Origin of the sequence: Vibrio sp. Y29_XK_CS5, from assembly GCF_024181835.1 — a bacterium.
In the GTDB taxonomy this organism is placed as follows: Bacteria; Pseudomonadota; Gammaproteobacteria; order Enterobacterales; family Vibrionaceae; genus Vibrio; species Vibrio harveyi.
On record NZ_JAMZAM010000009.1, the window covers coordinates 57672 to 99283 of the forward strand.

At 44.8% G+C, this 41612-nt stretch carries 45 protein-coding genes and 1 tRNA gene (1 of these 46 only partly in view); 21 read left to right on the forward strand and 25 right to left on the reverse strand.

What is annotated here, in order from left to right; all coding sequences use genetic code 11:
* The 11 genes from mgtE to NL647_RS24590 all read right to left on the reverse strand — a co-directional run.
* On the reverse strand, positions 1-1006 hold the 5' portion of the coding sequence (mgtE, locus tag NL647_RS24540) for a magnesium transporter (protein WP_038898325.1). Its footprint begins 350 nt before the window's first position; only the first 1006 of its 1356 coding nucleotides appear in the window; it begins with the start codon at positions 1004-1006; the stop codon falls past the left edge of the window.
* Between the two features lie 166 nt (positions 1007-1172).
* A complete protein-coding gene (locus NL647_RS24545; RefSeq protein ID WP_005442213.1) occupies positions 1173-1448 on the reverse strand; it encodes an HPr family phosphocarrier protein in 276 nt (91 codons plus the stop codon).
* 2 nt (positions 1449-1450) lie between these two features.
* Entirely contained in the window at positions 1451-2314 is an 864-nt protein-coding gene (rapZ, locus tag NL647_RS24550; RefSeq protein WP_005444380.1) for an RNase adapter RapZ, read from the reverse strand.
* Between the two features lie 14 nt (positions 2315-2328).
* Entirely contained in the window at positions 2329-2775 is a 447-nt protein-coding gene (gene ptsN / locus NL647_RS24555; protein ID WP_005444382.1) for a PTS IIA-like nitrogen regulatory protein PtsN, read from the reverse strand.
* A 2-nt stretch (positions 2776-2777) separates the two neighbouring features.
* Positions 2778-3065, reverse strand: coding sequence for a ribosome hibernation promoting factor (gene hpf / locus NL647_RS24560; RefSeq protein ID WP_005444384.1), 288 nt, complete (start codon positions 3063-3065; stop codon positions 2778-2780).
* A 24-nt stretch (positions 3066-3089) separates the two neighbouring features.
* Complete coding sequence (locus NL647_RS24565; protein WP_005444386.1) at positions 3090-4556, reverse strand: RNA polymerase factor sigma-54; 1467 nt, start codon at positions 4554-4556, stop codon at positions 3090-3092.
* A 50-nt stretch (positions 4557-4606) separates the two neighbouring features.
* A complete protein-coding gene (gene lptB / locus NL647_RS24570; protein WP_005444387.1) occupies positions 4607-5332 on the reverse strand; it encodes an LPS export ABC transporter ATP-binding protein in 726 nt (241 codons plus the stop codon).
* Position 5333: 1 nt separating this feature from the next.
* A complete protein-coding gene (lptA, locus tag NL647_RS24575) occupies positions 5334-5828 on the reverse strand; it encodes a lipopolysaccharide transport periplasmic protein LptA (RefSeq protein WP_005444389.1) in 495 nt (164 codons plus the stop codon).
* The gene (gene lptC, locus NL647_RS24580; protein ID WP_005444391.1) at positions 5809-6372 is read right to left on the reverse strand and encodes an LPS export ABC transporter periplasmic protein LptC; all 564 of its coding nucleotides are present in this window, start codon (positions 6370-6372) and stop codon (positions 5809-5811) included. Before lptC ends, lptA begins: the two co-directional genes overlap by 20 nt.
* Before the next feature lie 90 nt (positions 6373-6462).
* Positions 6463-7434 (reverse strand): arabinose-5-phosphate isomerase KdsD, encoded by a 972-nt coding sequence (gene kdsD, locus NL647_RS24585; RefSeq protein WP_009698804.1) that lies wholly within the window; start codon positions 7432-7434, stop codon positions 6463-6465.
* A gap of 35 nt (positions 7435-7469) precedes the next feature.
* A complete protein-coding gene (locus NL647_RS24590) occupies positions 7470-8435 on the reverse strand; it encodes a calcium/sodium antiporter (RefSeq protein ID WP_005444395.1) in 966 nt (321 codons plus the stop codon).
* Between the two features lie 399 nt (positions 8436-8834).
* On the opposite strand from NL647_RS24590, the gene mlaF reads away from it, so the two are divergent.
* From mlaF to NL647_RS24630, 8 genes are all read left to right on the forward strand, one after another.
* Complete coding sequence (mlaF, locus tag NL647_RS24595; RefSeq protein ID WP_005444397.1) at positions 8835-9638, forward strand: phospholipid ABC transporter ATP-binding protein MlaF; 804 nt, start codon at positions 8835-8837, stop codon at positions 9636-9638.
* The gene (gene mlaE / locus NL647_RS24600) at positions 9628-10419 is read left to right on the forward strand and encodes a lipid asymmetry maintenance ABC transporter permease subunit MlaE (RefSeq protein WP_005444399.1); all 792 of its coding nucleotides are present in this window, start codon (positions 9628-9630) and stop codon (positions 10417-10419) included. Before mlaF ends, mlaE begins: the two co-directional genes overlap by 11 nt.
* A gap of 2 nt (positions 10420-10421) precedes the next feature.
* Positions 10422-10919: an outer membrane lipid asymmetry maintenance protein MlaD gene (mlaD, locus tag NL647_RS24605; protein WP_005436386.1), complete on the forward strand. Its 498-nt coding sequence runs from the start codon at positions 10422-10424 to the stop codon at positions 10917-10919.
* A 3-nt stretch (positions 10920-10922) separates the two neighbouring features.
* Positions 10923-11561, forward strand: coding sequence for a phospholipid-binding protein MlaC (gene mlaC / locus NL647_RS24610; protein ID WP_005444401.1), 639 nt, complete (start codon positions 10923-10925; stop codon positions 11559-11561).
* Positions 11561-11881, forward strand: a complete 321-nt coding sequence (locus tag NL647_RS24615; protein ID WP_005444403.1) for a lipid asymmetry maintenance protein MlaB — start codon at positions 11561-11563, stop codon at positions 11879-11881. The genes mlaC and NL647_RS24615 overlap by 1 nt, the downstream gene beginning before the upstream one ends.
* Before the next feature lie 3 nt (positions 11882-11884).
* A complete protein-coding gene (gene ibaG / locus NL647_RS24620; RefSeq protein WP_005432865.1) occupies positions 11885-12139 on the forward strand; it encodes a BolA family iron metabolism protein IbaG in 255 nt (84 codons plus the stop codon).
* A 9-nt stretch (positions 12140-12148) separates the two neighbouring features.
* Positions 12149-13414 (forward strand): UDP-N-acetylglucosamine 1-carboxyvinyltransferase, encoded by a 1266-nt coding sequence (murA, locus tag NL647_RS24625; protein WP_005444406.1) that lies wholly within the window; start codon positions 12149-12151, stop codon positions 13412-13414.
* A gap of 147 nt (positions 13415-13561) precedes the next feature.
* Positions 13562-14287, forward strand: coding sequence for a 1-acylglycerol-3-phosphate O-acyltransferase (locus tag NL647_RS24630; RefSeq protein WP_005444408.1), 726 nt, complete (start codon positions 13562-13564; stop codon positions 14285-14287).
* An 84-nt stretch (positions 14288-14371) separates the two neighbouring features.
* Here the strand turns inward: NL647_RS24630 and NL647_RS24635 are convergent, their stop codons facing one another.
* The 6 genes from NL647_RS24635 to arcA form a co-directional block, all read right to left on the reverse strand.
* Entirely contained in the window at positions 14372-14761 is a 390-nt protein-coding gene (locus tag NL647_RS24635; protein ID WP_005432832.1) for a RidA family protein, read from the reverse strand.
* Between the two features lie 165 nt (positions 14762-14926).
* The gene (gene pyrI, locus NL647_RS24640) at positions 14927-15388 is read right to left on the reverse strand and encodes an aspartate carbamoyltransferase regulatory subunit (RefSeq protein WP_005448817.1); all 462 of its coding nucleotides are present in this window, start codon (positions 15386-15388) and stop codon (positions 14927-14929) included.
* Between the two features lie 17 nt (positions 15389-15405).
* Complete coding sequence (gene pyrB, locus NL647_RS24645; protein ID WP_005432845.1) at positions 15406-16335, reverse strand: aspartate carbamoyltransferase; 930 nt, start codon at positions 16333-16335, stop codon at positions 15406-15408.
* 90 nt (positions 16336-16425) lie between these two features.
* On the reverse strand, positions 16426-16551 hold the full coding sequence (locus NL647_RS27270) for a hypothetical protein (protein ID WP_005432831.1): 126 nt from the start codon (positions 16549-16551) through the stop codon (positions 16426-16428).
* 69 nt (positions 16552-16620) lie between these two features.
* Positions 16621-17625, reverse strand: coding sequence for an ornithine carbamoyltransferase (locus NL647_RS24650; RefSeq protein ID WP_005432863.1), 1005 nt, complete (start codon positions 17623-17625; stop codon positions 16621-16623).
* A gap of 157 nt (positions 17626-17782) precedes the next feature.
* Positions 17783-19003 carry an arginine deiminase gene (arcA, locus tag NL647_RS24655; RefSeq protein WP_005432859.1) on the reverse strand — a complete coding sequence of 407 codons (1221 nt, stop codon included), beginning with the start codon at positions 19001-19003 and terminating at the stop codon, positions 17783-17785.
* A gap of 584 nt (positions 19004-19587) precedes the next feature.
* Between arcA and rraB the strand changes: the two genes are divergently transcribed.
* Together rraB and NL647_RS24665 are read left to right on the forward strand one after the other, a co-directional pair.
* A complete protein-coding gene (gene rraB, locus NL647_RS24660; RefSeq protein ID WP_005432867.1) occupies positions 19588-20004 on the forward strand; it encodes a ribonuclease E inhibitor RraB in 417 nt (138 codons plus the stop codon).
* 171 nt (positions 20005-20175) lie between these two features.
* Positions 20176-20976 (forward strand): hypothetical protein, encoded by an 801-nt coding sequence (locus NL647_RS24665; protein ID WP_253650761.1) that lies wholly within the window; start codon positions 20176-20178, stop codon positions 20974-20976.
* A gap of 16 nt (positions 20977-20992) precedes the next feature.
* Here NL647_RS24665 and NL647_RS24670 read toward each other — a convergent pair whose 3' ends face one another.
* The 5 genes from NL647_RS24670 to pepA all read right to left on the reverse strand — a co-directional run bounded on the left by NL647_RS24670 (position 20993) and on the right by pepA (position 27665).
* Positions 20993-21898, reverse strand: a complete 906-nt coding sequence (locus NL647_RS24670; protein ID WP_187992678.1) for a bifunctional helix-turn-helix transcriptional regulator/GNAT family N-acetyltransferase — start codon at positions 21896-21898, stop codon at positions 20993-20995.
* 115 nt (positions 21899-22013) lie between these two features.
* Positions 22014-22412 (reverse strand): DUF2061 domain-containing protein, encoded by a 399-nt coding sequence (locus tag NL647_RS24675; RefSeq protein ID WP_005432839.1) that lies wholly within the window; start codon positions 22410-22412, stop codon positions 22014-22016.
* A gap of 226 nt (positions 22413-22638) precedes the next feature.
* Positions 22639-25497 (reverse strand): valine--tRNA ligase, encoded by a 2859-nt coding sequence (locus tag NL647_RS24680; RefSeq protein ID WP_005432830.1) that lies wholly within the window; start codon positions 25495-25497, stop codon positions 22639-22641.
* Between the two features lie 94 nt (positions 25498-25591).
* Positions 25592-26041 (reverse strand): DNA polymerase III subunit chi, encoded by a 450-nt coding sequence (locus tag NL647_RS24685; RefSeq protein ID WP_050908037.1) that lies wholly within the window; start codon positions 26039-26041, stop codon positions 25592-25594.
* A gap of 115 nt (positions 26042-26156) precedes the next feature.
* Positions 26157-27665 (reverse strand): leucyl aminopeptidase, encoded by a 1509-nt coding sequence (gene pepA, locus NL647_RS24690; RefSeq protein WP_005432840.1) that lies wholly within the window; start codon positions 27663-27665, stop codon positions 26157-26159.
* 200 nt (positions 27666-27865) lie between these two features.
* Between pepA and lptF the strand changes: the two genes are divergently transcribed.
* Complete coding sequence (gene lptF / locus NL647_RS24695; RefSeq protein ID WP_005448809.1) at positions 27866-28966, forward strand: LPS export ABC transporter permease LptF; 1101 nt, start codon at positions 27866-27868, stop codon at positions 28964-28966.
* A 3-nt stretch (positions 28967-28969) separates the two neighbouring features.
* A complete protein-coding gene (lptG, locus tag NL647_RS24700; protein WP_005441983.1) occupies positions 28970-30040 on the forward strand; it encodes an LPS export ABC transporter permease LptG in 1071 nt (356 codons plus the stop codon).
* 74 nt (positions 30041-30114) lie between these two features.
* Here lptG and NL647_RS24705 read toward each other — a convergent pair whose 3' ends face one another.
* The gene (locus tag NL647_RS24705) at positions 30115-30594 is read right to left on the reverse strand and encodes an RDD family protein (RefSeq protein WP_047517475.1); all 480 of its coding nucleotides are present in this window, start codon (positions 30592-30594) and stop codon (positions 30115-30117) included.
* 245 nt (positions 30595-30839) lie between these two features.
* Here NL647_RS24705 and NL647_RS24710 point away from each other — a divergent pair, with 245 nt between their 5' ends.
* Complete coding sequence (locus NL647_RS24710) at positions 30840-31505, forward strand: SDR family NAD(P)-dependent oxidoreductase (protein WP_009703097.1); 666 nt, start codon at positions 30840-30842, stop codon at positions 31503-31505.
* 176 nt (positions 31506-31681) lie between these two features.
* Positions 31682-31766 (forward strand) — tRNA-Leu (locus NL647_RS24715).
* Between the two features lie 181 nt (positions 31767-31947).
* Here NL647_RS24715 and NL647_RS24720 read toward each other — a convergent pair.
* Together NL647_RS24720 and NL647_RS24725 are read right to left on the reverse strand one after the other, a co-directional pair.
* Positions 31948-33618, reverse strand: a complete 1671-nt coding sequence (locus NL647_RS24720) for a hypothetical protein (RefSeq protein WP_253650762.1) — start codon at positions 33616-33618, stop codon at positions 31948-31950.
* Between the two features lie 30 nt (positions 33619-33648).
* Complete coding sequence (locus NL647_RS24725) at positions 33649-34098, reverse strand: type III secretion system chaperone (protein WP_005448805.1); 450 nt, start codon at positions 34096-34098, stop codon at positions 33649-33651.
* 404 nt (positions 34099-34502) lie between these two features.
* Between NL647_RS24725 and NL647_RS24730 the strand changes: the two genes are divergently transcribed.
* From NL647_RS24730 to NL647_RS24760, 7 genes are all read left to right on the forward strand, one after another.
* Complete coding sequence (locus NL647_RS24730) at positions 34503-34808, forward strand: PTS sugar transporter subunit IIB (protein WP_005448803.1); 306 nt, start codon at positions 34503-34505, stop codon at positions 34806-34808.
* Between the two features lie 88 nt (positions 34809-34896).
* Positions 34897-36231, forward strand: coding sequence for a PTS sugar transporter subunit IIC (locus NL647_RS24735; protein ID WP_029790579.1), 1335 nt, complete (start codon positions 34897-34899; stop codon positions 36229-36231).
* Between the two features lie 47 nt (positions 36232-36278).
* The gene (locus tag NL647_RS24740) at positions 36279-36590 is read left to right on the forward strand and encodes a PTS lactose/cellobiose transporter subunit IIA (RefSeq protein WP_005448800.1); all 312 of its coding nucleotides are present in this window, start codon (positions 36279-36281) and stop codon (positions 36588-36590) included.
* Positions 36591-36600: 10 nt separating this feature from the next.
* Positions 36601-37923: a 6-phospho-beta-glucosidase gene (locus NL647_RS24745; RefSeq protein ID WP_253650763.1), complete on the forward strand. Its 1323-nt coding sequence runs from the start codon at positions 36601-36603 to the stop codon at positions 37921-37923.
* A 17-nt stretch (positions 37924-37940) separates the two neighbouring features.
* A complete protein-coding gene (chbG, locus tag NL647_RS24750; RefSeq protein WP_239214755.1) occupies positions 37941-38696 on the forward strand; it encodes a chitin disaccharide deacetylase in 756 nt (251 codons plus the stop codon).
* 102 nt (positions 38697-38798) lie between these two features.
* Positions 38799-39797, forward strand: a complete 999-nt coding sequence (locus NL647_RS24755; protein WP_009698790.1) for a LacI family DNA-binding transcriptional regulator — start codon at positions 38799-38801, stop codon at positions 39795-39797.
* A 145-nt stretch (positions 39798-39942) separates the two neighbouring features.
* Entirely contained in the window at positions 39943-41193 is a 1251-nt protein-coding gene (locus NL647_RS24760) for an HD-GYP domain-containing protein (RefSeq protein ID WP_009698789.1), read from the forward strand.
* Positions 41194-41612: the final 419 nt, after the last annotated feature.

The following is a 41612-nucleotide window of genomic DNA, read 5'->3' on the forward strand; positions in this document are numbered from 1 at the left end:
GGTTACCTGCTACACCACCCATTGAAGGCACGATGGTCATTAGGACAGCAATCGCAGCCATTTGGTCTAGAGTCGCTTCAAACATGTTGGAGACAGAAGCAGCGGCTAGTGCAGCAAGTACGTTGGCACCAAGCCAAATGCTACGTTTACGAGCAGACTTTACCACAGGCGCGAAGGTATCTTCGTCGTCGTCCATACCCGCCATACTCATCATTGAGTGTTCAGCGTCTTCACGGATAACGTCGACTACGTCATCGATGGTGATACGACCGACAAGATGCTGGTTTTCATCCACAACCGGAGCTGATACCCAGTTACGACGTTCAAACAGGCTTGCTACGTCAGAGTCACTGGTATCAACTGTAATTGCATCGTCGGCGTCTTCCATCACTTCACTGACTTTGACATCAGGTTGCGTGGTGATCAGCGTGGTGATCGGTAGTTCACCAATCAGTCTGCTGTCATCATCAATCACGTATAGTGCGTCAGTTGCTTCAGGCAGTTCGCCTTTCATACGCAAATAACGCAGGACTACATCCACATCAACGTCACCACGAATGGTGATTACGTCGGTGTTCATCAGTCCACCCGCGGTATCCTCAGGGTAGGATAGGGCGGTTTCGACGCGTAGACGATCCGCTGAATCCATCTGAGACAGAACTTCGCGTGAGACGTCGTCAGGCAAGCTACGTAGGACGTAAGCCACGTCATCGGTGTCCATGCCTTCCGTCGCTTCTGCAAGCGCTTCAGGAGCCATTTTGGACACAAGACTGTCTTTAACGTCTTCGTTCAGCTCGTCAAGAATCTCACCGTAATCTTCTGGGTCGGTAAGTTGCCAAAGAACCTCACGACTTTTACGCGGCGAAGCTTCTAAAAGGTGGGCGATATCCTCAGGTTCCATGTCCTGCAGTTGGCGACGAACATGGACGAAGCGACCGTTTTCCAGTGCTTCAGTGACTTCTTGGAGGGCTTGGTGAGCTTGGTCGAATTCTATTTGCTCTGCCATTCATTCCTCCTAATTCCTGATATTTACAATGCTTTGAATAATAACTTAATTCTAGGCACCTTTTAATAACAACTTATGAAAGTCGACAAAATTATTTATCGGAATTTAAGCAGGAGGTGAAAGTTATGTGGGATATCTGGCTATAGATAATAAAAAAGCGAGTGAATCACTCGCCTTCATCAAACTTATCTTCAATCAAATGGCAAACAGCATCAAGAGCTTGCTCGGATTGGTCGCCAGTTGCGTGGATAGTCACGTATTGTCCTTGGGCGGACTCCAGCATCAACAACCCCATGACGCTGTCTGCGGTCGCGGTTTTGTCTTCTTCGTTGTCGATGGTGATCACCGCATCGAAGCTTTGCGCCAGCTCTACCAGTTTAACCGCAGCACGAGCGTGCAACCCTAAGCGGTTTTGGATCAGTACTTTACGACTTATTTCCACCGTTATTCCTTAACGTTCTTTTCCAATGAAGTGTGGCGAATTTGTACTTGGTGTCCTTTATCAGCAAAGAACTCACCGATTTTTTGAGTGAGATAAACCGAGCGGTGCTTGCCACCAGTACAACCAATCGCAACTGTAAGGTAGCTGCGGTTGTTTTTCTCTAGTAGAGGTAACCAAGTCTCAATGAAGCTCTCAATTTGGTATTTCAGGTCAAGTACAGACTGATGCTGCTCCAAGAACGCACCGATTGGAGCGTCTAAACCAGTGAGAGGGCGCAGTGCTGGCTCCCAGTGTGGGTTTGGTAGGAAGCGTACATCGAACACGTAATCCGCGTCTGATGGTAAGCCGTACTTGAAACCAAATGATTCAAACACCATCACCAAGTCTTTGCGTTCCCTGCCTTCAACTCGCATGCGTACCGTTTCGCTAAGGTCATGAAGAGATTGACCACTACTGTTCAATACTAAGTCTGCATGGGCTTTTAGCGGCATTAGGATGTCGTGCTCAAGTTCGATAGCTTGATCAAGAGAGAGCGACTGGCTGCCAAGTGACAGTGGGTGAATTCGACGAGTTTCGCTGTAGCGCTTGAGTAGAGTTTCTTTGTTGGCGTCTAAGAAAAGTACTGTCACATCCAGTTCAGCTTTTAGCTTTTCAAGTGTGGTGTTCAGTTCTTTGAGTTTCTTAGGGATATTGCGAATATCGATACTTACTGCCACGTTCTGTTTGCTATCGGAAACCGATTGAACAAACGCATCAAGCAAGTTAACTGGTAGGTTGTCTACACAATAGTAGCCTAAGTCCTCAAGCACACGTAAAGCAACACTCTTCCCGGCACCAGAGTGCCCACTAACAACGATTAATCGCATGGTGATCGTCCTGATTACTGATGAATCATAATGTCGTAGAGTTCTTCATCGCTCTGAGCGTTACGCAAGCTCTTAAGTACTTGCTTGTCGCTTAGGCGCTCTGCCATAGAGGATAATGTTTTGAGGTGCTCTTTGCACTGTTCTTCTGGAACAAGGAGAGCAAAAAGAAGGTCGACAGGTCGATTGTCGATAGCATCAAACTCAATCGCCTCGTCACATTGAAGTAACACCGCGATGGCTTTGTCGCTTGATTGCATTCTTGCGTGGGGGATAGCAATACCGTTACCGATACCAGTACTACCCATTTTTTCTCTGCTGAGCATACACTCAAACAGTTCCGTAGAATCTTGACCCGTGTTCTCAGCAACAATTTGACTGATCATCTCTAGGGCACGTTTCTTACTTGTACAATGGACTGCACTTTTGGTGCAGTCCAGTGACAGTATCTCGCTCAGTTGCATGATTAATGACTGTTTAGTTTTTCTTTGTGCTTGTTAAGTTGACGAACTAATTTATCCACCAGCGAGTCAATTGCTGCATACATATTTTCGTCGTTCGATGACGCGTGGATTTCGCCTTGATTTATGTGGAGTGTAGCTTCCGCTATTTGGTCGAGTTTTTCAACTTTTAGTACCACGTGAACTTGGTTAATGTGGTCGAAGAACCTTTCGAGCTTCTGAAACTTAGATTGAACATAGTCTTGCATTGAATCGGTAAGATCAACGTGATGGCCTTGAATATTGATTTGCATAGACTTTCCTTTTCAGTTGGTGCCTTAAAGTAGGCGTTTACGCTGACTTGAAGGGGCGATACCCAAGGATTCGCGATATTTCGCAATCGTTCGTCTTGCGACTTGAATCCCTTGGTCAGCCAGAAGAGCAGCAATCTTGCTATCACTTAAAGGTTTAGCGGTATTTTCCGCTGCGACCAGTTTCTTGATGAGAGCACGAATTGCTGTGGACGAACATTCTCCACCATTGTCTGTACTAACATGGCTAGAGAAGAAGTACTTCAATTCAAAAATGCCACGTGGTGTGTGCATGAACTTCTGCGTTGTCACACGAGAAATCGTTGATTCATGCATGTCCACTGCCAATGCTACATCGTTTAGTACCATTGGTTTCATGGCTTCTTCACCATACTCGAAGAAATCTTGTTGATGTTCAACAATACATCTTGCAACTTTGAGAAGCGTCTCGTTTCTGCTTTCTAGGCTCTTAATCAGCCATTTTGCCTCTTGCAAATTGCTGCGAATGTACTGGCTATCCGCACTGTTGCCTTTGCCTAGCTGCGCATATTGTTGATTTACTTTTAGTTTTGGAATGCTGTCAGGGTTAATGGATACGGTCCACTTACCATGATCTTTAAATACGGACACATCTGGAATGACGTATTCAGTGTCATCCGGTGTGATGCGACTGCCTGGGCGAGGATCAAGTTGTTGAATTAGCTTCAAGACTTCACGCAGGTCAGCTTCTTTAAGCTTAGTCTCTTTGATGACTAGCTTGTAGTCGCGATTACCAAGGTGATCGATATGATCGCTCAATACCATTTTCGCTTCTGCTAGCCACGGCGTATCTTCTGGGAAGGTCGCTAATTGCAGCAGTAAACATTCTTGTAGGTTGCGGGATGCAACCCCAAGCGGGTCAAATTGTTGAATACGCTTACGCACTGCTTCGATTTCATCTAACTCGACTTCCTCATTATTGAAGCTCTCATGGATTTCTTCAGGAGAAAGAGTGAGGTAGCCATAATCATCGACAGCATCGATGATCGCGAGTGCGATGGTGCGGTCTGTTTCACTGAAAGGCGTGAGATCTAATTGCCACATGAGGTAATCATGCAGTGATTCAGTGGTTTCACCTTGGTAGACCGGCATGTCGTCATCAAGCGCTAGACCTGTACTGCCAGTGTTAGCGCTGTAAACGTCATCCCAGGTGGTATCGATTTCTAGTTCAGAACTGATTTCAGATTTTTCAATTACGTCTGAACTGTCTGGAAGATCGGGTTCAGAGGTGTCGTTGGCACTGGCTTCAGCGGCTTCGGATGCTGACTTATCTTCACCATTTACTTGAGGTTCATCGTGACCTTCTTCAACTTCCAATAGCGGGTTGGAATCCAGCGCTTCTTGAATTTCTTGTTGAAGATCGAGCGTCGACAATTGCAACAAACGGATGGCTTGTTGCAGCTGCGGCGTCATGGCTAACTGTTGACCTAGCTTGAGTTGTAATGAAGGTTTCATTCAGTGTTACTTACCTTGTAATGCTCAGAATCTTACCGTTCCTAATGTAATCATAGACGGAATTGTTCGCCGAGATAAACTTGTTTCACCTGCTCGTTATTGAGAACTTCATCCGGAGTTCCCGATGCGATGAGATGTCCTTGGCTTACGATATAGGCTTTTTCACATACGTCCAAGGTTTCACGAACGTTGTGGTCAGTGATTAGTACACCAAGACCGCGATCGCGCAGGTGTTCGATGATTTTTTTGATGTCGTTAACCGAAATCGGGTCAACACCCGCAAATGGTTCATCCAGCAAAATGAACTGAGGGTTAGCAGCTAGTGCTCGCGCGATTTCTACACGGCGGCGCTCACCACCCGATAGTGCCATACCCGCACTGGTGCGTATGTGCTGTATGTGGAATTCTTCTAACAAATCTTCCAGCTTATCTTGACGCTCTTCTCGCGTTAACTCTTGACGAGTTTCCAGAACCGCCATGATGTTGTCTTCAACCGACAGCTTACGGAAGATGGAGGCTTCCTGTGGCAGGTAACCGATACCCATACGAGAGCGGCTATGCATCGGCAGAATACTGATGTCTTGGTTGTCGATTGTAATGGTGCCTTCGTCACGTGGTACCAAGCCAACGATCATATAAAACGATGTGGTTTTACCCGCACCGTTAGGACCCAATAGACCAACAATCTGGCCAGACTCTACTTCAAGGCTTACATCAGTTACCACCTTGCGTTTTTTGTAGCTTTTAGCAAGGTTCTTTGCACTTAGTACTGCCATATTAGTTCTCGACTTGGTTCGGTTGCAGGATGGTTGTTACGCGCTCATCCTTCGAGCTGTCAGCGACTAGCTTCTGTTGACCAATTTGGTAACGAATTGACGAACCTTTGATGGTGTTTCCGTCTTGAGCCAGTTGCGCTTGACCTTTCATGGTCAATTCATCAGTAGAAATACGGTAGTCTAACTCAGTCGCCTGACCACTGAGCGTTTTGCCATCGTCCATTAACTGAGAAAAGGTAGCTGGTTTGCCAAATGCTTGGATCTGTTTGATAGACTCGGTTTTAGGATCGCGAGTCACCACGATTCTATCAGCATCGATATTGATGCTACCTTGCTTAAGCGATACATCTCCTTTGAAGATCACCTGATTACTCTTCATGTCCACTTGTTGAGTGTCTGAATTAATGTAAACCGGCTGTTGTGTATCCGACTTAAGTGCTAACGCTTGTGGCGCTGCTAAAACCAATGCCAATAGGCTAAGGTGTAACGGTTTCATATCGACCTTGAACTTCATCAGTTAGAGTCGCAGTGTGAGCCTTTAAGTTGCCCTGCATTGCGCCCCCAGTAGTTTCAAATTGCGGTCCAACCAACATCACTTGTTGATCGGCTTTAAAATCACGATTGGTTAGATTAATCACCAATTTGTCTGTCGCCATGGTATCGAAACTTGCACCAGGCAAAAGGTTTTGCATTAGCACGTTGTCGTACAGCGTCAGAATTTGGTCTTCATCTAAGACTGCTCTGGTTGCAGTCACCTTCCACTCAACCACACTACCTTCGCGGTACACCATGAGTGTTGGGCTCTTAAATATCGTGTCTCCACTTTTGGCATAATGATCCAAATTAGTGGAACGGATGATGTAACTGCGGACACCATCTTCACCATAAGTGATGTTTTCTAGTCCAGTACCACTGAACATAGGCAGTTCTAAATTTGGTGCTACTTGGATATTTTCATTGCTTTTTGGCGTCATGAGGTAATAACCGCACCACGCAACAACAAAAATCAAGAGCAAATAAATAAGGCGAGTAAAACTCATAAAATAAAGGCCTTTATCTTAGCTCAGTACTTCCCTGACCATTGCCTTAATCTGTTAAATCAATCGTTAAGTCTTTTTGGTGACGCGATATTACATCACGCCAGCCTTTAATAAATCATGCATATTCAGTGCGCCGACAATTTTATTGTCATCACACAAGATCAGAGCATTGATGTTTTTGTCTTGCATCAGGTTTAAGCCTTCTACTGCCAGCATCTCAGGATGGGCGGTAGTTGGGTTTTTCGTCATCACATCACCAATGGCTGTGGTATGGATATCAATGCGTTTATCTAACGTACGACGTAAATCGCCATCAGTGAATATACCAAGCATAGCATCGTGCTCATCGACGATAGCGGTCATGCCTAAGCCTTTTTCCGAAATCTCAAGCAGTGCGTCACGAATTAAAGCATCTGGTGACACTTTTGGTAGCGAATTACCAAAGTGCATAATATCAGACAGCTTAAGCAGCAATTTTCTTCCCAAGGCGCCACCTGGATGTGATAACGCAAAATCTTCTGCAGAGAACCCTCGCGCTTGGAGAAGTGCAACTGCCAGTGCATCGCCCATGACCAACGTTGCCGTGGTGCTGCTGGTTGGAGCAAGACCAAGCGGACAAGCTTCTTTTGGTACAGTAATTTGCAAGTGGAGATCGGACAGTTTCGCCATGTTAGATTCCGGCTTACCTGTCATGCTGATGATCTTAATGTTCAAGCGTTTCAAAACAGGGAACAGAGATAAAATCTCATGTGATTCACCTGAGTTTGAAATGGCGATAACAATGTCGCCAGCACTGATCATACCGAGATCACCGTGAGCCGCTTCACCTGGGTGAACGAAAAATGCAGAGGTACCTGTGCTTGCAAGCGTAGCGGCAATCTTGTTGCCAATGTGACCTGACTTGCCCATACCCATCACGACAACCTTGCCGTTGTTGGAAAGAATCAATTCGCAAGCTTGCTCAAACTGCGCATCAAAGTATTGGTCTAGCTGTTGTAGTGCTTTCACTTCGATATCGAGTACTTGTTTAGCAGCAGCGCGAAAATCAAATTGAGTGGACATATCAGTGCTCCAATTTGTCTTTACTTATTATGTTATTAAGCAGCCATGTTTGCGAATAGGTAAACTTGGTAAGCCAAGAAACACACAAACAAAATGCCACCTTCAATGCGGTTGATGCTACGAGATTTACCCAAGCACATCGCTACAAGTAGTAGAGATACACCCAGCATTACCCAGAAATCACGCCCCATTGCATATTCGCTTAGCATTGATGGATTAATAATGCCCGGTAGACCCATTACCGCAAGAATGTTGAATACGTTTGAGCCGATGATGTTACCAACTGCCATATCGTCTTCGCCCTTTAGAACACCAGCAAGAGAAGCTGCCAGCTCAGGAAGACTAGTACCAATGGCAATAATGGTTAAACCGATCACGAGGTCACTCATGCCAAAGTACTTCGCAATGATCACGGCGTTATCAACCAACATACTTGCTGCCAAAGGAAGCAGTATCAGACCGATCACTACCCACATCACCGCTTTTGAGTTGCTCACACCTTCTGGTACTTCAGACTCTTGATCTTCAACAAACGCATCACCCGCTTTTTGCTCTTTACGGCTAATTTGCAACATTGCAAACAAGAAACCACCAAACAGAATGAACAGCAGCACGCCTTCGTAAAAACCTAAATGGCTATCCCATAGCAAAATACCCGCCAGTACGGTTACTGCTATCATCAAAGGCAGTTCACGGCGAATAACTGCAGAACTGATAGAAAGGGGCTTAATAAGCGCTGTAATGCCTAGGATTAAAGCAATGTTGGCAATGTTGGAACCCAATACGTTACCAACGGCAGTATCGGTTTTTCCATCCCATGCTGCTGTCGCCGAAACCATCATTTCCGGCGCAGATGAACCCATTGCTAGGATTGTCATACCGATCACTAAAGGTGAAATACCGACGTTGCGGGCCAGAGCAGCAGAGCCAAAAACAAGTTTATCTGCACTCCAAACAAGTAAAACAAGACCGACGATAAGCAACGCAACGGCTTCGAGCATGATGATTCCTAAGTAATAAAATAAGTGAAATGAGTAACCGCTAATTTTGACCTTTTGCGGCCAAAAATGGAAGATAAACAACAAATAAATTAAAGGTTAGTAACGAAATTGTGTTTAATTGTTGCTCATTCACTTGTCTGTTGGAATACGGCTATTCTGGAATGGGATTTAAACACCTTCCTTGGGTTTCGTCATATTTTATGCTGAATTGCTTGAATTTCGTCGGCTTTATTTAATCGAACAGTGCTTTTAATTCAGGTTCATTGTGCTTATGATTGCAGCCTAATAAGTGTACCGAAGTCACTTTAGGATATTCTCGACGTAATATCTTGAAAACAATCGGGGTTGAGTTGGATTGCAACTCTGTGAGAACCGCTCACAACTAGTAGAAGAGATAGTATGTCGAACAACGATTTAGTTACCGTTAACAATCTCACTTTTTCACGTGGAGAGCGCAAGATCTTCGATGGCATTGATCTGCATGTGCCAAAAGGAAAAGTGACGGCCATTATGGGACCGTCGGGGATTGGTAAAACGACACTGCTGCGCCTTATTGGTGGGCAGATTTATCCCGAGCAAGGGGAGATCTGGTTTGATGGCGATAATATTCCATCCCTGTCTCGTAAAAAGCTTTATCAAGCACGCAAAAAAATGAGCATGTTGTTCCAGTCGGGAGCTTTGTTTACTGACTTGAATGTGTTCGACAATGTGGCGTTTCCTTTGCGTGAACACACGGAACTTTCCGAAGAATTAATTCGTACCATGGTGCTTCTAAAGCTTGAAGCGGTCGGATTACGAGGTGCGGCAGAATTGATGCCAAGTGAGCTTTCCGGCGGCATGGCTCGCCGAGCTGCACTAGCTCGTGCCATAGCCTTAGACCCGGATCTCATCATGTACGATGAACCTTTTGTTGGGCAGGACCCAATCACTATGGGCGTTTTGGTTGAGCTAATTAGCAACTTGAATCGCGCATTGGGGCTGACTTCAATCGTCGTCTCTCATGATGTGCCTGAAGTGATGAGTATCGCGGATTGGGTCTACTTGATGGCTGATGGCAAAATCATTGCTTTTGGTACGCCACAAGAGTTGATCGATAATCCCGACCCACGTGTGAAGCAATTCTTACAAGGGGAAGCCGATGGTCCCGTGCCGTTTCGCTTTCCTGCTCAAAGTATCGAAAAGGACTTATTTGATGGTCGATAGCTTTATTCAATTTGTCGCTTCATTAGGTAAACGAACATTAGCCATCTGTGAAGCCTTTGGTCGTGCGACCTTGATGCTTGTTGGCGCATTAGTGACTCGACCTCAGCCAATCAAGAATTTTCCTCTGTTGATTAAACAGCTTTACTCCGTAGGTGTGCAATCGCTGGCGATCATTGTCGTTTCTGGCTTGTTCATCGGCATGGTGCTTAGCTTGCAAGGTTATGTTGTGCTGGTGGATTACGGAGCAGAAGGCAGCCTGGGTCAAATGGTCGCTCTTTCGCTACTACGTGAGTTAGGACCAGTAGTAACTGCGTTATTGTTTGCTGGTCGCGCTGGCTCAGCACTGACTGCAGAAATTGGGTTGATGAAGGCAACGGAGCAGCTTTCAAGCATGGAAATGATGGCTGTGGATCCACTAAAACGTGTCATCGCACCACGTTTTTGGGCTGGGGCTATCTCAATGCCATTATTAGCTATGATCTTTATGGCAGTTGGTATCTGGGGCGCTCAGCTTGTTGGTGTGGATTGGAAAGGCGTAGACCACGGCAGCTTCTGGGCTGCGATGCAATCTTCAGTGGAATTAGGTCAAGACATCGGTAACAGCATGATCAAATGTATTGTGTTCGCGATTACCGTTACTTGGATCGCTCTATTTAATGGCTATGACGCTATTCCAACTTCGGAAGGGATCAGCCGAGCAACGACGCGCACTGTTGTGCATTCTTCTTTAGCAGTACTGGGACTAGACTTTGTACTGACCGCATTGATGTTTGGGAATTAATCATGCAACAAACACGTAAAACAGAATTATGGGTTGGCAGCTTTGTATTAGCAGGAATTTGCGCGATTCTTGTGATGATTTTTCAGGTTGCTGACGTAAAAAGCATTGGCTCTGGCAATACTTACACCCTGAAAGCCGAGTTCGATAATATTGGTAGCTTGAAAGTACGTTCTCCTGTGAAAGTAGGTGGCGTTGTTATCGGTCGTGTAAGTAACATTACACTTAACCCTGATAGCCTATTACCTGTAGTGAGCTTGTCGATTAACAGCCAATATAACCAATTCCCAGAAACTTCTAGCGTGCAAATTTTGACATCTGGATTGATTGGTGAGCAGTACATTGGCTTGGTACCGGGCTTTGTTTTTGATGATGAAGAAATGCTTGTTGATGGTGACACCATCGAAGACACCAAATCTGCATTGGTACTAGAAGACCTGATCGGTCAGGTTCTATACAGCATTGGTGGCTCAGGCGATTCTGGTGACACGAGTAAGGAATAATCCATGTTTTCTAGACTATTACTTTCTTTCTTAGCAGCATTTACTGCATTTGGAGCCGTTGCTGCTGAAGTAGATAAAACTCAGCCATACCAAATGATGAAGCAGGTTGCAGAAGTGACGTTTGAGCGTCTCAAAGCGGAGCAACCGCAAATCAAAAAAGATCCAAACTTGCTAAAAACCATCGTTGAAGAAGAGCTTATGCCTTATGTCAACGATCGCTATGCGGCATTGAAACTGCTTGGTCCAAACCTAAAAGGGGCGAAGCGTGAAGATGTGGGTGAATTCATCACAGCATTTCGTGCTTACTTGGTGACGTCATACGCGCAAGTATTAACGCAATATACGGATCAACAAATTGAGTTTGGTCCGGAGCCAAAACTGGATCCTTCTAAGCGCATTACTAGCGTCAAGGTTGAAATCATCGACGCACCGCGTCCAAATATCAAACTTGAATTTAAACTGCGCAAAGATAAGAAGACCGGTGAGTGGTTAGCATTCGATATGGTGGCTGAGGGTATTAGCCTACTATCAAGCAAACAATCGGAGTGGAATACACAAATTCGCCAAGAAGGTATTCTTGCGGTCGCTAAAGATTTAGAGAAACTGGCTGCACAGCCAATTCGCTTCGAGGCAGCAAAGTAATGGCACAGTCTCATTCTCAGTGGCATTTACAGGCAGACATTCTTAAGCTTACAGGGGCGCTGGATCGCGATTCGGTGCCGTCTTTGTGGGCGGTGGCACAGCAATGGCGACCTTCTCAAACCGAGCTAGAATGCTCACTCCAAGAGATTGAACGCATCGACTCTGCGGGAATGGTGATGTTAATCCACTTATTAGAGCATGCAAAAAAGCAAAACTGTCATATAATGCTCAGTTTCGTGCCAGCGCAATTGCGCACTTTGTTTCAATTGAGCAACGTTGAATCTTTAGTGGCCAAACATATACAGAATTATCAGGGGTAAATTGTGGATAGCGCAAAAGTACAACAGTTACTAGAAGAAGCACTAAACCTTCAAGAAGTGCATGTAAAAGGTGAAGGGAGCCACTATGAAGTGGTTGCTGTTGATGCTTGTTTCGATGGAATGAGCCGCGTTAAGAAGCAGCAGTTAATTTACGGTCCTCTGATGGATTACATCCAGCGTAACGACATTCACGCGCTATCAATCAAAGCGTTCACTCCAGAAGAGTGGGCTCGTGATAAGAAGCTAATGTCGCTTTAAGGTTTATTGATGGAAAAGTTTCGAGTTATTGGGTCAGATAAACCACTGGTTGGTGAAGTGACCATTTCAGGTGCAAAAAACGCAGCACTGCCGATTTTATTTGCGTCTATCTTGGCGGAAGAGCCAGTAGAAGTGGCAAACGTGCCACACCTTCGTGATATCGACACAACCATGGAACTACTAAAGCGTCTAGGCGCAAAAGTAAGTCGTAATGGTTCCGTTCATGTCGATCCAAGCAGCATTAATGAATACTGCGCTCCTTATGATTTAGTAAAAACCATGCGTGCTTCTATTTGGGCGCTTGGTCCTCTTGTCGCGCGCTTTGGTCAAGGTCAGGTGTCTCTACCTGGCGGTTGTGCTATCGGTGCTCGTCCTGTTGATCTACACATTACTGGTCTAGAACAGCTTGGCGCGACCATCACTCTTGAAGATGGTTACGTTAAAGCAGAAGTCGATGGTCGCCTTAAAGGCGCGCACATCGTGATGGACAAGGTGAGTGTTGGTGCAACCATCACTATCATGTGTGCAGCAGCACTTGCTGAAGGTACGACAACACTAGACAACGCAGCGCGTGAACCTGAAATCGTAGATACGGCTGACTTCCTAAACAAACTTGGCGCGAAAATCTCTGGAGCAGGTACTGACACCATCACTATTGAAGGTGTTGAGCGCTTAGGTGGCGGCAAACATAGCGTTGTGGCTGACCGTATCGAAACAGGTACATTCCTAGTTGCAGCTGCCGTGTCTGGCGGTAAAGTGGTATGCCGCAACACCAATGGTCACCTGTTAGAAGCGGTACTGGCTAAGCTAGAAGAAGCGGGCGCGTTGGTAGAAACTGGTGAAGATTGGATCTCTGTTGATATGACAGATCGCGAGCTGAAAGCTGTGAGCATTCGTACTGCACCACATCCAGGTTTTCCAACGGACATGCAAGCACAATTTACGCTGTTAAACATGATGGCGAAAGGTGGCGGCGTGATCACTGAAACTATCTTTGAAAACCGTTTCATGCACGTGCCTGAATTGATGCGCATGGGCGCGAAAGCGGAAATTGAAGGTAACACAGTAATTTGCGGTGATGTAGATTCTTTAAGTGGTGCACAAGTGATGGCAACTGACTTACGAGCTTCGGCAAGTTTGGTGATTGCTGGTTGTATCGCGAAAGGCGAAACCATCGTTGACCGTATCTACCACATCGACCGTGGTTACGACAAAATCGAAAATAAACTGTCTGCACTTGGCGCAAATATTGAGCGCGTAAGTGAGGCGGGTTAAACTGCATCGCAGTTGACCTAGATATGAAGAGAGCCGAAACGTAGGTTTCGGCTTTTTTATATCGCGTTTTCTTTCATAGTTCATGACTATGTTCAAAGAGACAATAATAGCTGTAGCTGGCGCAAAGCCGGTTCTTGGAGAACAACAATGATTGCACTGTTACGTGTATTTGCTGTCGCAATTTTCGCAATTGTGATGTTTATTGGTGGTTGTGGTTACTGCCTACTTAGCCCTAGAAACCCTAAGCACGTTTTCACGTTCGGTCGTCTATTCGGCAAAATGTCACGTGTATTTGGTATCAAGCTAGAATTGCGTATTCCGGAAGATGCGTATTCTCGCGGTCAGCATGTTTACATTGCTAACCACCAGAACAACTGGGACCTTTTCACTGTATCTTCAGCTGTTACACCTAAGGTAGTAACGGTAGGTAAGAAGAGTCTTGCGTGGATGCCTTTGTTTGGTCAGCTTTACTGGCTAACAGGTAACATCTTGATTGATCGTGCAAACCGCTCTAAAGCAAAAGGTACTATCGACCAAGTTGTAGACAGCATCAAAAACAGCGACGTTTCAGTGTGGATGTTCCCTGAAGGTACACGTTCACGTGGTCGTGGTTTACTGCCATTTAAAACTGGTGCATTCCATGCAGCTATCGGTGCAGAAGTGCCAATCATTCCAATCGTGTGCAGCTCTACAGGTCACATTAAACTGAACCGTTGGAACAATGGTCATGTGATCATTGAAATGTTACCTCCAGTAAGCACGGAAGGTTACGGCAAAGAGGGCGTACGTGAGTTAGCTAATGTTTGTCGTGAAGAGATGAAAGCGAAACTGGAAGCCTTGGATGAAGAAGTGAAACAGCGCAACGCAGCTTGAGTTTTACGGCGATATCATCGCAAAAAGACAATAAAAAACGGGTAGCTTGAGCTACCCGTTTTTTATGTTTGTCAGCAAGGGCAATTATTTGCGAACTGCGATTGCTTCAATCTCGATACCGACATCTTTAGGCAGGCGAGCTACTTCTACACAAGAACGTGCAGGGTAGTTTGCTACTTCGTGCTCATCGAAAAACTTGCCGTAAACTTCGTTCACAGTACCGAAGTCGTTTAGGTCTTTCACGAATACTGTCATTTTAACGATATCAGTAACCTTAAGACCTGATGCTTCCACAACTGCTTTTACGTTCTCTAGAGATTGACGAGCTTGCTCTGCGATGTCTGCAGACACTTCACCTGTCGCTGGGTTTACTGGGATTTGGCCAGAAGTTAGAACCATGTTGCCTAGATCTACGCCTTGAACGTAAGGACCGATTGCTGCTGGTGCAGACTCAGTGTGAAGTACTTTCGTCATTTGAATTGTTCCATCTGTTTAGGGGAATAAAGAGTTTACTCAAACATCTTGAGTGTTCTTAAGAATAAGCAGTGTGCCTTTAAACATAAAGCACGTAAAGTGCAAAATACCCCGCATTGGCGGGGTATCAGTCAATTTATCGTTAGCAAGAATCGGAGCAGAAAATTAACGCTCAGTTACGATCTCACGTGCGAAAACTTTCTCACAGTATTTACACTTCAGACGGATTTCTTCCTTCTTCTCGAACACCTGGAAGCTGCTCGCAACCGGTTCGTTGTGTGTAATACAGTTGCTGTTCGGACACTCAAACACGTTGTTGATTCGCTCAGGGAGTTCTAGCGCTAGCTTCTTCACTACTTCGTAGTTTTCGATTTGGTTAACGGTCGCGTGTGGTGCGTACAGTGCTAGTTTACTTGCCTGCTCTTCGTTGATGAACACGTTTTCAATCTTGAGTAGGTCTTTATGACCGAGTGCAGATGAAGGCAGATTCAGACCGATGGTGACACGTTGAGAAGAGTTGTGCATATCGAACAGCTTCAACACTTTGATACCAATTTGTGCTGGGATGTGGTCGATTACTGTGCCGTTTTTGATTGCTTCAACCTGCAATTGAGTTTCTTTAGCCATGTCTTTTTCTCCCTCGATTACAGTGTTTCGTTAAGAACCAGTGCCAACAACGCTTGGCGCGCGTAAACGCCGTTTTCTGCTTGTTGGAAGTAGTAAGCGTGTGGTGTGACGTCGACGTCTGTGGTGATTTCATCCACGCGTGGCAGTGGGTGCAGTACTTTCAAGTTTTCACGTGCACCTTCTAGTAGTGCCGCCGTTAGGATGTAAGCTGATTTGATGTGCGCGTATTCGGATTCATCAAAGCGCTCTTTTTGTACGCGAGTCATGTACAGAATGTCGAGCTCAGGAATCACGCTTTCCATGTCTGTGTGTAGGCTGTATTGAATGCCTGCTTCATCTAGCTCTTCACAGATGTAATCTGGCATTGCGAGTGCTTCTGGTGCAACAAAGAAGAAGCGAATGTTATTGAACTTTGCCAATGCTTGAGTCAACGAGTGCACGGTGCGACCGTATTTTAGGTCACCAACAAACGCAACGTTTAGGTTGTCTAGACGACCTTGCGTTTCCGCGATGGTGTATAGGTCGAGTAGTGTTTGCGTTGGGTGTTGGTTTGCGCCGTCACCTGCGTTGATAACTGGTACGCCGTTAGAGAACTCTGAGGCTAAGCGCGCTGCGCCTTCTTGAGGGTGGCGCATCACGAATGCATCGACGTAAGAAGAGATAACTTGAACTGAGTCAGATAGCGTCTCGCCTTTTTTCGCCAGAGAGGTGTTACCACCGTTATCAAAACCAATAACATCGCCACCGATACGTTGAATTGCTGTCTCGAATGACAGGCGAGTACGTGTGGATGGCTCAAAGAAACAGCTTGCTACAACCTTGTTTTTAATCAGTTCTGGACGAGGTTCTTTTTTTAGCTGACCTGCAGTTTCTACAATCAGTTCCAGTTCTTCACGTGAAAGCTCTGGAATAGAGATGATGTGCTTCTGGTAAAGCGAGTTCGCCATGATCTTCTTCCCTATAACAGTGGTGACTATCCCCAAAATTCACCGCGATGGAATTTTAGGCATAAAAAAACCTCCCCAATTGGGGAGGTTTTAAAATTCAATAGAATTAACGAAAATAACAGCACGTAAGCGTAGTCGCTTAGCTAGAGCAAATCGCGTTTTTACGTCAGCAATCGGCGTGGTCATTTCGTAATCCTCAGACAAATTGCCGAGCATTATACGCTTAACTTTCGTGAGCGCAAGCGATTACATCATGGTTTTTGTTACCATTTTTAATGCTATGGTTTAGCTGCCTAATGTCGCAACCATCACGGCTTTGATGGTGTGCATGCGGTTCTCGGCTTCGTCGAATACGATAGAGTATTCAGATTCAAACACCTCTTCGGTGACTTCAAGCCCTTTCATACCGTATTTCTCCGCGACCTCTTTACCCACAGTTGTTTCATCGTTGTGGAAAGCTGGCAGGCAGTGCATGAACTTCACATGAGGGTTACCCGTTTGCTTAATCACATCCATATTGATTTGGTAAGGTGTCATCAGCGCAACACGCTCATCCCAAGCCTCAGCCGACTCACCCATCGAGACCCAAACGTCGGTGTATAAGAAGTCACACCCTTTAACGCCTTCTTCAACGTTTTCCGTCAGCGTGATTTTCGCACCGGTTTGTTGGGCAATTTCTTGGCAAGTTGCCACTAATGCTTCTTCTGGCCAGAACGCTTTTGGCGCTACAAGGCGGATGTCCATGCCCATTTTTGCTGCGCCAACCATGAGTGAATTACCCATGTTATTGCGAGCATCACCAAGGTAAGCAAACGTCATCTCATGCAGTTGTTTCCCACGTCCGTGCTCTTGCATGGTCAGGAAGTCTGCAAGGATTTGGGTAGGGTGGAACTCATCCGTTAAACCATTCCAGACAGGTACACCAGCATAAGTACCAAGCTCTTCAACAATGGATTGACCAAAGCCACGGTATTCAATCCCGTCGTACATACGACCAAGAACACGAGCGGTATCTTTCATTGATTCTTTATGACCGATCTGTGAGCCAGAAGGACCGATGTAAGAGACTTGAGCGCCTTGGTCAAAGGCCGCGACTTCAAACGCACATCGGGTACGAGTAGAAGATTTCTCAAAGATTAGTGCGATGTTTTTACCTTGAAGTTTCTTCTGCTCTGTTCCTGCATATTTAGCTTTTTTCAGCTCTGCAGACAGTTCGAGCAAAAACTGGATCTCTTTAGTTGAGAAGTCCAATAGCTTCAAAAAGTTGCGATTACGTAGATTGAAAGCCATAGCTCGTCCCTTAGGTCGTTTGGTTGATAAAGAATAAAAGTATTAAAACATATAAATGCTTTTATTGTGAATAATTATTTTAATTATAAACAAAAAAAGGTTGATGCATTCACATCAACCTTAGTCTCAATTGGTTTTATTTGGTGGGAGAGATTTCTCAAATATCGTCACGTTCGATTGGGCAGCTCATACAACGTGCACCACCACGACCGCGACCAAGCTCGTTACCCGGAATAGTCAGGACTTCAATGCCAGCTTTGTCGTACTTCTCGTTAGTGTAGACGTTACGTTCGTAACCAATCACAACACCAGGTTTCACCGTCAGTACGTTGTTGGCATCGTTCCATTGCTCTCGCTCAGCTTCGTAGCTGTCACCACCCGTTGTGATGATCTTCAATTGGTCTAAGCCAAGTGCCGATTCAATGGCATGCAGATAGTTGTGTGATGCTTCGACATGCATTTCACCGTTGCCTTTAGGTGTTAGGCGCCAAGTATCTAAATCTTTACGCATGATCTCTGGGTATACCGAGAAAGTATCCACATCCATATGCGTCATGACCGTATCAAGGTGCATACACGAGCGGTGTTTTGGTAGGTCGATAGCAATCACTTCTTTCGCTTGACCAGACTTAAACAGGCTTGCCGCTAAGTTTTCTACACCTTGTGGGGTTGTGCGCTCAGACATACCAATCAGAACCGCACCTTTACCGATAACTAGTACATCACCACCTTCAACGTTGGCATTGTCGTAGTGCTGGTCTTCATCACCAAAGTAGTTAATGAAGTCTTGACCAGCGAAGGTTGGGTGCCAGCGATAAATCGCACGCAGATGGTTGGTTTCGCGTTGACGTGCAGGCATCATCATTGGGTTAAGAGAAACGCCGCCGTATACCCAGCATGACGTGTCACGGGTAAAGAGGTGGTTCGGCAGAGGTTCGATCACGAAGTCCAGTGGGCGCTTCATCTTCGGCAACATTGATGAAGATTTGATTGGCAGTTCCGAGTAAGCCAAGCCGCCAAGGAGAATGCTTGCTAGATGCTCATCGTCCATCTCTGCGAAGTACTGGCGTAAGTCACGAGCGAAAGTCGGACCGTAACGGAAGTCAGAGATCTGAGTATTCAACAACCATTGTTTTGCTTCTGGAACCGCAAGGGTTTCAACCAGTAGATCATGAAGTAGTAGTACTTCGACATCTTGTTCACGCAGTGTGCGCGCAAACGCGTCGTGTTCTTCACCTGCCGCTTCTACCGCTAATACGTCATCAAACAGTAGCTCATGGCAGTTCGATGGCGTTAGGTGAGTGAGGGCGCGCTCTGGGCGGTTTAATAGAACTCGTCTTAGTTGACCAACTTCTGATCCAACGTACAGCTTACTCATTTTGCATCCTTACAAATATTCCAGCCGTTAGTTATGACAAGCTTGGTGCAAAGATGCAAGTCTTAGAACTTTGCTTATATATTGCAAAAATATAATTTTTTGGCGTTATATTTTGTAAATGCTTCCTTGGTGTATTTTAATTCTATATTTTGTTGTTTGTTCATGAGTTTTAAAAAGTGCGTTTTTATTCTTTTTCGTTTGAGAAAGAAGTCATACATCAAAAGTGCATAAAACGTGCATAACCATTCTGAAATATGCAGTTTTTGGCTTTCTTTTATTCGTTAGGTCAGAATTAACGAGCCGTTGCTGTATTCACTCCAAGATCATAAACACGCAAACAAGCCTAAAATTACTCGTCTCAGGCTCAATTAGGATCTTCTGAATATTAAAGATTAGCCGTTTTTGTTAATTTTTTGTTTCTGTGAGCGAGGTTTAGATTTGTGAGTAAAAATTATCATCAAGAATCACCGCAGTTTGGTGTTTGTTTGTGGCTTTTCATCGCAATCCGTGCCATATTTCACCGCATTAACGTACTCAGTTTAGAGTATAGTGTTTCCATCAAGTAACTAATCTGGAGCCAAAACATGTCTCACGAAGATGAATATCTATCAGTAGAAGAATTAATTGAGATTCAAAAGGAAGAGACTCGCGATATCATTGCAGCATTGCTAGAAGATGGCAGCGATCCAGATTCACTATACGAAATCGAGCACCACCTATTTGCTGAAGACTTCGATACGCTAGAAAAAGCGGTTGTTGAAGCGTTCAAGATGGGCTTTGAAGTTCTTGAAGCTGAAGAAACAGAAGATGAAGACGGCAACAAACTACTTTGCTGTGATGCAACAATGGAATCTGCACTAAACGCAGAAGCAATTGATGCTCAGGTTGAGAAACTGGTTCATCTGGCAGAAAAATACGACATCATTTATGACGGTTGGGGTACTTACTACGAAGGCGAAGATGCGCTTTACCCTGAAGAAGATGATGAAGACGAAGAGTAATCCTCTTATTCAATCTAAGAAGCCAGCGTTTATCGCTGGCTTTTTTGTGCCCTGAAAATGATAACCGCAGGTAACGATAAATAATTCTCATTGAGTTTGTGTGCTTATTGCCTGTAACCCTAAGTTACTTGTGTATATAATGCGTGAAAATTGATCTAGCTCAAGGTAACTATGCAACTCTCACTCGCCGGTTTATGGCAAGTCTCTCCACTGACGGACCTTTCTATCCCACAGGATGACATTACTTTCCCTGCTCCTTTGAGTCAGGTATTGCCTGCTGAACTGACTGAAGAAGCGATTCGTCAGCAAGAGTGGCACCTGATGCACGACATTGAAGTGGACGAATCCATGATGGCATTCCCTGCGATAGAAATGGTGTTGGGTGGTGTGGATTACCATGCAGAAGTGCGTTTGAACGGGGTAGCATTGTTCGACTGTGATGGCTCACAAAGCGTGTACAAGAAAGACATTCGTCCGTTCATGCAGATGGGGCGTAACCGTTTTGAGATCCTGTTCCTTGAGGAAGAAGAAGACCTTCTGTTGGATGAGGATAAACCAGAGTTGTGCTCACTTGCGGATCATGAATACCAAAAGAGTGATGAGCGCTTGGGGGTATGGCAAGAGCCGTATCTACAGTTCATTCGCAATGTGCGTTTAGACCGTGTAGCAACCGAGCAGATTTGGCACCACGGTGGTGGTTGTGAGTTTAAGGTGGATTTGTACTACCAAACTTTTGCGCCGGGTTTAGTATCAGCATCGGTTAAGTTTAATGGGATGACTTACCATATTCCTATTGATGTCCGAGCGGATCATGCGAGTGCTTTATTCCAGATCGAAGCGCCAAAGTATGCCGATCTTAATGATCCCGATCCAAAAGATCTCTACGAACTCGTGGTGGAGTTGGATGGGCAACGCCAAGCATTTACAGTGGCACTTAGCCAAGAGCTCTGTGTTACCCATCTTGTACTTTAAGTTTGGGGATAAAACGCTATAACGTCTTAAGCATCACGACTTCACATGCATCATGCCCTGTTTGTCCTAGCGGGGCATCGAGATGCTCAAAGCCTAGCTTTTCATACAAGCCTACCGCTTCTCTTAGACATTCGGTCGTTTCTAAATAGCACTGCTGATACCCAAACTGTTTCGCTAGCTGTAAGCTCAATGCGACGATGCGTTTAGCTAAGCCGTGTCCTCGCGTTTGAGGTAAGAAGTACATCTTTTGCAGCTCACACACATTTGGCTCACCAGCTAAAGGTGCAAAGCCGCCGCCACCCACAATCTCGCCTTGGTACTCGACTACCCAGTAGGCTGCGCCTTGTTGGTCGTAAACCGAGTACATATCATCAAGCGTTGGATCTGCCACACCATAACCTTTATCTGCGGTTAAACCGTATTCTGCAGAGACTTTACGAATCACGTCCGCAACTTGCGAGTTATCTGCTTTGGTAAGAGGTCGAAGAACGTATTCCTCAGCCTGGCACACTTTCGTTAGCCCTTTTAGGTAAGTCTCTAGACCAAGTTTGAGTTGCTCTTGCTCGTTGTCATCGAGTTGGGTAAGCAGTTGTTCAAAGAAGCTGTTTTGCTGCTGGTCTAGTTGCGATAACGCCTGTTGCCCTTGTTCTGTAAGCCCGACAAGTTGGCTACGTTTGTCTTTTGGGTTTTCGATGCTCTCAACCAAGCCTAATTTAATCAGACCAGTAACGGTTCGGCTCGCATTGGACTTGTCGACATTAAGCTGCTGTGCCAATTGATTGATGGTTAACGGCTGCAGCTGGATTTCACCTAATGCGTGCGCTTGTACTGGAGTGAGAGCGACATCGCCGCATTGTTTATCGAGCATACCAAGCAATCGGACGGCTTGACGGGAGTAGTGTCGGAGTTGACGAGCATTCATAATCACTTACCTCTGGAAACAAAGTTGCGTACCGCAATTAAATTAATTGCGGTGCGCAACTTTGTCAATGGTAAATGTTATTTTGCTTGTTAGGAGGCGTATTGAGCCTCCATGTTTAAGCGTGTTGGTGTAGACAAAATTGTGGTGCTTGGTTATCTGATTTACGCATCCATACTTTCTCGTGGAAGTAGTAAGCCACTGTGTTCAAGCTTGGCTCTAGCATCGCCATAATACCGCCGACAAACGCATCACCTGTTAGTAAGTAAACCACGCTAAACGCAACACTGAAGTGGATAGTGGCAAAGCTTGCGGTTTTTAATTTGGTCATCCACTGACGAGCTTTAAGCGCTGGGACTTTTGCCCATGCCTTTTCATGAAAGTAGAAAGCGACGGTGTTCACTGAAGGCTCAATCATGGCAATTAAACTACCAATTAGAATGTCGCCAGTAAGCACGTAAGCGACACTAAACGCGATAGTAAAATGGAGTGCAGCAAAGGTTAGTGTCTTTTTCATGATAATTACTCAATCGTTGTGTTGTTTCGATAGGTCTATTATTGAGAATTATTATCATTAAATCTAATGGGCAGTTAAGATTAGTTTGATAGGTAAAAACTATTAAATAGGAGGGGAAGTAGGAGAGAAGAGCGAATATCTTTGAAAGCTTTCCTAGCGATAAAATGCAAAAAGGGTTGATGCTTTCACACCAACCCTTTGATTCTTTTACTCTAGCCTTTAGCGATTAAAGTGCAGCGATCGTTGTCTTCTGCTCTTCTAGCTTAGCTAGCGTCTCTTTGTAGCCTTCAAGTTTCTCACGCTCTTTAGCAACAACTGCTTCAGGAGCTTTCGCTACGAAGCCTTCGTTACCTAGTTTGCCTTCGATACGCTTGATTTCGCCGTGAGTTTTCTTGATTTCGCCATCTAGACGAGCAAGCTCAGCGTCTTTGTCGATCAGACCCGCCATTGGGATCATCAGCTCAGACTTAGCAACCAATGCTGTTGCACACGCTGGCGTTTCTTCGTCAGCAGCAAGTACGCGTACAGATTCTAGTTTCGCTAGAGACATCAGTACTTGTTTGTTTGCTTCTAGACGCGCTGCGTCTTCTGCGTTTGCAGCTTTCAGCATAACGTCAAGCGGCTTACCTGGGTTGATGTCGTATTCAGCACGTAGGTTACGGATGCTGGTAATGAACGCTTTCACCCATTCAATATCGTCTAGCGCTTCTTGGTTGAAGTTTGCTTCGTCGAATTGAGGCAGTGCTTGAAGCATGATTGTCTCGCCTTCTACACCTTCAACTAGTGGCTTGATGCTTTGCCAGATAGTTTCAGTGATGTAAGGAATCACTGGGTGAGCTAGACGTAGCGTCTTCTCAAGAACCGTGATTAGTGTACGACGAGTACCACGCTGTTGCGCTTCAGTACCTTTCCATAGAACTGGTTTAGTTAGCTCTAGGTACCAGTCACAGAATTGGTTCCAGATGAATTCGTAAAGCGTGTTAGACGCCATATCTAGACGGAAGTTGTCGATATGGTTGTTGAACGCTTTCGCTGCAAGTTCAAACTGAGACTCGATCCACTTGTCCGCTAGTGAGTATTCAATCTCACCACCGTTGAAGCCACAATCTTGCTCTTCTGTGTTCATCATTACGTAACGGCTTGCGTTCCATAGTTTGTTACAGAAGTTACGGTAACCCTCAAGACGCTTCATATCCCAGTTGATATCGCGACCTGTTGATGCCATCGCTGCAAGAGTGAAACGTAGTGCGTCTGTACCGTATGCTTCGATACCGTTTTCAAACGTCTTACGAGTGTTCTTCTCGATCTTCTTCGCTAGCTGAGGCTGCATCATGTTGCCACAACGCTTCTCTACTAGAGACTCTAGGTCGATACCATCGATCATGTCGATTGGGTCAAGTACGTTACCTTTCGACTTAGACATCTTGTCGCCGTTTTCGTCACGGATTAGACCAGTAACGTAAACTGTCTTAAATGGTACTTGTGGTTTGCCGTTTTCGTCTTTCACGAAGTGCATGGTCATCATGATCATGCGCGCAACCCAGAAGAAGATGATGTCGAAACCAGTTACTAGTACGTCTGAAGGGTGGAATACTTTCAAATCGTCAGTTTGCTCTGGCCAACCTTGAGTACCGAACGTCCATAGTGCAGAAGAGAACCATGTATCCAGTACGTCTTCGTCTTGGTGCAGTTCAATAACTGACTCTAGGTTGTTGTTCTTGCGAACTTCTTCTTCGTCACGACCTACGTAAACATTACCTTGGTTGTCGTACCAAGCTGGGATGCGGTGACCCCACCATAGCTGACGAGAGATACACCAGTCTTGAACGTCACGCATCCAAGAGAAGTACATGTTTTCGTATTGCTTAGGAACGAATTGGATGTCGCCGTTTTCTACTGCTTCAACCGCTGTTTTCGCTAGAGGCGCAGTACGTACGTACCATTGGTCAGTTAGCATTGGTTCGATAACCACGCCACCACGGTCGCCGTAAGGAACTTGTAGATCGTGATCTTTCACTTCTTCAAGTAGACCTAGCTCGTCGAATTCAGCAACGATAGCTTTACGAGCGGCAAAACGCTCCATACCGTGGTACTTAGCTGGTAGCTCAGTGCTGTAAGCGTCGCTTGCTTCGCCGTTGGTGTTGAAGACTTCAGAAGCGTCACGGATGTTCGCGTCGAAAGTCAGAATGTTGATCATTGGTAGCTGGTGGCGCTTACCAACTTCGTAGTCGTTGAAGTCGTGCGCAGGTGTGATTTTCACACAGCCAGTACCTTTTTCCATATCTGCGTGCTCATCGCCCACGATTGGGATGCGACGATCAACGATAGGAAGGATGATTTCTTTACCGATAAGATCTTTGTAACGTGGATCTTCTGGGTTAACTGCAACACCAGTATCGCCTAGCATGGTCTCTGGACGAGTCGTTGCAACAACGATGTAGTCTTTGCCATCCGCTGTTTTAACGCCATCTGCTAGTGGGTAGCGGAAGTGCCACATGTTGCCTTTAGTGTCTTTGTTCTCTACTTCTAGATCTGAAATCGCAGTGTGTAGCTTTGGATCCCAGTTAACTAGACGCTTACCGCGGTAGATTAGGTCGTCTTCGTATAGACGTACGAACACTTCTTGAACAGCGTTAGATAGACCATCGTCCATCGTAAAGCGCTCACGATCCCAGTCTACAGATGCGCCAAGACGACGAAGCTGCTTAGTGATAGTGCCGCCAGATTCGCCTTTCCATTCCCAGATTTTGTCGATGAAAGCTTCACGACCGTAATCGTGTTTTGTTTTGCCTTCTTCTGCAGCGATCTTACGCTCAACAACCATCTGAGTTGCGATACCTGCATGGTCCGTACCTACTTGCCAAAGAGTGTTTTTACCCTTCATGCGCTCACAACGGATAAGCGTATCCATGATCGTATCTTGGAACGCGTGGCCCATGTGTAGGCTACCAGTGACGTTCGGTGGCGGGATCATGATGCTGTATGATTCTTTAGTAGTGTCACCGTGTGGCTTAAAGTAGCCTTTCTCTTCCCAAGTCTGATATAGAGCTTGTTCGATTGAAGTTGGGTTGTATGTCTTTTCCATAGCGCTCTTTTAATGGATACGTTGATGGTTGAATCTAAGTCAATCTTTATAAGTGAACTCTCTGAGTGGAGAGCTTAACTATAAGGATTGACCGTTAAGGATATTGAATTTCGATCGTTTGCAGTTGATAACCTGCCTGACGGTAAATTTTATACCTTTCTCTTGCGAGCTGTTTAGCTTTTTCTTCGCAAGGCACGAAGTCTACCACTTGAGCAAACTTGTTCGCAAAGGTTGTCTCATTTTCCGCCAAATTAATTACCAGCTGACGGTTCCAATTAGGTTTTACACCTTCATGGCCGATTTCAATATTGGTGGCGTATTTCGGTCCTTCGCCTACAAGATTATGTGCCATGAACTTGTCTGCATCAATTTGCCAAAAGGCTTCGGCGAGCTGCTCGGCGTGCGGTTTGTCTTGGCAATTCAGATACACTTTTGCCCCTTGGCGAGCAAAGTGCTGAGTCAAAAACACGATGTATTCTTCAAAGCCAGTCACCGTTGCTTGCGGGCTCTCTTCGTTAATGATGTAGAAGGTTGCAGTTTGCATCATTCTCTCGCTTGCCGTTGGTCTCTTCCTAAGACCATCTTAAATCCGATTTTCAATCAAGAAAATCGAGGTAATAAAAAAGGGCCTTGCGGCCCTTTTAGATGTTGTTCAGAAATTACTCTTCTGTCTCTTGGCCGCTGCGGTTCAAAAGGAATTGGACAAGCATTGAGACAGGACGGCCCGTTGAGCCTTTCGCTGCGCCTGATTTCCAAGCAGTACCTGCGATATCGACGTGTGCCCAGTTGTACTTCTTAGCAAACTTAGACAAGAAGCAACCCGCAGTGATAGTACCTGCAGGACGACCACCGATGTTTGCCATATCAGCAAATGGGCTCTTCAACTGCTCGTGGTACTCGTCTGCCATTGGTAGACGCCATGCACGGTCACTTGCTTGCTCAGAAGCGTTTACTAGCTCATGAGAAAGTGGGTTGTGGTTAGAGATTACGCCGCTAATATGGTGACCTAGTGCGATAACACAAGCACCCGTTAGCGTTGCAACGTCTACTACACAGTCTGGTTCGAAACGCTCTACGTAAGTCAGTGCGTCACAAAGAACAAGACGACCTTCCGCATCCGTGTTCAGAACTTCTACGGTTTGACCTGACATGGTTGTTAGGATATCACCTGGACGGTAAGCGTTGCTGCCTGGCATGTTTTCACAGCCTGCTAGAACACCAATAACGTTAATTGGTAGGTTTAGCTTCGCTAGCGCTTTCATCGTACCGAATACAGATGCTGCACCACACATGTCGTACTTCATCTCATCCATACCTTCACCAGGTTTTAGAGAGATACCGCCTGAATCGAACGTCAGACCTTTGCCGACTAGTACGATAGGTTTTGCTTCTGATTCTGGGTTACCTTTGTATTCGATAATCGACATCATTGATTCGTTCTTCGAACCACGACCTACTGCTAGGTAAGATGTCATGCCCAGTTTTTCCATCTCTTGCTCACCAATGATCTTGGTGGTTACAGTTTCGTAATCGTCAGCAAGGCGACGTGCTTGAGAAGCAAGGTACGCTGGGTTTGCGATGTTTGGTGGCATGTTGCCAAGATCTTTTGATGCTTTCACACCAGATGCGATAGCTAGACCGTGAGTGATTGCTTTCTCACCTAGGTTTAGTTCACGACGCGTTGGTACGTTGAATACTAGCTTACGCAGTGGACGACGAGTTTCTGGCTTAACGCTCTTGAACTGATCGAATGTGTAAAGACCATCTTTAGTCGCTTCTACTGCCTGGCGAACTTTCCAGTAAGTATCACGACCCTTAACGTGTAGTTCAGTTAGGAAACATACTGCTTCCATAGAACCTGTTTCGTTAAGTGTGCTGATCGTCTTTTGAATGATTTCCTTGTACTGGCGCTCGCCTAGCTCACGTTCTTTACCACAACCTACGAGTAAAACGCGCTCTGACAAAACACCTGGTACTTGATGCAGTAGCAGCATCTGACCAGGTTTACCCTCTAGATCACCACGGCGAAGTAGTGAACTGATGTAACCGTCACTGATTTTATCAAGTTGCTCGGCTACTGGAGAAAGGCGACGTGGTTCAAACACACCAACAACGATACATGCGCTACGTTGTTTCTCTGGACTGCCACTTTTAACACTGAACTCCATGCGTACTCCTACATCCTGAAGACAAATTGCTCTAAATGTTAGATAATGATCGCTTACTTGTTGAATTTAAGCTCAGGTCTTACCAACAGAGCTGATTTAAGCGCTAACATCTAGTTTATAATTTTTAAAAAAATAAATGGTTCAACGGGAAACTATAGTGATTCGACCAAAAAAACAAGTTTTGTATAGGTAATTTCAGCGTGATTATTGTTAGATATTTGATCCGCGAAACACTCAAGAGCCAATTTGCGATTTTCTTCGTGCTTTTTTTGGTGTTTGTGAGCCAGAAGTTTATCAGTGTTCTTGCTGATGCTTCGGACGGGGATATTCCTGCTGGGTTAATTTTCTCAGTTGTTGGTTTAAACATGCCAGCAATGGGGCTATTAATGCTGCCATTAAGTTTGTACATCGGCATATTGATCACATTTGGTCGTTTATATGCGGAAAGTGAAATTGTGGTGATGAACGCGACGGGTATCGGGAATAAGTTCCTGGTACAAGCTGCGTTGTACTTGGCGATCATCACATCGGGTGTGGCCGCGTTCAATGCATTATGGCTATCGCCTTGGTCACAAGACCGTGTTGAGCAACTTTATGAGCAAGTCGCGGCAGAAAACAGTGTCGACTTATTGAAGAAAGGTCAGTTCCAAGGCACGCCAGATGGTTCTTCGGTTGTCTTTATTGATGACATCAAAGACAGCACGTTAAGTAATGTGTTTGTAGCACAGATGCGTCCGCGTGATTCCATCTTACCAAGCGTGATGTTTTCCTCTTCTGGTGAAGTAAAAGAACTGTCGGATGGGCGTCAGATCATCACTATGCATGAAGGTACGCGCTATGAAGGTGTGCCGACTCGTGTTGAATACATGGTTACTAAGTTCGATCAGTACGAAGGTTTGATTGGTCAGCGTGAAGTGAAGCAAAAAGGTCGCGATTGGGAAGCGTACCCAACGGCAGACTTGATTGGTCACCCAGATCCTGAAGCGCAGGCTGAGCTGCAATGGCGTATCTCGTTGTTCGTGTGTATTCCACTATTAACGATGCTGGTTATTCCTTTGTCGGCAGTGAACCCGCGCCAGGGACGCTTTGCTAAAATGGGACCAGCTATCTTGATTTACTTGGCGTACTTCCTTGCGATTAGTGCAACGAAATCCGCGCTAGAAGATGGTGCTATTCCTGCTGCTATTGGTATGTGGCCAATTAATGCCATGTTATTGATTGTCGCTATCTTGGCTAACATGATGGACAGTGTTCCAGCTCGACGAATTAAAGACAAATTCCGCAAGAAGAGGCTCGCGTAAGCTGTGTTCAAACTCTTAGACCTTTACATCGGTAGAACGATCATCTCTACCACAGCCTTGGTTCTGGCGACTTTCGTCGGCTTGTCGGGCATCATCAAGTACGTAGAACAGTTGCGTAAAGTTGGTCGTGGTGCTTACGACCTAATGCATGCGCTTTACTTTGTTTTGCTGAGTATTCCTCGCGATATCGAAATGTTCTTCCCAATGGCGGCGCTGCTGGGAGCCTTGATTGGTTTGGGTATGCTTGCTTCAAGTTCTGAACTTGTGGTTATGCAAGCCGCGGGTTTCTCTAAGTTGGATATCGGCTTATCAGTACTTAAAACCGCAGTACCTTTAATGCTTATCGTTATGACGCTCGGTCAATGGGGCGCACCAGAGGCGCAAAAGATGGCGCGTGACCTACGTGCATTTGCTCTATCTGGCGGTAGTATTGTGTCGGTGCGGGCTGGGGTGTGGGCTCGCGATGCCAACGACTTCATCTTTATCGGTAAAGTGGAAGATGACAAACTCTACGGCTTGAACATGTGGCGTTTCGATGAAGATAAGAACTTAGACAAAGTTATCTTCGCAGAAGAAGTCGACTACCAACAAGATAACAATTGGTTGATGCGTTATGTCCAAATCACCGATATGGAAAATGAAAACGTCATTACCAAGCGCGATTTAGAGCAGATGGAATGGCACACCTCATTAGCACCAGATAAGTTGGCGGTGGTAACGGTGAAACCAGAAGAGCTTTCTTTAAGTGGCTTATATGACTATGTGACCTATTTGAAAGCCTCGGAACAAGATGCTTCGCGTTATGAACTCGCATTTTGGCGCAAGCTATCTCAACCACTCTCTATCGCAGTAATGATGCTGATGGCGTTGTCGTTTGTTTTCGGTCCATTGCGTAGTGTCACCATGGGTGCAAGGGTGCTCTCAGGGGTAGTTGCAGGTTTTACCTTCTACATATCCAGTGAGTTCTTTGGACCTCTGACCTTGGTATATGGTATTCCGCCAGTGTTCGGTGCCTTGGCCCCTAGTTTGGTGTTCCTAGCAATTGCGGTATCCTTGCTAAGAAGAAAACTGTAGGCTTTCAAAACGCGATAAACATAAAAAAGGAAGGCACTGTGCCTTCCTTTTTCTATTCTGCTTGCGCGGTTTCGCTATTTTGCTTTCGGCAAGACAACGACTTCGGTTTTTGCCCAAATGTCGTGGAAACCACGTTTTTGTGGGTCGATTGGTACAGTCAAGTTAGCCAAACCAAAGCCCGACGTACCTAAACGAATTAAAGCCTGAGTAACCGTAATTGGCGCACCATCCTTACTGTTACGAATTTGCATTTTCCAAGCTCGCATGCCCAGTGTTTGTCCTGCGCGGGTCCAGAAGAATACAAAGAAGTAGATCCACACCACAGCCAGATACAGCGTGAACAATGGGCTTAGAAATGGATGCTTTCCTAGCATATCTGCTGCATCCACATATTCCCCATAACTCAGCAAGCCTGCCGCATTAAGCGCAAAAACAATCGCCATTACTACGCCTGCTGCCATCATCTCAATCGCTAGGATGATCAGCGTGTCGTAAAACAATGCTGCGAGTCGACGGAAAAAGCCCGCTGGTGGAAGAGTTGTCGAAGTCGTCATAATTCCATCACTTACCTTTAAAATTGTGCGTCAGAATATAGATTCCATTAGCTTGTGAAAAGAGAGCTAACGCACAGAGTCTTCAATTGTGGGCAAATCACAAGTTTGAATACGACTCTATCGCTAATCAACTATCCAACAAAGTAACCGAGTTCAAACTTCCTATCATGCAATCTGTGAAAGCATCAAACATGGGTTACTTTGCTTAGAACACAAGATTACGAATGATGTGATAGAGGTACAAGATGATCGTAATTACAGGCGCGAGCAGTGGCTTAGGTGCGCAGTTAGCTAAGTTGTATGATGCTCAAGGCGAAGAAACACTGTTAACTGGTCGCAGCGAAAAGAAGTTAAATACGCTTGCTCAACACCTCTCGAGTAAAGCTAAGGTAAGAAGTTGCGATCTTATCGACGCATCTCAAGTCGAGAAGTTGTTTGATGAGTTGCCTCAAGTGCCTTCAACTCTGATTCATTGTGCGGGAAGTGGTTATTTTGGTTTGTTAGCCGAGCAAGACCCACAAGAGATTCAAAAGCTGATTGAAAACAATCTCACTTCAGCAATTCATGTCTTAAGAGAGTTGGTAAAGCGTTATCAAGATCAGCCGGTAAATGTTGTGATGGTGATGTCGACAGCGGCACAACAGCCTAAGGCACAAGAATCGACCTACTGTGCGGTGAAGTGGGCTGTCAAAGGTTTGATTGAATCCGTTCGTATGGAATTAAAAGGCAAACCAATGAAAATTATCGCAGTGTATCCTGGAGGTATGGCGACTGAGTTTTGGGAGACGAGTGGTAAGTCTTTAGACACTAGTAGTTTTATGAGCGCAGGTGATGCAGCGCGGATGATTCATGGTGCGCTATCAAATATCGGTAATGGTTACGTTTCGGATATTACCGTTAACCGTTTATAGGACTGAATGGTGGTATTACAACGAAGCAAAACGGCAGACTGAGCTAAGATGAGATCTTCTTTGTCACACTTTGTGGCGAAATTATCAGCAAACGATAGTTATTTAAGGTTTTTCTGCTTGCGCAGGTCAAAAGCTTACGTATAATGCCAACCATCAAAGGGCAATAGCCCAGAGATGCCGGTGTGGTGAAATTGGTATACACGACGGATTCAAAATCCGTTGCCTTCGGGCGTGGCGGTTCAAGTCCGCCCACCGGTACCATATTCCAAGACAGAGCCTCGACGAAAGTCGGGGCTTTGTTGTATCTGAGGTTTGTGAATTCAAATCCAGCGTGGCGGCAGGCGTGCCTGTCCAATCAACTCCGCCCACCGGTGCCATATTCCAAGACAGAGCCTCGACACTATCGAGGCTTGGTTATTTGTTGGAATCTTATTACGCGGGATTAAAGAGGAGCGGCTCGATAGTCGACGTTAATTGGTCCATTTAACTTGGCATCAATTTGGCTATTGTGCGCTGCTATCGTTAGATTGACCTCAAGATGCAGCGAGCTTTTATCCGGATCTAATGGCTCTTCGTTTAAACCAATCATCATTTTAAGTTGCATGTCCAATTGGGCATGAAGTTCCATTGTGCCATCTTCTTTATTGTACAAATTGAACGTGGATGTTGGGTCGCCTATTGGCGTGATGCCTTGTTCATTCATTAAAGAGATAAGGACGCTTGCAAACAACTCTTGGTTAGCAAAGTAGCTTACGCCTGTCGGCATTTTACTGATGTCATCTAATGTTGAATCTTCATTGCGACTGATTTGTGCACCATCAACTAGATAAGTTGCACGATCAAAGTCTTTCTCAAACTGCTCACTGCGTTTTTCATCCACTTTTGCGGCGATTTCTTTGAGTGCATTGGTGACGGCTGTGGGGTTAGTCAGCGTGACATATTGTTTGGTTTGCGCAGCAACAGGCTCTTGAGTAAGCCCACAATCGTCAAGATTTAAGTGGTTGTCATTGGCTTGCATCGTTAAAAAGGCAGAAGCAAACTCAGGATCTGATGCTGAAATCTCACCAGCACCAATACCCTGTCCATAGTAACTTACCCAATCATTTAAACGTTGCGATGCTTTGTCACTAACATGTGCGCGTTTATCTAACTCTGTAATTAGTGCATCAAGCAGTGTTTCAGTTCGACACAGTTTAGTCAGTGTTAACAACTGCTCTTCATGTGGAATATCGGCTTGCTCTAGGTCATCCATTACTTGCATTTTGAATCCTGGAGAGTTGAGCAATTGGACCAGTTCTTTGCTGGTTGGATGATTAAGAATAGAGTTGAGTAAATCGCTGGCTTGAGTCTGAGATAAGTCTTGCGTTAATTCAGACACGATACGTTGCTGGTAACCACTCTTGTCGTCAGCGCCAAGCTTTTGCTTATCGACATCAGCTAAGTCAAATTGCGCGCGTAGCATGATCTTTTGCGCACAATTATCGAGGTTGTGAAGTACTTGATAATGATCTTTCTGATTGAATGCATCCGCTACTTGGTTGAAGTCTTCTTGAATACCTTGTGGAAGACGATGTATGTCATCAACAACGGTTTGGGCGATCTCAGCAATTTCTCGTTGAGTCAATTGATGATGTTGTTTGTCGCATGCCTCGTGAAGCAAACCTTCAAATTGTTTTCCTGCTGCATTATTTGGAGCCAACCATTGCCCGTGGTCGTTGTTAGCAAGTAATTTTTGAGCGCCATTTGGAGAGGCAATAAAATCATGAACGGCTTGGGCATTGAAAGCGGTCATGGCCTTGCTGATGGCATTCGCCTCACCAACAATGGTCTGGATGACTTTTCCGCTTAACGGCTTACTACCGGAGGTAATATCTAACTTAGAAGCTAGATGTGAGGTGATATCACTTCCGTACTCTTTCTGTAATGAGTTGAGAAAGAGCCCCATGGTTTGAAGGTTAAGATTGGATTGAGTTTGAGTGTGCTTTGCAAAAGGAGAAAGCGTTTTGCCTTCAAAACGACCACTTTTTAAAGTGACCTCTCCTTGATTGTTTTGATTGGCAACCACAGTGTTATTTTTAGCAACACTAAGAAACTGTTGTAGTTGTATAGCCATATCGGTATCTCTATAAATTCTTGAGGAAAATTAAACGCAGATAGCAGTATTGAGCATGCTATTTTTAGGGGGCGAGTCCTCTTGGGTACTCTCTAGCAAATGACGGCATTTCTCTGTTTGACTGATGAAACACGACAGTGCGCTTTCTAGGTCAAACACAGTACAAAGACCAGCATCCACGCTGTATGTCAAAACGATACTCGCTGTGTGAGTTTCAAGGCTTAGAGACATATTGAGTTCTTTATATAAGGCTTTATTGAACTGCATTAAGCTTGATAATTGTTTTATGCCTTGTTGGGAACTTAATGGTCCTACTAGCGATGTCAGGATCAGCCGTTCACGTTTAGGGTCCAACTCGATGTCTAGTAAAAGAGTTTCATCAACCATCAAAGTACAATGCCCGTCTTCGTTGGGCTGGAGTGTGTCGATGCCTAGGTCTGTAACTAATTCTTGAAATAATTGCTCAATTAATGTGCTCACGTCAGCAGTCTCAATGGTTTATTTAGTTGATGGCAATGTATAAGAGCTGTGTCGAGAAATCTGTCAATGACGGTTGTGATGTTTTAGGTTACTAAGAGGATTAAATAGTTAATGACATGAAATTCAAATGATTATTATCATGGTTTTTATGCTTCTAAATAGCGAGGTTGATAATAAATTTCTTGTTTTTAATTTAATGTTTTAATTGAATAAATATGAAAATTGTAAATATATACTTAGCTTTGTCTTTTCCTGTCTAATTCCTATTTTTATGTAATTACTCCTTTGTTTTATATTGAAAGTGAGATCTTGTTCATATTCAATGCAACCGGTTGCGCTTTTTTGTGTTGGTTATTTTTGCTACAGTTTTTGTAGTTCGAAATTTACACAATGGGAGCAAGGCTATGAAAAAGATCCTCTTATGCTGCAGTGCTGGAATGTCGACCAGTATGCTAGTGAAGAAAATGGAACAAGCTGCTGAAAAGCAAGGGCTTGAGTGTAAGATTGATGCACTGTCAGTTAATGCGTTTGATGAGGCAATTAAAGAGTACGATGTCTGTCTGTTAGGTCCGCAAGTGCGATTTCAGTTAGAGGAGTTGCGCAAAACAGCACAGGAACATGGTAAGAATATTGATGCAATCTCTCCACAAGCCTACGGGATGATGAAAGGAGAAGAAGTACTCCAGCAAGCTTTAGAACTTATTAACTAATTCAATAATTTTAAATAGAAATAAGAGTTGCCACTAAATATCAATATTTGGTGTGGGATTCTTTTGTCTGAAAATAAGGATGGATTCTATGAAGCTCTATGATGCGATTATAGGAATAGTCGAAAAACATATAGCCCCAATTGCAGCGAAAGTAGGTAATCAGCCTCATGTCAGAGCAATGAGAGACGGATTTATTGTGGCAATGCCGTTTATTATTGTTGGTAGTTTTATCTTAATTTTTGCTTTCCCACCATTTGCTGAAGACACGACGTTTGCACTAGGACGAATTTGGTTGGATTTTGCGACCACGCATTTCGATACCATTATGATGCCCTTCAATATGTCGATGGGCATCATGACCATATTTGTCTCGCTTGGCGTCGCCTATAGTTTGGCGAAAGCGTACAAGATGGACGGTATCACCAGCGCCGTATTGTCTTTGATGTGTTTTTTGCTGGTAGCTGCACCTGCAAAAGACGGAGCGCTTGCTATGAAACATATGGGGGGGACCGGGATCTTTACAGCGGTAATGTGCGCCTTCTTTGCTGTTGAGCTATACCGCTTCATGAAAAAACACAACATTACTATCCGCATGCCAGAACAAGTACCACCTGCGATTGCTCGTTCTTTCGAAGTTCTTCTTCCGGTACTGGCTGTATTTCTAACACTGTACCCATTAAGTATCTTTGTTCAAACTCAATATGACATGTTGATCCCTGATGCAGTGATGGCGATGTTTAAGCCATTGATCAGTGCTTCCAACACCTTACCAGCAATCATCGGTGCATTGCTTGTGTGTCAACTACTTTGGTTTGCTGGTATTCATGGTGCCGCAATTGTGGTTGGTTTATTGTCTCCAATCTTCCTAACCAACATCAGTGCCAACATTGATGCGTTTGTCGCGGGTCAACCAATTCCAAACGTATTCACTCAACCATTCTGGGATTTCTACATCTTTATTGGTGGTTCGGGCGCAACGCTTGCCCTTGTTATGTTGATGTCATTTAGCCGCTCTGCTCACCTTAAGAGTATTGGTCGCATGAGTGCGGTACCTGGTTTTTTCCAAATTAATGAACCTGTGATTTTTGGTAGTCCAGTCGTAATGAACCCAATTCTATTCATTCCATTTGTGTTTGCACCAATCGTTAACGCAACCATTGCTTACTTTGCAGTACAACTCGGCTTTGTTGGTATGGGGGTTGCGACCACGCCATGGACGACTCCGGCGTTAATTGGTGCCTCGTGGGGGAGCGGTTGGACATTCTCACCTGTGCTGTTGGTGATTGGGCTTCTGATTCTTGATCTCTTCATTTATCTGCCGTTCTTCAAGATGTTTGAAAAGCAGGTTATGGAACAAGAGTTACCTACGAGCAAAGAAAGTAAAGACGCTGAACAGCCATCAGGCGAGGGCGTGACAGCTTAATCATGATTTGGCTGTCGCTTGGCAGCCTTCATTTCCGGAGAGAAGAAATGGAACAAGAACTAGTCGTAATGGAAATTATCTGTAATGCAGGTGAAGCCAGGAGTTTGAGCTACGAAGCGTTGCGTCTATCGAGAGAGAAAGATTTTACCGCCGCAGAGGAAAAGCTTTCTCAAGCAAAAGAGTGCATTAACAAAGCGCATCTGATTCAAACCCAATTGATTGAAGAAGATCAGGGGGAGGGCAAAGTGCCAATGACTCTTGTTATGGTACACGCACAAGACCACTTAATGACAACCATCTTAGCGCAAGAAATGGCAGTGGAAATCGTTGCGTTGAACAAGCAGTTAGCAGCGAGATAAGGACGGTACGATGCCAAGAAATGCAATCAAACTCGCCATTATAGGTGGTGGAAGCAGTTATACCCCAGAGCTTGTTGAGGGGGTAATTAAGCGTTTGGAGTTCTTGCCTGTAAAACAGATGCACTTTGTCGATATTGAATCAGGTGCGGAGAAATTAGAGATCATCAAAGGCTTGGCACAACGGATGATTGATAAAGCAGGAGCTGATATTGAAATCAAAGCCGGCTTTGATCGTCGTGAAGCGATAAAAGATGCAGATTTTGTAATGACTCAATTTCGCGTTGGCGGACTAACGGCACGAGCGAATGATGAGCGAATTCCAATCAAGTATGACGTTATCGGTCAGGAAACCACGGGGCCCGGAGGTTTTGCAAAAGCGCTGCGCACTATTCCTGTTATTCTCGATATCTGTAAGGACATTGAAGAACTTTCTCCACACGCGTGGATGTTGAACTTTACTAACCCTGCAGGTTTGGTATCAGAAGCGGTCAGTAAATACTCCAACGTAAAAAGTATAGGTTTGTGCAACGTTCCTGTATCTATGGAGATGATGATTGCCGAAATGATGGATTGCGAGCCAAAAGAGCTTCAGCTTGAGTTTGCTGGTTTAAACCATCTTGTTTGGGTGCTCAAGGCTTGGTTGAAAGGAGAAGACGTTACGCAAACCGTTCTGGAAAAAGTTGGGGATGGTGCCAACTTCAGCATGAAAAATATATGGGAAGAGCCGTGGGATCCTGCGTTTCTTAAAGCGCTTGGAGCCATACCTTGTCCGTATCATCGTTATTTCTATCAAACAGATGCGATGCTAGCGGAAGAAAAGCAGAGTGCAGGAGAGCAAGGGACACGTGCTGAGCAGGTGATGGAAACAGAAAGCGCATTATTTAAGCTTTACCAAGATCCTAATTTAGACCACAAGCCAAAGGAATTGGAAGAGCGAGGAGGCGCTTACTATTCTGACGCGTCGTTGAATCTCGTGGATGCAATTTACAACAATCGTAACAGTATTCATGTAGTGAACGTGCTAAACAATGGTGCTATCAATGGCTTACCGGATAGCGCGGTGATTGAATGCAGTGCAGTGATCGGCAGTTGGGGAGCGAAGCCGCTGGCAGTTGGTGAGCTGTCTAGCAATATCAAAGGACTACTTCATCAGGTCAAAGCTTATGAACAACTCGCTATTGAAGCAGCAGTGGAAGGAAGCTACGAAAAAGCGTTAATGGCGTTAACCAATAATCCACTTGTTCCTGATATCGGACGGGCTAAGTCCATTTTGGATGAGATATTAGAAGTAAACGCCACGTATCTGCCTCAATTCAAATTGACGACTTTGTAAAGTAAGGAACCGCACCAATGAAAGTGATCTTTAACGCAGATGATTTCGGTTTAACTCCGGGTGTGAACAAGGGAATTATCAAAGCCCATCAACAGGGTGTGGTTCAGTCTACAACAATGATGGTGGGAATGGATGCAGAGCGGCACGCGATTGAATTAGCAAAGCAGAACCCAAATTTGAACGTTGGTGTGCACCTTCGTTTTACTACCGGTATTCCTTTAACGGGACATCCAAATCTTACTCGTGGTCAAACTCAGTTTGTTAGTTACGATGAGCTATGGAAGATACAAGATTTCGAAGAAGAGGTGGTCTATCAAGAAGCGGTGGCCCAGGTGGAAGCATTTCTTAAATTGGGTCTACCACTAAGTCATTTAGATAGTCACCACCATGCGCATACACATCCACAACTGCTTCCGGTGATTCGAAAGGTTGCTCAGAAATACAAAGTACCTTTGCGTGGTAGCGGTTTGTGCCACATAGAGAACAGTGTGAAGTATTACTTTACTGCTGAGTTCTATGATCAAGGGGTTAGTTTGGAAGGTATTATGAAGCATTTATTGAGTTTGAAAGCTCAATATGACGTAGTTGAAGTGATGTGTCACCCGGCGGAAGCGGACCAATCTCTATTGTCGAAAAGTAGCTACGCCCAACAAAGAGAGGTGGAACTTCAAGTCCTGACTTCTCCCGTTTTTAAACAAGAACTTGCTCAGCATGGTATGGCAATCACGGATTACTCTGCTCTCGTTTCTTCAAGTGAAGTCGCCAGTGTATGATTAAGGCTGTCAGCATCGCCCCCTATACACCTTACGATTTGCTGGCAGCCACTTTTCGCTAAGTCATGATTAACAAAACAGGAAGTTGGATTAAGCAGCATTATGGCAAGGATTAAAGATGTAGCCGAACTCGCAGGAGTAAATCGCTCAACGGTTTCTCGTATCATTAACGGAGAAGGGAAGTTCCGAGAAGAAACGAGAAAGAAAGTCGAAGCTGCGATGGCAGAGCTCAACTATCGCCCTAGTGCAATCGCGCGTTCACTCGCGACCTCTTCTAGTAATATGGTTGGCCTTTTGGTGACGTACTACACGGGTGGGTTCTTTGGTGAAATGATGGAACAAGTGCAGACTGAGTTGGATATGCACAAGAAGTTCCTCATCACGGCACAAGGACATCATTCAGCGGAAGGGGAGCGAGAGGCAATTCAGCGTTTTAATGATTTGCGCTGTGATGGTTATGTGCTCCATAGTCGTTATCTTTCTGATGATGATTTGAGAGAACTTGCCAAACTACCAACACCATTTGTACTGCTCGATCGGTATGTCGAGGGCATTGAAGAACGCTGTGTGACCTTTAACCATCATCACGCGAGCCGAATTGCTGTTGAGCATTTAATCGCTGGTGGCCATCAAAAAATAGTTTGCATCGCTGGTCCCTCTCAACGCCAAAACAGTTTGTTGAGAAAGCGAGGTTATATTGATGCAGTGAAAACGGCGGGTATAGACATCGATGAGAGTTGGTGTGAAGAAGGAAACTACGGTCGTCAAAGTGGGTACGATGCAATGGCTGCTCTTTATAGAAGGCATCCCGATTTGACCGCAGTGTTCTCATGCAGTGAAGAAATGACCGTGGGTGCCATGCAGTTTCTTCATGAGCATCGTATCTCCGTACCGAAGCAAATCTCATTGGTGAGCTTCGACAGTGTGGATTTGTGTGAAAGTTTGTACCCAACTGTGTCAGCGGTACATTTCCCGATCAGTGATATGGCCAGAGTAGCGGTGCAAACGTTGATAGGCTTAATAAAAGAGCAACCATTGATGACTCAACCCGAATTTGAAGCGCAATTAAAGCTGCGCAAAGCCGACCGAATAATTACTTAGTTTCCCTTTCTTATCGACCTGGTTAGTGCAACTTTGTTGACGACATGCACAGAGGTGCTTGATACATCCTCCTTATTGATGAATTCATTTACAAAATTGACTACTATTATAGGCTTATCAGGAAAACCGAATCAGTAGTGGAAAAGTGGCAGCAATTAAACTTACAGTGGATCGTATTCAGCCCGGGTTACATATCCGTCTTCCGCTAAAGTGGAATGATCACCCATTCCTACTCAATAGCTTCAAAATCAAAGACCAAGAACAAGTTGAGATGATTCGTCATCTTGGTGTGAAGTTCGTTTATTTCAATCCCGAGCAAAGCGATGCGTCTCCTTTACCTGCAAATCAACCTCAGGTCGAAGTAACGCAAGACAATACATTAGATCTTGAAGCGCAAAAGCTTTGGAAAGAAAAGCAAAAACGCATAGAAAAGTTAAGCGCGTATCGACGCCGTGTCATTCAATGTGAAAAAGAGTTTGAGCGTTCACTTGCGAGAATGCGTTCAGTGATGACCAAAATTCGCAACCGCCCTGTCGATGCAGTAGGGGAGGCACAACAACTGATCGATGACATCGTTGATAAGTTAATGTGTGATGACAATGTGACACTGCACTTAATGAACGGTAAAAACGAGTTTGAAGATATCTACTTCCACTCCCTTAATGTTGCGGTAATCGCGATGATGATTGGACGTGCGAAGGGGTATTCAGCGGAGCAACTTAAAGCGCTTTCTTTTGCTGCTTTGTTCCATGATATGGGCAAAATCAAAATTCCAACCGCTATATTAAGGAAGCAAGTTCCACTCACTGAACCAGAAAGCAATTATCTAAAGCTACATACTAAGTATGGCTTGGATATGGCTAATCAAATTGAAGACTTTCCTGACAGTGCAAAAACAGTGATAGCGCAACATCATGAATTGCGTGATGGTTCCGGCTATCCTGAAGGTTTGAAGGGAGATGAGATTGATGAACTCGCTCAAGTGATTATCGTTGCGAATGCTTTTGATAATTTATGTCACACCTCGATTGCTGCTGAACAAAAAATTCCATATACGGCGCTTTCCCACCTCTATAAGAATTGCAAACACTTATATAAAGAAGAGAACCTCAACATCCTTATTAAGTTTATGGGGGTGTTCCCACCGGGAACAGTGGTTCAGCTCTCCAATAATATGGTGGGATTGGTTATCTCTGTTAATGCGTCCCACTTACTATTTCCAAATGTACTGGTCTATGACCCAGCAGTTCCAAGAACTCAAGCGCCAATCATTGACCTTGCATCAAAGGACATAAAGATAGTTAATGCGATTCATCCGTCTAAACTGCCGGAGAAAATCAAAGAATACCTTAATCCACGTTCACGCATTTCTTATTTCTTCGATAGTGATGAGTAGTTATCCACAGCTTTTTGTGGGTAAATTGTAGAAATCCTGAGTGTTATTTCTGGGTAATTTTAAGGTTGGATGGAAAGTATCCATTTGGCATGTTTTTTTAGAAAAAATGCATTTTTAGTATTGCCAAAGAAAATCTTCTCCCTATAATGCGCATCCATCGACACGGCAGACGCCACAAGGCTTCAGCAGGGTCGGAGAGGTAAAAAGCTTCTACGAAAAATTAGTTGAAAAAAAGTGTTTGACACTCTCAATTATCTCGCTAGAATGCACCTCCGCTTTGAGAGAAAAACTTCTCGATAAGCAAGCTCTTTAACAATATAGACCTATCAATCTGTGTGGGCACTCGTTGATGATAATCCAATTAGAAATTTCTCTTAATAAAGAGCGGTTTCAAATTAGGTTTCAATGAAACGAAGTGA

What these genes read in the sequence shown, in the direction of transcription:
- NL647_RS24650 (WP_005432863.1), bottom strand. Translation starts at nt 17,625, where the DNA reads ATGGCTTTCAATCTACGTAATCGCAACTTTTTGAAGCTATTGGACTTC.
- NL647_RS24680 (WP_005432830.1), bottom strand. Translation starts at nt 25,497, where the DNA reads ATGGAAAAGACATACAACCCAACTTCAATCGAACAAGCTCTATATCAG.
- mlaF (WP_005444397.1), top strand. Translation starts at nt 8,835, where the DNA reads ATGTCGAACAACGATTTAGTTACCGTTAACAATCTCACTTTTTCACGT.
- NL647_RS24710 (WP_009703097.1), top strand. Translation starts at nt 30,840, where the DNA reads ATGATCGTAATTACAGGCGCGAGCAGTGGCTTAGGTGCGCAGTTAGCT.
- kdsD (WP_009698804.1), bottom strand. Translation starts at nt 7,434, where the DNA reads ATGTCCACTCAATTTGATTTTCGCGCTGCTGCTAAACAAGTACTCGAT.
- NL647_RS24565 (WP_005444386.1), bottom strand. Translation starts at nt 4,556, where the DNA reads ATGAAACCTTCATTACAACTCAAGCTAGGTCAACAGTTAGCCATGACG.
- chbG (WP_239214755.1), top strand. Translation starts at nt 37,941, where the DNA reads ATGAAAGTGATCTTTAACGCAGATGATTTCGGTTTAACTCCGGGTGTG.
- NL647_RS24630 (WP_005444408.1), top strand. Translation starts at nt 13,562, where the DNA reads ATGATTGCACTGTTACGTGTATTTGCTGTCGCAATTTTCGCAATTGTG.
- rapZ (WP_005444380.1), bottom strand. Translation starts at nt 2,314, where the DNA reads ATGCGATTAATCGTTGTTAGTGGGCACTCTGGTGCCGGGAAGAGTGTT.
- lptB (WP_005444387.1), bottom strand. Translation starts at nt 5,332, where the DNA reads ATGGCAGTACTAAGTGCAAAGAACCTTGCTAAAAGCTACAAAAAACGC.
- NL647_RS24740 (WP_005448800.1), top strand. Translation starts at nt 36,279, where the DNA reads ATGGAACAAGAACTAGTCGTAATGGAAATTATCTGTAATGCAGGTGAA.
- pyrB (WP_005432845.1), bottom strand. Translation starts at nt 16,335, where the DNA reads ATGGCGAACTCGCTTTACCAGAAGCACATCATCTCTATTCCAGAGCTT.
- murA (WP_005444406.1), top strand. Translation starts at nt 12,149, where the DNA reads ATGGAAAAGTTTCGAGTTATTGGGTCAGATAAACCACTGGTTGGTGAA.
- NL647_RS24590 (WP_005444395.1), bottom strand. Translation starts at nt 8,435, where the DNA reads ATGCTCGAAGCCGTTGCGTTGCTTATCGTCGGTCTTGTTTTACTTGTT.
- pepA (WP_005432840.1), bottom strand. Translation starts at nt 27,665, where the DNA reads ATGGAGTTCAGTGTTAAAAGTGGCAGTCCAGAGAAACAACGTAGCGCA.
- NL647_RS24615 (WP_005444403.1), top strand. Translation starts at nt 11,561, where the DNA reads ATGGCACAGTCTCATTCTCAGTGGCATTTACAGGCAGACATTCTTAAG.
- lptA (WP_005444389.1), bottom strand. Translation starts at nt 5,828, where the DNA reads ATGAAACCGTTACACCTTAGCCTATTGGCATTGGTTTTAGCAGCGCCA.
- rraB (WP_005432867.1), top strand. Translation starts at nt 19,588, where the DNA reads ATGTCTCACGAAGATGAATATCTATCAGTAGAAGAATTAATTGAGATT.
- mlaC (WP_005444401.1), top strand. Translation starts at nt 10,923, where the DNA reads ATGTTTTCTAGACTATTACTTTCTTTCTTAGCAGCATTTACTGCATTT.
- mlaD (WP_005436386.1), top strand. Translation starts at nt 10,422, where the DNA reads ATGCAACAAACACGTAAAACAGAATTATGGGTTGGCAGCTTTGTATTA.
- NL647_RS24675 (WP_005432839.1), bottom strand. Translation starts at nt 22,412, where the DNA reads ATGAAAAAGACACTAACCTTTGCTGCACTCCATTTTACTATCGCGTTT.
- NL647_RS24735 (WP_029790579.1), top strand. Translation starts at nt 34,897, where the DNA reads ATGAAGCTCTATGATGCGATTATAGGAATAGTCGAAAAACATATAGCC.
- NL647_RS24730 (WP_005448803.1), top strand. Translation starts at nt 34,503, where the DNA reads ATGAAAAAGATCCTCTTATGCTGCAGTGCTGGAATGTCGACCAGTATG.
- pyrI (WP_005448817.1), bottom strand. Translation starts at nt 15,388, where the DNA reads ATGGCTAAAGAAACTCAATTGCAGGTTGAAGCAATCAAAAACGGCACA.
- NL647_RS24665 (WP_253650761.1), top strand. Translation starts at nt 20,176, where the DNA reads ATGCAACTCTCACTCGCCGGTTTATGGCAAGTCTCTCCACTGACGGAC.
- NL647_RS24685 (WP_050908037.1), bottom strand. Translation starts at nt 26,041, where the DNA reads ATGCAAACTGCAACCTTCTACATCATTAACGAAGAGAGCCCGCAAGCA.
- lptC (WP_005444391.1), bottom strand. Translation starts at nt 6,372, where the DNA reads ATGAGTTTTACTCGCCTTATTTATTTGCTCTTGATTTTTGTTGTTGCG.
- hpf (WP_005444384.1), bottom strand. Translation starts at nt 3,065, where the DNA reads ATGCAAATCAATATTCAAGGCCATCACGTTGATCTTACCGATTCAATG.
- NL647_RS24720 (WP_253650762.1), bottom strand. Translation starts at nt 33,618, where the DNA reads ATGGCTATACAACTACAACAGTTTCTTAGTGTTGCTAAAAATAACACT.
- NL647_RS24745 (WP_253650763.1), top strand. Translation starts at nt 36,601, where the DNA reads ATGCCAAGAAATGCAATCAAACTCGCCATTATAGGTGGTGGAAGCAGT.
- NL647_RS24755 (WP_009698790.1), top strand. Translation starts at nt 38,799, where the DNA reads ATGGCAAGGATTAAAGATGTAGCCGAACTCGCAGGAGTAAATCGCTCA.
- arcA (WP_005432859.1), bottom strand. Translation starts at nt 19,003, where the DNA reads ATGAGTAAGCTGTACGTTGGATCAGAAGTTGGTCAACTAAGACGAGTT.
- NL647_RS27270 (WP_005432831.1), bottom strand. Translation starts at nt 16,551, where the DNA reads ATGCTCGGCAATTTGTCTGAGGATTACGAAATGACCACGCCGATTGCT.
- ptsN (WP_005444382.1), bottom strand. Translation starts at nt 2,775, where the DNA reads ATGCAACTGAGCGAGATACTGTCACTGGACTGCACCAAAAGTGCAGTC.
- NL647_RS24705 (WP_047517475.1), bottom strand. Translation starts at nt 30,594, where the DNA reads ATGACGACTTCGACAACTCTTCCACCAGCGGGCTTTTTCCGTCGACTC.
- mlaE (WP_005444399.1), top strand. Translation starts at nt 9,628, where the DNA reads ATGGTCGATAGCTTTATTCAATTTGTCGCTTCATTAGGTAAACGAACA.
- NL647_RS24635 (WP_005432832.1), bottom strand. Translation starts at nt 14,761, where the DNA reads ATGACGAAAGTACTTCACACTGAGTCTGCACCAGCAGCAATCGGTCCT.
- NL647_RS24670 (WP_187992678.1), bottom strand. Translation starts at nt 21,898, where the DNA reads ATGAATGCTCGTCAACTCCGACACTACTCCCGTCAAGCCGTCCGATTG.